Source organism: Methylomonas sp. BW4-1 (assembly GCF_052474385.1).
The window spans coordinates 3,677,003-3,734,673 of sequence record NZ_CP184125.1; the positions used below are offsets into that span (position 1 = coordinate 3,677,003).

Consider the following 57,671-nt stretch of genomic DNA (forward strand, 5'->3'; position numbering starts at 1 on the left):
CAACCACCGAGAAAGCCGCGACACTATCTCCCGAATAAACAGAAGGACGAAGAAACGGAACGCAGAGCCCTTCTTTACGCCCCAATACCGCATAATGCTCCGAGTCAGTCGATAAAATCGCCAAACTATCCGGAACAGCCGCTCGGACAACGCTTTCGGCAGTCCAGGCAAGTAAGGGCCGCCCGTCCAGCAATTTCACGTTTTTATCCATCAGTCCTTTGGAACCCGAGCGGGCCGGCACCACGATCAAAACCCGTATTTTCATCTATCGGTCTGGTAGATAGTTAGCAGACTGAATCGGCCAACAATGCTTTCCGCTGCTGCCCGCAAAGCTGATAAAACGCAATCAAACGCTGAATTTGTTTATCCATACATAAATACTCTCGAGCGGCCAACACACCTTCACGTAGCTCCCGCCAATCCAAACCTTGCAAGAAATTGGGCAAGTCGTGAAGTTGGGCACTGGAGATAGCCACTCCGCAGCGATGTTGCTCAACAAATTCGGCAGTTGCCTCAGCGCGACGACTCACTAAGACGGGTAAGCCCGCTTCCAGATACATGAACAATTTAGCAGGAATCAAGGTTTTAAAATGTTCCGGCCCCACTAAAAGCTCATCAGAATAATCGTAAACGATCAAACCCAGATCGTAAGTGCTAATGATTTGGGCAATACGCTCCGGCAACTCACCCTTTAGGAAACGGTAATTCGGGTATTGTTCTGCCAGCGTCAAATGGGCTGTATACACATTTGCATAGTCTTCTTCGGCAATCTTGAGCGGATTGTTGTATACGTCCAGAACCAAACCCTGACTGATGATCGTTTCGACGGTATCGACCAACTGCGCATCACCGAACAGTTCGGCAGGATGCTTGGAATTGATGGGAGGAACGCCACCGGCAAACACCAGCCTAGGTTGTTCGGGTATTGGCCTTTCAGCATTGGCAGTGACGCAAAACTCCGGCAGCGGGTAACACAAGAACTGTAACCAGCGCATCCTCCGCCTGGCTCCATCAAACAAATCGACAATGCGGCTACTGCCCTGATAGACAACGCCATCGACATGGTTTACCAAGTATGTCTCACACGCCAGTTGTACTTTTTGCATCGCATCCACACCATCGCCCCAAGTTTGCCGCATATAAGGCAGTAACTGCGGTAGGTCATCCGGTGCAAAAAAAAATGAGTTTAAATCCATCAACTCAACGAACTGCCGGCAGCTACTCGGTAAAAACGCATCGATTAACACGGGAATATGGTAGCGAAACAGCCAACCTTGAGTATGAATTACCGCCCCACTTGCGCCTTTCAACCACAACAAAAAACTAAGCAGATCGGTCGACAGAATCTCATCGAAATATCCGGCCTTGTGGTCTCGCAAATCGGGATTAAAGGTAACCGCTAACGTGTAGAAGCCCTGTCTACGCAAACTAACACTCATTCTTAGCTGGTTGTAATACGCATTTTTGGCGACAAACAAAACCACTGGCGCAGTAGCTGCTAATCGTTGATTCAATCGCTCTGCCAAGTCCCGTCGATGCTGATTCAATAACAAGGCATAAGCAAGTTCCACATCGGGATTGTCAATACCCAGCACACCGGCTTCCGTCGCGTTGGCCTTATTAGCGACAAGCGCGTTAAGTACGGCATCTGCAGTTCGACCACGCTGCAGCGGCACACCACAATATTGACGCCGATTCGTTGAATTATCGAGCGGATCAATCGCTACTCGATACGGCAGGTCGGCCAGTTGTTCGCATAACAAGCCGGTCACTGGCGAAATCCCACGAATCGCCACCGTGCCGCTAGGTAAATACTGTCGCAACACAGTGATCAAGGCTTGCGCGTAAACCGCATGATTAAACGACTCGCCATTCAGCATTTCACGCCAACCATCGCCCAATGCAGCCAGCGCCGCTGTTCTTAGGACAGCGGTATCGGTAAGTGCATCGCTAAGATTCATGGCAGTACATCCTTCAGCATTTGGATTAAGGCTTGATCAGATAGGCTGCCGGCGAGTTAGTCCACTCCAATGTGAGTAGCCTTAGATTCGGCTGATTCGCAAAAAACTCGTCCACCGCTTGGCTTTCGCCTTCCCATTCCTTCAAGGAATATTCATCGAACAGCACCACTCCCCCCCGACTAACTTTCGGCCAAATTGCCTCTAAGGCGGCTTTGGTCGGCGTATACAAATCGCAATCAAAATGCACTAATGAAAACCGGACGCCAGGATTTTCAGCCACAAATCGCGGCACAGTGTCACCAATATCCCCTTCGATGAGTTTCACCCGCGGCTTCCAAGGCACAAACCGGTCAGCATCGAAAATAGCCAATGCCGCTTCCAGCTCGGATTTAAAGCCCGATGAATCGTAACCACCCAGGACTTTATCGACTTCAGCAGTGGGCTTACCGTCCTGCGCAGCGAATTCGGTAAATCCCCGCCAATTGTCAAAGCCATAAACAACTTTGGTTCGATCACCAATCGCATAAGTTTCCAGTAAATTAGCCCAAGTCATTAAACTTAGCCCCCGAAACACGCCAAACTCAGCAATATCGCCCGGTACGTTCAACGTGTGTTTGAACAGCTCGGCATGCGCCAAAAACCGTTTTAACCACTGCCGACGCGCTAACACTGGAAACAGCTTGACAGCAGTCAGCGGATCGATATCAAAGTTGGCACAATGTTGTTGCAGTCTGTCTTCGGTGGATTGATCGGTACCCGTTTTGCGAAAACCGTCGAATGTACTCATACGTCTCCTGAACGTTTAAAGAAGCTGTTTGGCCTAGGCCGGCGGCAGCAGATAATTACTACCCGCACCGATTCGACGGCAAATTTTTTCAGCCGTGCTGCGGGGCAGTGGCATCAAGATATTGCCTAATTCCGATACCTCACTCGGCGCAAATACCGGGCATCCTCGATAAAGTTGCCCCTGACGAGTCCGATCCTCATCCACGAAGAACCCTACCCGCTCCGCCAGTAAACCATGTAACCAGTTCGCTCCAATCGAAGTACCGAAAATCCCTAAGCGCCCGCTTTCGACACTCAGCGCTTGATCTTGCAGGTCGCGCAGCCAAGCAATGCTGGCCTCTACTTCATCTCGCGACTTGGCCAACTCATTAGCCGAATGAACTACTGAAGGTTCGCCAGGCTTTACGACAATGCTGATTTCCTTGGGGATCAAATCAATATCGATAGTCTCGATCACCAATCCAGCCCTCGCCAGCAGGCTTGAAATACTCGAGCACGTGAAGTGTGAGCAATGATCAAAAATCGCTAAATCAAAGGGGGAGCTGGGAAAATGCGGAATCTGGATCAAAGCCCGGCTATCGGTGTGCATCAATGCCCGCATACCCTGCAGAAAGCAGAGAGGCTCGGTGACATGCTCAAGTACATGCACAGCGGTTATGAGATCGAATGTACCGACAATTTCGCACAAATCGCCGGCAAACACTTCCTGCACGCCGGGGACGGCAAGCACCCGCTGCCGATCCGGCAAATTTGGATCGAAGCCAAATAATCGCCAGCCGTTTGCAAGCTTGGAAAACGCTGTCAACGTTGGGCCTGTGCCGCAGCCCAGATCAAGAAATGTACCGCCGGACGTCAATGGTCGCCGTTGAAAATAATGCCCAAACATCAACTCCGAACGCGGCAGGGCCGTTCCGCTAAGCTGATCAAAAATCACTTGCTCGGTACGATTGGGCGTTTGATGGTAAAGGTCATAACTAGCATAAATATGTGCAGCGGACTGTCGCCATAAGGCATCGACCACTTTTTGCACCAAACCGCAGTTCAAACAAATCGCCACAGCAAACGATGCCGGCCAAGCTCGGCAATCAGAAGAGACTGCTGCTAAGTCAGCCGACTCGTTAAATACGCTTAACGAATCGGCGCTGCAAGCGTGGCAGACAGGCACTGCCGACATATCCGGCATTGTTGAATTAGATTGCCCGGACAATGCTCAGACCAAAGGAAAAGCCGAGCAATCGATCAACGCGCCAGCAGCCAAATTGATTTGGGCATTCATGCTGGCTGCAGTACCTTGGCGCGGCGAATAGCGGGTCGGACCAACTAAATAACGCAACGAAATCGCTCGTCGTTGTCGGGTAGTGGAAGTATTTGGAAACGAACGATGCCAAGTTCGACCGTCGTGCACTGCAACGCCACCCACCCTTAAGCTAACTGCAAACGTGTCGAATTTATCGTCGGCGAAATCGGCCGGGGTCAAGCAAATTTGCCCATCGCCCAGGTTCGCACCGGAATGCAAATCAAACGGCGCACTGACACCGGCTTTATGGCTGCCTATTGCATATTCCAATCCACCATTTTCGGGATCGACATCATCCAGAGGAATCCATAACGCAATCTGATTTTGCGGATCAAAAGGAAAAAACGGATTGTCCTGGTGCCAGCTAAGCATACCGCCCTCCAAAGGAGGCTTGGAAAACACGATAGTCTCAAACAGACGCAGTTCCATTTCACCTTGACTGACTTGCGCCAACTGCCGGGCAATTTGAGTAGCCGCGTGCCCAAGCGCTATCTCGGACAACGCGGGGAACTCAGCCAGCGGCCTTATGCGCTTTACGTCACCCTGAACGTGACGCCAAAACACCGCCGCCGGGCGGTCGACCGGTAGCTCGCTCGGCGTCGCGCTGGCGCAGAACGCTTGCCATTCCTCTGAAACACGCAGCAACAAATTAGTATCAAAATAGTCGTTAACGGCAATAAAGCCCTGTTCGCAGAACCGTTCGGCATTTAATACCGACAGGGGTTCCGGTAGGTTAGAACGACCTCGAGAATAGTGATTTGACATATGTTGTATGTGTACCCAATTGATTAACACTTGACCTACCCATCGGGCCACCCCGATGGACGCAATGAATTCAAACGCTTTCCAAGCAACATGTGGCGACCTCAAAACGACGCCATGCCCGGACAATTTAGTTATCGGCAGCGGTAGCAGAAACCTAAAACACCGACATCCAACTCTATTTTGTCAGATTTCATCCGGCCTTACCGCAGATGACCCCCAAATAAAGATTGCCGGAACTAAGTCCCAGTGAGAATCAAAGCTGCCGCCAAAATCACTGGATGCCAGTCTCCATGTTGGTGTAACGGGCTTACTTCAAATCAGACAAATTAGATTAACAGGCGACTTTATAACCCAAACCGGCCAAATCAGCCAAAATGGCTTCGGCCCGATGCCGCCAGGTATGGGCCTGACGTACCGCCTTTACTGCAGCGGAACGAATCTTTTGCGCAGCCAGTGGCTGATTTAGGTAATATCGGCATATATCACCGACCTGATCGACATCGAATTCCAGGTAATGCAACCCAGGAACAAAGAAATTCCTGATTCCGCCGCCTACTAATTCGTCCCAGTGATTTTTTTTAATCAAAATCAAACCACCGGAAGCCATACAATCCATCACCCGAAAATGCGCAGACTCGCCTTCGTGCAAGTTGATTTGCGAACCGGCATATACTTGGCGCATCTGCATAACACTATCCAGCTGGCAATGATAATAAGGCCGATAAACGTCCCAATCATTCCAGTTTTGCGGACCAAACAGCGCCAAATCAGTTACTGTCAGGATATTGTCAATTAACTCGCGCCGATTCAGCATGCGAATTAATCGCCCGCTGACGTCATATTCGAGTTTATTAGTCAGCTTTACCGTTCGATTGAAATGCTCTTTGGCAACAGTTTGCAGCAACGCCAAATAATCGTCATGCACGTTCAAATAAGTACGCTGGCTAGTGATACGACTCTCTAAAATCGGCAACACCTCGCCAAACCGCAACGGCATAGAATCTGCTGAAATATCGGCATCCAATTCGTCCCTAGACCAGGGCTTGGGGATATGCCCAACAAAACTAGCCGGATACCGCACATCGGGAGTAACGGGGTAATAATCGTTCAAGCACGCCCCCGGCGCCAGCCAGCGATAAAAGCCATCGTAGCAAAACTTATCCAGCCAATTGGCGCTGAACAAGTACGTTATCTCGCTACCATAAAAATCGCTAATGACACGACCATTAAAATCGACAAGCCAACAAATATGGATAATATGCTTCGGTAAAAACGGCACATCGTTGCGAGCTCGATTCATTTCAAAAATCACATCCGGACGATACTGGTTTATCCAATCGGATAAACCAGCCTGATCGAGCAAGCCGCAGCAGTAACTTACCTCCATACCGGCTTGGCTAAACCCTTGCGCCATCTGTCTCGACAACATCCGATACCAACGGGTATCACGGGGTAAAAATAACGAAACCCGGCGAATTTTCATGCCTCGGAAATGGCGTTGCGGAAAAACTGATTCCAACAAATCACTTTTTTAGGTGTCACGTTCTGGTGTTTCAGCCAGTCCAAAACTTTTTGATATTCGATCCAAGGTAAAATCACCACGTTCTGCCCGTCGAGTTCCTTAACTCGGTCAATATCAAACAATTGGGTCCGCCTATCCAAAAATAACTTGTCCTCTCGAAATGGCCGTGTATCGTAAACCGCTGCGACACAGGTTTGATCAATCTTAATATCCTCTAAAAAGACTGTAGCAAACCGGTCAAGTGCGGGAATAAAAATTGCCTGCTGCTGATTTTCCGCTAAAGCATCCATTTCTGCCTGAAATCGGTCATAAACCAATTTCATGTGAGGAATATCCCTAGCCTTCAAATGCATTTTCCGCCCGCAATCCGGGCATAATACGTTCATGCCCTGCACCCCGACTGGTCCGGTCAAAATCGGGCCGTTTTCGTCCTGTTCGAACGGGAATGGCAAATCCAAGGTTTGTTGATGACTGCAGCAAGGACATTCAATAGTGATTCTCGATTTCCAGCGTTCCAATATCTCCCCGGCTACCACTTTGGTGCAGCGCTTGCGGTGATTTTCATCGTTCAGCTCGCGCAGCGAGATATACCAATCCTTGTACTCCTCGTCGCTCATCTGCGTCATATTGACCTGGCTGTTATATAAATAGCCGGATATATTGCACAAACTGCGCATAAAGGTTTCACGGTCGGCAATTAAGCCTTTTTCCAGCGCATAATGGTAAATGGGGGTACCGGCATAGGGAATTACCGCGGACCAATCGCAAAAATATAATTGATTGTCTTGTTGAAATTGCAAACTCTCGCGGATGGTTTCCTGCGTTTCGGCCGGATCGCCGAATAAAAAATTACCTTGAATGCCGATTTTCGCCTCGCGCACAATTTTTACCGCATCGGTAATGGTTTGCTTGGTAATCTTTTTCTTCATGCTGCCCAATATCGCGTCGCTGCCGCTCTCTATACCGAACGAAATATAATTACAACCGGTTTCCTTCATCATTTTCAGCATCGGCAAATCCAGCTGATCCATACGCAATTGGCAAAACCATTGAATATTCAGATTGCGCTGTTTCAGTAAATCGCAAAACTCGACCACCCTAGCCTTATTGGCCGAGAATAATTCGTCGTAAATCGAAAAGTTATTGATGCCGTAAGTTTGAATATACCCTTCGATTTGGTCGACCACCCGGCCAATGTCGTGTTTTTTATACGTGCCCATGCCGGCGTGATGGCAAAACGTGCATTTAAACGGGCAGGACCGACTGGCGGCAATCGGAAATGAGCGGCCGGCGTCCAGCCGGGTCAAATGATAGGAAAACTGGCCGTGTTCACCCTGCAAGCCGATATGCTCGCGTATTCCGAACGAATCCAAATCAGGCAACGGCAATTCGTCCAGGTATTTAGGCGATTCACCCTCGCCGGTGAATTTGGGCTTATCCGCGTCCCAGCACCAGATTCCGGCGATTTTACGAACGTCGTCGCCTTCCTCCAAGGCTTTCAACAAACGGGTGAAGATCAGCTCGCCCTCGCCGACCACCGCATAATTCGGCTGCAGGGTGTTCATCATCAATTCGCCTTCCACCGAGGTAATGCCGCCGCCCAATACGATGGGCACATCGGCGCGAATTGCCCGGATGGCTTTAATCAAACGGTCGATCTCGTTATACGCCACGGTCAATCCGCTAATGCCGATAATATCGACCTCTTCGTGCAACAAGGTATCGCACAAGGCCGGATTGCGTTTTTCCATAGGCATGTGATTGAAGTTCAACCCTATCACCTGATGTCCTTGACTCTGGATATAGGCCGAAATATAAGCCAAGCCCAGAGGAAAGTACGAAGCGTTGGCCTGAGGATAATAACTGGGGGAAATCAAAAGGGTTTTCATCGCAATTACCTTTTAGACATAGGCTAAGTCGTGAATGATTTTTTCGGCACGGGCGCGCCAGGTATGTTTGGCTGCTATCAACGCCCGCACCTCGGCGACAATAGCCTGCCCCATCGCTCGGCCCTCTAAGGCCTGCTGGTAAACATATTCAAAATTTTCGCTTTTAAACGCAAAGTAGTGCCGACTGTCGTCAAAGTGGTCGTGCAAACCGCGGCCAAGTAGAACTTCTGAATCGACCTCATCGTTATCGTACCAAAACAATAAGCCGCCGGAAGCCAGGCAATCGATCGCTCGAAAGTGAAAACTGACCCCGTCGTGCAAATTGATGCGCGAATATTGATGTACTCGGTTCAACTCGGCCGGACAGTCTACAAAATGCCGGTAAAATGGCCGATATTCCTGCCATTGCGCCCAGTTGTCGCTACCGTAAATCGCAATCGATTTCGACTTACCCAGCGCGAAATTCAACAGCTCCGTGCGGTTTTGCACACGCTTGGTCCGCTCCATCAAATTGTAATAGCAAGCGTTTAAAAATTCGGGTTCGGGAGTCGCACCGGCTAAGTCCAATAAATCGTCGATGATACGTTTTAAATCGCCGTGAGTTTTGATCTGCTCGCGTGTGGTTTGTAAATGCCTGTCGTAACGCTGCAACAACTCGGCAAAAGTCAACGTCGAGTCGGCGGCGACCGGTCGCGCCAATTCGGCAGCACTCCACGGCAACGGGATATGGCCGATAAAATTGAATTCCACATCCAGCGGCAGAACCCCTGGCAGCGGCTGAAAGGTTTGCACGCACGTGCCGGGCGGCAACCAATCTTGCAGCCCCCCGGTACAGTAGTTGGCATCCCAGCCGGGATCAAAAAAATAAGTGATTTCGCTGCCGGCGATTTGCGCCTCAGTCCGCCCCTGAAAATCCACGATCCAAGCGATATGCGGGATTTTATACCGGTGTAAAGCCGGCATTTCGTTCTTGACCCGATTCATTTCAAACACCGCGTCCGGTTTATGCTGGGCCAACCAAGTGTGCATTTGCGCCTCGTCCAGCAAACCGCAACCGCCGCTGACCCGAACGTCCAGGCTGGAGAATGCGTCGCGCAAAAAGCCGTAAACCCGCCGATAAAACGGCGTATTACGCGGCATGAACACTGCTAAATGTTGCAGCCTCATGCCACCGCCAACTTAGAAAACCGTTGACACGCTGCCGTCAAGACACGCTTAGCCACAGCACGATAAGACAATTTGGCGTCCAGTCCGCGCAACGCATTGGCGGCAACCTGCTTGCGGGCCTCCGAGTTATTCAAGTAATACGCGGCTTTGGCTAGCAAATCGGCTTCGTCGTCATACAGCACGACGGCGTCAGCATCGAAGAACTCGCGCAACGGCGAGCCGTCGTAAAGCATCTGCCTAGACAACATAAACCGGCCGGCGGCGATAATTTCCAAGGCCCGCATGTGCAGCGTGACGCCGGGATTGGCGTTCAAACAAATTTTAGCCCGTTGCATGATGCGGTTTAGCGCCGTACCGTTTTCAGCGATGCCACGGGCCAAGTCGGCAAACGCCGGATATGCCTCCCAATGCTTGCCGTAAAGTTGAATTTTCAAGTTCGGAAAAGCATCCATCAATAGCTGGATAGGCCAATATTTCATGCGATTCAAATACTCGCAATGCAGGCGATTGCCTTTTACACATAACAGCAAATCGAGGAGTTCGTCGCTAAGCGCGTAGCCATGCCGAGCAAACAAATCACGAAAATCGGCCGCTGTTTTCCCGGGATGCACTGTGCAAAACTCCTCGAATTCAGTCATCGTCATCAATGCGCAGTGGTGTTCGAGCACGGCGTACAACTCGCGCAACTGTGCCAAATTCAGTGCACCGCTTCGAAGCATAGCGTCTTCTTGCTCAAGCAAGCTCATATCCAAAGTAGGGTCGCGCAGGGGTTGTAAAGTTTTGCCTGGCGCCTCCAAATGACTGACCAGCAACACGTCGCAATCAATGGTCTCTTCCTGCAGCGGGTAATATTGGCTGTCGTTGAATCCCAAAGGTAAAAACTGCAGCGGGTAGTCACCGTACAAGGGCAGCGTGTTGAAACTCAGCCAGCGCCGAGCAAACACAAAATTCAAATCAAACGGACCGGGCGCCATTTCATTGAAGCGAATATTCGGCAACATATCCTGTATCCAATTTACAAAAGGAACAGTTGCCGGGATACCTTCAAATTCATGCCGAAAATGGTCTATGGTTAAAATCAAGTCCGGTTTGAAGCGGTTGATCTCGTCAATCAGATGCTCGATGTTGGTTAGATAATAATTTTCTGTTTCGCTACACAGTAGCACCGTCGCCCCCAATCTTTGAAAACCGTCAAGCCAGTCGCGCATGCAGTATTTCAAAAAGCTGGAAAAGCGCGAGATAAAGCCCATTACCCGCAATTCGCCAACTTTTTCCGCGCTGAATTTTTTCCGCCACTGTTCGCTGCTGATGCTCTGATAGTAGTCAGCAACTTGGCGCAAATTAGCAGCATGCCGTTCGGCGCGGGCCTGCTTTGCATCGACCGACAGCTGATAAACACGCTCTGAGCTGATGGCGCCGTTGGGGTCCGAATTGAACAACATATCCGGCAGGGCTGCTTCGAACTTCGAAAACTCGGCGGTTAAATCAGCCTCCGCTGCGAGGTCGGAAAAAATCCGCAGACGGCCGGCCGCCAGCAGCGGCTGAAGGTCATGCAACAGCAAATTTAACAACCATACGGCCGGCTTGGTTTCGATCAAATACACCGGCACCTCAAATTCCGCCATTTCCGGAATCGGCGACTCGGTGGCGCGGAACGCCGCCAACAATTCGTAACCGGCACCCCAACCGACCAGCGCATAACAGCAGGTATTTTCCCGGGCCATCGTTTGCGCATTTTCGGCAATCAGGCGTCGGTGTTCGAGTAAGGCGATGTTATCCAGGCGATAAACTTGTTCGCCAGCCTGCGCTACCGATACCCGCCAGTACTCGCCGCGTATAGCCTGATCAACGAAAATCGTAATAGGCTGTTGCGACCAAGCTGCCAACAGGGCTTCGTGCAAAGCCGGGCGATGCTGGGCCAAGCAGGCCAGATTGGTTTGCAACTGTGCCAAAAAAGTTTGCGAACCTAATTCCGCGCCGGCAAGCAAATGCAACTTATCGCCGAACAGTTCCGGCAACAGGGCGACAGACTCCGGTGCAGGAGGGGCAGCCACTTTGACCAACAAACGCAAGTCGCTCAGCTCGATCAAGCGGTCGGCAGCGGCCCGATAGGTAAATTGCGCGGCCAAACCCTCCGGCGCCTTGGCCGGTTGCAAGCGCTTATGCAGGATGTTTCGCAACTGATCGGCCGTCTTGAAGAACAAGCAATAGTCCTCCCAATACGGCGGTTCGGCCACGTCCCGGCAATCGTACACCACCGGAACACAGCCGCAGGCGGCCGCTTCAGCCAACCTCTGCGAATTGATTTCGAACGGATGGCAAACCAAGGCATAGCGGGTGGAACGGTAAACCTCAGCCACTGCTTCGCCGTGCGGCAATTCGCCTCGATAAAACGGTGCCACCTCGGCATCCTGATCCCAGTAGCGTCCGTAAACATCCACCGGCAGACCAGTATCGGCGCACAGCCACTTCACCGAATAATCGCGAATCACATAATGCAGTAATTTCCAAAACACAAATTCATAACTTAGCCCGCTGGTCTCGGCAATTTGCCGCACGCTCGCTTCGTCAAAGCAAGCGCCGGATTCCATCGCCGCAATCAAGCTATCCAGAGCCTGGCGATGTTGGCTATTGTCGATATTGATCACCGGCAGATAGGAACTGCCGACGAACACAATCTTGTCGGCTCGCGCCTGATTGTTACCGGCATGAAACACCACATCGTCTATCACAAAATGTAAGCGTTGCACCAAGGCGGCCTGGCGTTGCTCCAGATAACGATCAAACAACGGCGAAATCGAGAAATTGAAATCCCGGGCTCGCCATTTCAGCGGCTGGGAATCTTTTAATTGCGGCATCAAATCCTGCCACCAGACGATATTGACAATATCGTCGTGCATGAAACTGTTGTTCAAGCTATTGACATACAAGCAGGCATGCGGGTCGAAATCGATATACTTTTCGAGCATATCGACCATATTGCTGCCTTCCATGTCGTTATCCTGAATGTAAAACAGCACCTCCCAACCCAGAGCTGCAAAGGCCTTGGCCAAGCCTTGCGAGCTATATTGCATAACGGTGGTCAAACGACTCGTCGGGATAAATATCCGCGGCGGCCGATTGCCGACCCAACGCGGTGGCAAGGCCTTGGCTTTGTTCAGCAATTGTTGGATCAACCACAGGCGCCTGCGCTTGATCGATTCACCGGCTGTGACAATATCCTGCCGGATGGCGGCCTTAACCTCCTCTTCCAAGCCGTCGGGAATATCAATATTTTCCGGAATACGCAAACGGGAGCGGATGAAAAATTCCTCGTAATCCGGCAATTCCAGATGTATCAAGTTTGGCAAATCCGATTCGGGCAACTCGCCCCGGTAATAGCAAATCTGCAAACCGTCTATGGTGGGATGGCCGCAGGAAACTCGATTGGCCTGCTTTGCCACGTTTAACGCCTGGAGCGGATCGATAAAATAGGTATCGAAATGCACATAATCCGGCACGCGATATTGACTGCGGTACTGCATCACTTCGTCAATGACATCGCGGGGCATGTCGTTGAAATGTACGGCGCCATCTTGAGAAATGGCGATCAGTTGCGGTATCGGTAATTGGTTGTGCGAAAAAAATTCGACAAACTTGTCGGCGGGGACCTGAATAAAATTCGGCAACACAATATCGGTCAACAGCCCGTCGTAATAGCAATATTGCCGGCGCACACAGCCGGATTCATCGACGATGCTCTGTTGCTTGGACGCCTCCGCGTAGGCGTCTTCTATATTCAGAAAAAATATGTCCTTAACCGCCGAATTCATCGTGCATTCCAGCACAATCAAATGAAGTTGATGTGTTCCGGCGGATTTTTTAAATCCCACAAAAACTTGTTCACATAATCCTGCCGGCAACCGATGGCGCAGTCTTTATGCACATCCACCGACTCTGCCACGTCTTTATGTACCTGCCAATAACGTTCGCTGGTTGCAACCAAATCGTAAAAAGAGTCGGCGTGCAAATCGCCGATGTAAAAGCGTTCCTTGTTAAAAAACGGCCCGCAGGGATAGATTTTGCCGTTACCGGAGATCTGCAATAAAAACGGCGTACCAAAACATTGGTCGTATTTGCGGTAGCCGTCCTTGTATAGATTGGTTTCGCCGGCAGCATTGATCTTGTTCCACTTGGCCTGGACCACATAATTTTCATTGCTCAGCGCCTCGGCCTGCTTCAGAACGTCGCCTATTTTCAGATAGGCATCGTAATCGATGCCGATTTCCTTGTATTCGGAATCCGAACAATGCTTGATCACGAAATAATCCACACCCAATTCGGCGCCCAGTTTGGCTTCCGCCAGCACTTCGTCGAAGCATTCCGGGATTAACACCATCTGCAAACCCAGTGTACATTTATAGTTGTTGGCTTTTTTGATCTTCACCAGTTCGCGAATCTTGTCGATCAACAAGTGAAAATTGACTTCCTTGGATTGATGCACTCGCCGGAAGCCTTCCGGGGTACCGGCGGATAGATTGAAGCGGATGTAGCTCATGTTTTTCAGTAAGTCGTGGGCGCGATCCATATCCAGCAATAAACCGTTGGTAGCCATCGCCGTATCTATGCCTAATTCGCCAGCTAAAACGGTGGCGTCGTACAGCGTCGGGTTTAGCGTCGGTTCGCCATCGCCGATAAATCCCAAGGAGCGCACCCCCAATTTGCCGCAGTCGCGGACAAAATTGAGCAGCGCTTCGCGGCCAATCATGGTGCCCTTGGTCATGTTCTGTACCACGGCATAGCAATACAGACAGGCGGTATTGCAAAACTTGGTCAGCCCCATATCGATATGCACTGGTGCAAAGCGTTGGCCGTTTTGCCAGGCCTGCACCCTATCCAAATGATGCATCATTTTGTGTCCGTCGAAACGGAAGCGTTCTCGCTGGGTGCGAAAACTGGGGCCGGTAAACTGGTTGGGGACATGCTGTTCATGTTCATTGCCCGCTTCCAGGCGAATGATACCCTCCTGATCCTCGTGCGAAATACTCTGCAATTTTTGTCCGGGCAATTTCGCCAACTGGCTGGTGTCGATCACCTGATAGTCATTCGACAAAGCGCTACGGTCGACAATATTGTTGGAGGTCCGTAATTTATGCCCGGGCTGGCTGAACATCGGCACATTGTCGGGTATATCGGTCACGGCGCTGTTGCCGAAGCGATTGGTTTGTTCGATTTTTGCCATAGTCTGATGCTCTTTTTCGTTAAAACGGGCCGACGAAGCTGCGGTCGGGTTGATCTTTGGGCAAGTCGGACTGCAAATCCCTGATCGCCGACTCCGTTAATGCGGATTTATCCAACATTTCCAATACCGTAGATGCGATTTGCTCGGCTCCCGGATAGTACTCGTTGGCGACAAAATGCGAGGTCGGCACCGGATGGTTGGGATAAGCAATCAAGCGCGGCGCTTGTTGCAAACAATGCCCATGGGCTAACACCAGTTTGGATAGCAACTGATGACCGATTGACGCCATTTCCGGCGCGCAATCCGCTACTAACAATCTGCCGCCGGTTTTTGCCAGCGATCCGGCAACGCTATCCACATCCAAGCTGCTGACGCAACGCATATCCAAGACTTCGGCGTCGACACCATACCTAGCCAATACCGTGGCGGCTTTCAAGGCTTCTATGCTCATGTGCGAGAATGCTGCCAAGGTAATATCGGTGCCTTGCCGCAGCAAAGCCGCGCCGGACAACTCTGCCGCCGGACGATGTTTGTCGACCTCACCTTGGACATGGTGTAACCAGCGGTGTTCGATAAACAGCACCGGACTATTATCGGCAATCGCCTCCAGCATAAAATGGTAGGCATCGCCAGCCGTGGTCGGCATCACCACTTTCAAGCCCGGCACTTGCGCAAACATGGCTTGCAGACTTTGCGAATGCTGCGGCCCCTGTCCCCAACCGCGACCGATAATCACCCGAATCACCAGCGGCACCTGTTGCTGCCCATCAAACATGTAACGCCATTTCGCGGCGTTATTAACCAATTGATCAACCGACAGCAAGGCAAAATCGATACGTTGATGCACTAGCACCGGGCGCATGCCGGCCAGCGCTGCGCCAATACAAATGCCGGTCATGCCGTTTTCAGCCAGCGGCATATCCAGCACCCGCTCGGCGCCATATTTTTCCCGTAAGCCCTGGGTGGTGCCAAAAATGGTTTTCGGGTCAGGCACGCCCTCACCTATCAGTAGCATTTCTGGATATTTGGCTAACGCATCATCCAAGGCTGCGCGAATCGCCTCACCGTAGGTCATCATCCTCACATCACGCATACAAATGCTGCCTCATACTTTCGACGGTGGGCCGCGTGCCTAGCAAAGCCCACTGGAACGCTTGCTCGATTTCTTCGGCCAACCGGTTTTCCATTCGCGCTAGCTCGGCATCGTCGCTCAATTGATTTTCAAGTAAGCTCTGCCGGGTTTGCAGCAACGGACAACGCAATTTCCAAGCCGTCAATTCGCCGGGGCTGCGATAGCCCAAATCGTCATCTTCGTTAGGTCCGCAGTGTTCCGGCCAGCGATGGGTATGCAATTCCAAAAACTGCGGACCTACGCCATTTCGGGCGTTGGCCACCGCTACGCGCGCCAGTTCATAGACCTCATCGACCCGATTGCCGTCGCCATTGACTGCGGTTAAACCGTGGGCAGCGGCAATCGGGTAAATGTCGCGCTTGGGCTGGCGCTCTGCTAATCCCGTCATCACCGAATATTGGTTGTTCTCGCAGATAAATAGCAAGGGCAGTTGTTTTAGCACCGCGAAATTCAAGGTTTCGTGCATCACCCCTTCTTCAAAGCAACCATCGCCGAAGAAAATCACCACGACGTTGCTCGCTTCCGGCATCCTGCCTCCCGCGACACTGGCACATCCCTGTGCGGCGCCGGATTTTTTCATCTGCTCAGCCCAGGCATAACCGGCGGCTAATGGCACAGTGCCGCCGACGATAGGCGTGGACGCAACAAACCCTGCCTCCAGGTCAGTCAAATGCATGGAACCACCCCGCCCACCACAGCAGCCCTCAGCAAAGCCATATAACTCGGCCAACAGGCGCGGCAAACTCCCGCCCTTGGCCAAGTAGTGGCCGTGACCGCGATGATTGCTGAACACCTTGTCTTGAGGCGTCAAATGCGCGCAAACCCCAACAGCAATCGCTTCTTCGCCAATGCAAAGATGAGTGGGACAACGCATTTGCTGCTCGGCATAGCGCCGAGCAATCGCCTCCTCAGCACGGCGGATGCGTAGCATTTGATAATACAGGTGCTTCAAGTCGGCCGATGGAGGACTCATGACGGTCATTTCAACAAGGTGGTGATATATTTGAATAAAGCGACGGCTCGAACCGGCTCGCGGTTACAGACAATCTGCACATCCAGCGCTGCGGCGGCGCTGCCAGCAAACAAGGCTTGCTCCGGCGACAGCCCGCCACCCAAGCACAAGCCAGCTACGGACAGGAAGGCGTCGCCGGCACCAATGCGATCCACCACTTTGGAGGACAAGGCGGGAATCTTGTATGCGGTTTTGGTTTGATCCAGCATCAACGCACCTTTAGTACCGCGGGTGATGGCGATATGCTGGGCGCTTAATTTGTCGGCCAATTGTCCGGCCAACTCCTCAATGGCAGCACCTCTATCGTGGCTCGCTAGCCGTAACTCCGGCTCGTTCAATGACAAGAAATCCGCGTTCGGATAACGTGTGATCAAGTGATACCCCCGATTGCCGCTGTTAACCTGCGCATTCACCGCCAGATATTTAGCGCCTTTGGACAAGGCCGCGACCATTTGATTGGAGATAAAGCCGTTGCCGAAATCCGGTACGATCACCACATCGTAATCGCGCAAATGTTTGTCCAGCCAAGCCACGATCTTGCGATTGGTGTCCTCAGGCAGCGGCGCATCGTTATAAAAATACACTTCAAACAACTTGGCGATGTCGGCATCGACATAGCGTCGTTTCACAATCGTCGGCCGGTCCTGACTAAAGAAAAACACCGGATCAATAGCCGGGTTCAGATTAGTCCGAATAAAATCTTCGTGACTTTTGGTAGCACCTAGACCGGACAGCAAGGTCACGTTATGGGCAAATTCCGCAACGTGATTAGCCACTGCGATAGCACCGCCGGCAAAGCGTTCGTAATCATTGTATTTCACCGAAAACACATTACCCTTGCCGGTCTGGCCCAAGGGCGAGGTGTAATGGTATTCATCGACAATTGCCTCGCCCACCACCAATACATTCAAACCGCTTAGGGCCTTGAGTTTGTCGATAATCTCGTTGGCGCCGACCGTTTCCTTGAACTGATCCAGGTACGCGGAGATTTCCGGGGAGAACACCTCAAAATATTCGTTTAATAAGCGCGTCGAACTGGATGTCAGTTCATCGGTAAAGTAAATCTTGCCGCCGTGCCGTTCCACAGCGTCTTTTTCGTGCTGGATATTGCCGGTCAGATCGTCGCTGGTACTTTTGTAATCGCTACCCTTCACATATAAATCAGGCTTCACCTGATCCAATACTTCCACGGCGGTAATCGCATGGTTGATCGCCACACTATCCACACAAGCCAGTGCCGCTATGTTTTCAGCACGCAAATATTGGTTGAACACCGGCCGACCGGGGCCTTTATTGACATATTCGTCGGCGGTGACGCTAACCAATAATGCATCTGCCTGCCTTGCTCCGCTTTGCAGATGACGGATATGGCCAATGTGCAGTAAATCAAAAGTCCCATGGCATAAAGCCACGGTTTTGCCTTGCGCTTTCAGTTCGGCGGCACGCTGCGCCAGTTGTTCGATAGAAACGATTTTTTCCGTGGACATGAGCTTATTTCCTGAGCAGATGATCGGTAATATGGTGCAACACGAACAGATGTCCCAACTCGACCATGCCGTAATGACTGCTGTCCAGCCAGCAATTCCAGCGCCCAAGTTTACGGAGCGGATTGTCGGCTTTGAAGCCACTTAAGGTCATGACCGGCAAGCCTTTGGCATTGGCAGCCTGCACCGCATTGACGATATTCAAGGATTGCCCGGAACTGCTGATCGCGATCAATAAATCGTCGGGGTTGGCAAATGCGGCGATTTGTTTGGCAAAGGCCTGCTCGTAACCGAAGTCGTTAGTAAAACACGTCAGGGGCGCGGCTTCGTGCAAGGTCAACGCGCACAAACCGCCGACATTACGCAAATCGGTGATCACGTGACTGGCAATCGCGGCGCTGCCGCCGTTGCCCAACACCATGATTTTGGCCTGCTGTTCGCGCACTCTGGCAAACTCGGTCAGCAATTCTTGGATTACCGTTTCGCTGTCCAAGGTTTGAGCCTGCGCATCGGTAAATACGCTGTTATTCAATAAGTTTGCAAAATCCGCTGCCGCTAGTCCGATAGCCATCAGCCTCTCCTTATTTGTCCAGGTATTTAAACCAGTCGGCAGTAGCAGCGGCTATCGATGTCGAAGTCCACAACGGCGCGTTTCGCCAGTAATCGATATGCGCCAGCATGTTGGCGACGCCTTGCTCGAAACTGACTTGCGGCTGCCAACCGAGTTTTGCCTTGATTTTGCCGGTATCAGCAAAGGTGCAATCGGGCTCGCCCGGCCGCTTGGGGATGTATTCGATAGGGCCGCCCAACAATCCCACCAACTGGTTGACACTATAAGTACCGCCGCTACCGACATTCATGATCTCGCCACAAAGTTCCGATTCGGCAGCAGCAATAAAAGCCTTGGCCACGTCCGTCACGTAGGTAAAGTCGCGGGTCTGGGTGCCGTCGCCAACCACCGTGAAGGGTTTACCATTAATCTTTTGCGCCAGAAACACCCCGAACACCGCGCCGTAAGCGCCGGTGGTACGGGCATGGGGGCCGTAGACGTTGAATAAGCGCAGCGACATAGCAGGCAAGTCATACAACTGTGCCCAGTGCATCACCAGTTCCTCACCCAAATATTTGGTTAAAGCGTAAGGATACTGTGGCTTAACGGGTGCGGATTCCGGCGTGGGAAATTGATCTGGGATACCGTAACAGGAGGACGAAGCCGCATAGACACATCGTTTGATACCGGCAGCGCGCGCGGCTTCCAATACGTTAAATGTACCGCTGACATTGGTCTCGTAATACGCGCGTGGCTGCTTGATGGACGGAACGATGTCGGCTAGACCGGCTAAGTGGAATACCCAGTCGATCCCAGAGAACAAAGGTGCGATGGTTTCAGCATCGCGAATATCGGCGTGATGGAATTCGAAACGTTCCTGGCCGAGCAAATCGGCGATGGTTTCTTTGCGGCCGCCAACCAGACTATCAATCACGCTGACCTGATGGCCTTGTTGCCATAACTCGCGACTCAAATGACTGCCAATAAATCCCGCGCCGCCAGTAACCAATACTTTCATGCGTCTGTCCTAGATAAAATTGATATGGGCCGGCTGATTGGCCGTGAGTTTGTCCAGATATTGGTTGACCGCTTCCATCCGGCAATTTTTGCGGCATTGGCTGATATCCAGTTCCTGAGTGATGTACTCCCAGTTTTGCCGGCGCTTCTCGCCTTCCCAGATGTCCTGAAAAGAATGCTCCTGGATATTGCCGTAGGCGAAGCGTTGATCGGTCAAATAAGCGCTGCAGCCGTAGACTTCGCCATCAGCCATGATATAGCCCCAAAAATAGGGGGTGGCGTGGCAAGTTTTATAGCGTTCGGTTTCCGATTGGCTGTAGTTCTTCATGGTCTGCTCGCGAAATACCACGTTAAAACCATCACCGTTGAATTGGGCTAGTTCTTCAGCCATGCCTAACAGATTGTCGTAACGCAGGCTTTCGTAGCGGCGGGTTTCGCTGAATAAATGCTGGGAGTATGGTTTGACGACCAGATAATCCAAACCAACATCGCGGCAGATGCTTGCCAGCGTGGTCACTTCATGTTGGTTTTCCGGCAATAATAGAATTTGCGCACCCAGCGTGCAGGACAATTGCAGGGCTTTTTTATGTTCGACTGCTCGACGCAGATTGTTCAACACCAGATCAAAATCGGACGCCTTGGTTTGATGGATAGCCGCATAACTTTCGGCGCTGCCGGCATTCAGCGATACTTTGATCCAGGACACCAGCGGCAGGGATTGCTCGATAAAACGCTGATTCATCAACGTGCCGTTGGTGGTAAAAGATACGTCGATACCGGCGTCAAAAGTCCATTTAACGATTTCGTTAATTTCCTTGTGCAACATCGGCTCACCTTCGCCGGCGTACATGATGCTTTTTACCCCGAGTCTGCCCATCTCGGCCAAACGCTCCGCCAGAATTTTGACATCCAGGCGCTGCGCTTTATATCCGATGTAATCGACAGCACAGAAGGTGCAACGATGGTTGCAGGCCCCTACCGGGGAGACTTCCATGTAGATGGGATACACGGCTTTCGCTTGTTGCCAGTCATGCCTGCCATCCAACCATTGCGCCACCCGTTGCGGGTGATACACCAGTTTATGACTGTCTATGCCGTATTTATCTGCCATGTTTTTGTCGTTTAATATGCTTTCAGAGTGAAAAACCACTACAGAATGGGATAAAGCGATTTCTATGCCAATATCCGGTTCAGGTAACTTGCTGCTGTTGATTGTTATATCGGGTTCACAAAGCTTAGCATTAAACGATTAGTTTCAAGCCCGGAGGTAACGCCTCACCGAAGACTTGTTTTTCCTGTTGTGCATCCAGTTGTTTGAATTCGGCGACCATGTCTATCCAGGAAGATGGGGATTTAGTTTGTTTGAGCTTGTCGATCACCTGCGTGCGCAGCTGATCGTCGATGTCCCTGGCCCGATCGTCGCAGCGCCTGGCCAGCAAGGTGGCGGCAAAACCGGCCTGGGTTAGCTTTTTCCAGTCAGCTTTCAGTAGCTGTTGCAGCCAACTCTCTACCGTGGCGGCTGGAATAACCTGATGATTGCTGCCGTGAAATAAAATCCGTCCGCCGATACGGCCGACCGCCCACCAACTTTGCTCGGGTTCCCCGGCTTTTTCCAGACGCTTTAGCAGCCATTCGCCCAGTTGAATTTTATCGGTAATTGTCAGTCTTTCCAGCGCCGCCGCCAAACGCACCATATCTTCGTAACCGCGTGTCGCCAGTTGCTTAGAGACGCCGGGCTGGCGCGCGGCAGCCGGGTTGATGTATTTAGCGATGTCGTTAAAGATGCGTTGCTGGGCATCCGCACTCAAGCCGCCGGCAACGCGCCGCCATAAGGTCCACCATTCGGCCCAGTTTTGCTTTTCGTTGACGAATTGCAAGCCTTCCGCATATAGCTTCCAAAGCTGCTCTACCCGCCAATCGTCAAGTGGGTAGCCAAAACCTGGCCGCAGGCAAAAGCCGGCCAGACTTAACCAGAGGCGTTCGTGCTGTTCGCTCCGCCGCCGATATTTACTGCCTTCCAATAAGGCCGTAAACAACTCGCGCAGCAACGGGGTTTGCCAGTCGCCGCGCGGTGCAGCGAGAATTTTTTCCAACTCAGCACGCAGGGTTTTGACCGCCTGCGGATCGACTTGTTTGGATTTGGCGCCGAATACGGCCTGAATTTTTTCCAGCGCTTGCGGTAATTGGTCAGGCAGTTCGGCGTTGGCGATAATTTGGGCCTTTTTACGAATCTGAAACTCTACGTCCCATCGCTGGCTAGAATCGTCCACCGCCATGCACTGGATTTGCAAGGTACCGACTTCCGTATAAGTTGCCAGTAATTGCACTGCTACTTCGGCTTTTTGCTGGCCTTCGAATGCCACGGCCAGCGGTGGTAGGCTGTGAAAACGTTCGTCATCGAGTTCGACAATGTCGCCTGGCTGGTAAGTACCGTCTCCGCTACTGGACAACAAATGAAAACGTACCGGTTGCCCAACCCTAAGAGCGAATTGCCGATCGTTCAACAGAATCTCATGACCTTCCTCGCTACCTTTCGGCAGGATACAAACGCCATGCCCGCCAAGCTTCCCATCACCACTTTTGACCGCGGCATCAACCAGCAGAAAATAACTACGGGCGGCGCCACCGCCGATTTTCAACTTCTTGTCGCGGCGGGCAACCGCATAACTGACCGCGCCGTAAGCCACCGCCAATTCCGGATGGCTGTTATCCAGCAATAAGGGGGGTTGCCCGCCGCGCCAACTGGCTAATAAATCGATTAAGCGTTGCACCATAGCCGAACTGCGAAACACGCCGCCGTTCAGTAATAAGGCGTCGGGGACTATTTGATGCTCTGTCCCGGTTCCTCGCAACGCCATTTGCGCAGCCTGGGCATGCATTTGCAAAAAGGCGGCAATATGCTTACTGATAGCCGGCTCCGCCGCATAGGGCAAGCCAAACTCCACTACGCCGCTACGCTTCCTATCCGGCAGGTCTTGCAAGCCGGACATAGGTAAAAAGCCATCCAATGCAATTTGCTTAACTTCCTCTCTGCTTAGCGTGGAGCTTTTAGTGCCTCCGATCAATCTGGAACCGCCACCCAACAAGGTTATGGCAACCTGCTCGGGCGCGTCGTCGGCTAGTAGCTGTTCCTTGGCGATCCGGCATTGCTCCAGCAATTGCGATAAATCGGCAGTCGAGAGTTTTTTATCGCCGGTTCGCAAGCGGCTTTCCGCTAGATGCGCCAGAGCCAGGTCAATATTGTCGCCCCCCAACATCAGGTGGTCGCCGACACCTATGCGCGTCAGCTTAGGCTCGTCAGCGCCCTGCTCAATCTTGATCAAGGTCAAATCGGTAGTACCACCACCGACATCGCAAACCAGCAATAAGCGCCTATCGGCCAGACTGGATTTGATGGTACCGGCATGCCGGCGCAGCCAGTCGTAACAAACCGCTTGAGGCTCCTCCAACAACCTGACAGCACTCAAGCCAGCCATTTTGGCCGCCTCCAATGTTAAGGAGCGCGCGGACTCGTCAAAGGACGCTGGCACCGTAATCACCACTTCCTGAAGCGCAAGTGGTGCTTTGGGAAAACGGTGCTCCCAAACGGCGCAGACATGTCGCAAATAACTAGCACTGGCTTCCAGCGGCGAGACTTTAAATACCGATTCGTCACTGCCCCAGGGCAAAATGGCCGCACTGTGATCGACCGAGGTGTGCGACAACCAGCTTTTAGCGCTGGTAACCAATCGACCTTGCGACTTTGCACCCAGCGAGCGCGCCGCTTCACCAAGCACAGCGCCTTTTTCCTGAGTCAAAAATCCGGCTTCTTCCGTTATTTCGCCTGGCGCGGGATGGTATCGCACCGACGGCAATAGTGGCTTGGCACTCACTTCGCCTGGCGCGATCAACTGAGAAATTTCGAACAAGTGAATAGCTTTAGCAGGGTCGCCTATATCGGAGTACGCGACCACCGTATGGGTGGTACCTAGATCGATTCCGACCAAATAAGTAGCAGTGTAGTTTTTCAAAAGGACTTAGTATGTTTATTCTAATTATGTAGGGCAGCCTGACAAGTATTCAAGCAGGCGCGCGCGAGCGCCTATTTTAGTCGGCTTTCTGATCGAACACTCTCGTTTTTCTAGATAGCACTATCCAAACCGTGGTTGCCAAGTGAAATAAATTTCCACCAAGAACAATCTTTCGATGTGTTTCGAATAAAATGCTTGCGCGCCTAATGTTTGCGATGTTACTTTCCGCCTACGGCAACCATCAGTGCATTGCATTACTGAATGCGCCCACCGAGAACAAGATCTAGCGCTGTAAAGTAGTCGAGTCTGAATCAAGACCAGGCGCCGCAGCAATTATTAACCAACTTGAGCGAGTTAAATTCATGCTTATTAAACCATCCGCACTAGCCGGCGTCGTGTTGCTGGCCGCCAGCCAATCAACAGAGGCAGTCGTCATCAATTTCGACTACACCTACGACGGCGGATTTTTCTCCGGCAGCAACGCAAGTAGACGAGACATCCTGGATGCCGCAGGCGGGTTTTTGGGAGGTATCTTAACCGACAGCTTGACTGCGATTACATCCGGCGGCATCAATAATTTCAGCGCGGTATTTCAACGTCCTGATACCGGCGCCAGCACGACTCTGAGCAATTTCAGCGTGGCAGCCGACACACTCACGGTGTTTGTGGGTGGACAGACCATGGGCGCCGGCAACCTGGGCTATGGCGGCTATGGCGGTTACAGCGTCAGCGGCACCCAAGATTTTTTGACCAATGCAGCACAACGTGGACAGTCAAATACGACCGGACCGTCAGCAACTGATTTTGCGCCATGGGGTGGTCAATTGACCTTCAGCAGTTCGGCAAACTGGTATTTCGACACGGATCTTTCTACCACGGAGACATTCAGCGGTAATGATTTTTATTCGGTGGCACTGCATGAGTTAGGCCACTTATTAGGCCTAGGCAGTTCGGACTCGTGGGATAATCAAGCCTCAGGCTCCGGCTTTACCGGTGCCAATGCGGTAGCGGCTTATGGCGGCAATGTACCACTGGAGGGCGATAAGGTTCATTGGTTAGAGGGCACCAAAAGCACGGTAAACGGGATTGAGCAAGAAGCCGCCATGGACCCTACTTTGCGCGTCGGCACGCGCAAAGTATTTACGCAGCTCGACCTCGCCGCGCTGAAAGATGTGGGCTGGCAAGTTTCGGTAACCGCTGTGCCGGTTCCTTCCGCCGTTTGGCTATTTGGCTCTGCTTTATTGGGTTTTATTGCCAGCAAACGTAAGCAGCATTTGAATTTCTAGCCAATTCATCACTGTCGCGCCGGACACGCCAATTGGCTAATAAAACCGGCGCGATAAAACGATTAAAATTTATTGACTGACACCGGATAAAAACGGCACAAAACTGACCCGCTCTATTACTTCATCCTCAAAACCCTGCTCGGTGCGGGTTACCCGATGTAATTCCTGCATCCCTTCCAGCCCGACCGGAATCACCATCACGCCCCCCACAGCCATTTGCTCAAGTAAGGCTTCCGGAATTTCCGCCGGCGCGGCGGCAGCTAAAATCCCATCATATGGCGCGTGCTCCGGCCAACCCCTGCCACCATCGCTATGCTTAAAACCCACAGTCTTGATACCCAACTCCCATAGGGTATCCCGGGCTTTTTTCATCAACGGCGCAATCCGTTCCACCGAATAGACTTGCGCTACCAGCTTCGACAATATTGCGGTTTGGTAGCCGCAACCCGTACCAATTTCCAGTACTTTGAGCAGCGGACCTTTTTCCAATAGCAATTCCGTCATTTTGGCAACGATATACGGCTGCGATATAGTTTGATTGTGGCCGATAGGTAAGGCAGTATCCTCATAAGCACGACTCTCCAAAGCTTCGTCGACAAAAATATGCCTAGGTGTGTCAGACATTACCGCCAGGACTTTACTGTTATAGATGCCTTGCTCGCGCAGCCTAGAAATCATCCGCTCCCTGGTCCGCCGAGAAGTCATGCCTATACCCTGGATGCGTCTACTCATACGAGCGCCTCCATTGCCAGCCATTCGCTCAATCCCTCTAATCGTTCATATCGCGTTAAATCCAACTGTAACGGCGTTACGGACACGTATCCGTTTCTTATCGCATCAAAATCGGTACCTGGCCCGGCGTCTTGTTCGCTGCCGGGCGGTCCCACCCAGTAAATAACCTGCCCCCGCGGATCATGGGAACGTATTACTGGTTCCGCTTTGTGTCGCTGCCCGAGTCGGGTAGATTGATAACCTTTTAATTCAGCAATCGGTAAATCAGGCACGTTGACGTTTAACAAAGTGTCTTCCGGCAAGGGATGAGCGAGGATTTTTTGCATTATTGTCACAGCCACATGTGCCGCCGTATCGAAATGTTTAGGGTCGCTGGATGCTAAAGAGATAGCCACCGCAGGCAGCCCAAGAAAACGCCCTTCGGTAGCCGCAGCCACGGTGCCAGAATAAAGCACATCGTCGCCAAGATTGGCACCATGATTGATACCGGCGAATACCATATCCGGTTCGTTCGCTAATAATCCTGTAATCGCCAGATGAACGCAATCCGTCGGCGTACCATCCACCCTGACAAAACCGTTTTCACATTGAGTGGCGCGCAAAGGCATATCCAGGGTTAAAGAATTGCTTGCGGCACTCCGGTTTTTATCTGGCGCCACTACTGATACGTTGGCGTGTTGACGCAGAGCTTCGGCCAATGTGTTGATGCCTTGCGCTAAATAACCGTCGTCGTTGCTGATTAGTATGTGCATACTGCCGTGAAACGCTTTAAAATTCACGCATAGTAGCAAAAAAAGCGCAAAACCAGCAGCTTACGTGACAAAAAAAACCACTTCCGCAGACGATGTCCTCTTGTTTCGAAACTCGATCGGCAAAGTCCAGACCATAGACACCAATACCGTTATTCTTAAGCCTGATAAGAAACCGCGGCCAATACCTTCATTTAAGCCACTCGAGCAGGTTGATCCGTTACAAAAAGATGTTGAGGGTAGCTTGGAGACCCTGTTCCAAGAAGACAAGATCGCCTTCCTGGTGCCAGGCATGCAAAAAAGCGTCATCAAAAAACTTCGGAAGGGATATTACGGCCTGGATGCCGATATAGATTTACATGGCTTAAGTAGCCGAGATGCACAACAGCAGCTATTACGATTTTTACACTATTGCGTTGAAGACGGTTATCGCTGCGTACAAATCATTCACGGCAAGGGGTACAACTCTACGGACAATCAGCCAGTCTTAAAAAATGATATTAATCTCTGGCTACGCCAACATAAAGATGTCCTGGCGTTTTGCTCCGCCCCCCCCAAGGCTGGCGGTACAGGTGCCTTGTTCGTACTGTTACGCTTATCAGAAAAATTTGTGACATCCGAAGACGAGCCTCAATAACGCCCCTTTAGGCTACGCCAAAATCTCCCGCCTCTACCCAAACAAACGCAACTCCGTTCGCTATATTTTGCTTTGCCTTGACTTGTCCGGCTTGTTGCTCTAGTTTTTCAGCATTGCTGCTCCTTATCATGAAAATAATAACGAAACCAACGCCATGACCACAAATCAACACCAGCGGCCTCTCCAAACCACAGGAGAAATTGGCGTTTCTACGCAAAGCACTATCGAAGCGGGGATTTTCAACAATGAGCCTTAACATTGGGATCGTGGGTTTAGGCAGAATTGGTCGCGGGGTATTAAGAGGAAATTTCGCACAAGAAAAAGGCGGCAGATTCGATATACGTGTAGTCTGTGACGTAATGGCTATCGATCACGTTGCTTACCTATTAGCAAACGATAGCACCTATGGCCGCCCCCCATTTAATGTAGATTGCGATGGCGACGATTTAATCATAGACGGCAAAAGAGTTCGCTATCAGAAGGTAGACCGGCGCCGTAGTTCGCCCGATGACGGCAGCTGGGAAGTATTGCGCCAATTTGATCTTGATGTATTATTTGACGCCACGGGCACCGCCACGATCCATGATTTCCGCTCATTGATAACGCAGGAAGTCGCTAAAAAAATCCTTTGCACTTGGAATGTCAGCGGTTGCGATATCAGTGTGGTATTCGGAGTAAATCATTCGGCGTACGATCCATTACACCATGACGTCATCTCTGCCAGTACCTGCACGGGTAACGCTCTGGTTCCTATCTGTCATGTACTTGATAAGCACATTGGCATCAATTTCGCCCGAGCCATCACTATCCATCCGCAACTTTCAGATCAACGTGTATTGGATGGTTATCACGCATCATCCCAACTTGGCCGTGGGTGCGCGTCTTCCATTATCCCAACCAGCACGAACGTAGGTAAATCCACGACATTGGTATTACCAAGACTGGAAGGCAAATTGGACGCTATGTCCTACAGAGTGCCAACTGCAATTGTCTCAGTTATTGATTTAACAGCCACTCTTTCTAGGAAAACGTCACTAGAAGAATGTGTAGAACTGTTTGAAGACTACGCCAACAAACAATTAGCAGGAATTATTCATTGTGACTATGGCGCATGGGGCCATCAAAAGGCTAGTATCGACTATATGGAAACACAATATTCCTCAATATTGTTGATGCATCATCTGACTGTCAGCCAAGGCCACCATCTCGGCCTATCTTTAATGCATGACAATGAGCACGCATATTGCTGCCGAGTATTAGACGTATTGGGCATTTTATAAAACTAGTGCCAGCAAGTTTACCGAACACTCAATGAAACCCGATCACGTTCTGGCAGAATGAACCGAATAACAAGCTTCTCAGCGGCCTCTTCACCGGATGCAACAGTTTTGATTCTGGGCAGTATCCCTGGAAAAGCATCACTGGAGGCTAATCAATATTACGCGCATCCACAGAATCAATTTTGGCCTATCATAAGCAAACTTCTGGAACTCAATCCTAATAGCTCATACTTAGCGAGAATAGAATCAATAAAATTAGCCGGCATTGCACTATGGGATGTAGTTAAGTCATGCCATCGGCACAATAGCAGTCTCGATGCAAAAATAGACAAAAACAGTATTGTTACGAATGATTTTCCAGGATTTTTCCTAAACCACCCCTATATTACGCATATATTCTTTAATGGCTTAACTGCAGAAAAAACCTTTCAAAAGCATGTTCAACCTTATATATGCACAGATCGGTTTACGTACCACCGATTACCCTCTACAAGCCCGGCGCATGCAGCGATGGCTTTTCAACAAAAGCTGGACAGTTGGCGCATATTAACCACAGCAATAGCAGAAGCCACTTACAGCAAAACAATAGAGACTTCAAAAACAAACCAAACAAGCAGACCAAGAAATATATTCTAGGAATATAAATTAACGCTGAACATTACACAAACAAAAACGGCAGAGAAGCCGTCTAGCTAATCTGCCGCTACAAACCCAATATTAAGGCATTTATTCTTCAGTTTGTACAGGCTCTGGCCTATCTACCAACTCGACATAAGCCATAGGTGCGTCATCACCAGGCCGAAATCCGCACTTAATAATCCTCAAATACCCACCGTTTCTGGATTGATACCTTGGACCAAGCTCGTTAAATAATTTCGTTACAACATCTCTATCACGCAACTTAGAGAACGCCTGGCGACGTTTCGCGACAGAGTCGTTTTTAGATAATGTAATCAAAGGCTCGGCGATCACGCGCAACTCCTTTGCCTTTGGTAACGTTGTCTTGATTAACTCGTGTCTAAACAAAGAGCACGCCATGTTGCTAAATAGCGCTTTTCTGTGGCTACTATTTTTATTTAACTGTCTTCCAGATTTACGGTGTCTCATTTTTCAAATGCCTTATATTCAAATTCCAGCTTGCGATTGATCAGCCAGATTTTCAGGTGGCCAGTTTTCCAAGCGCATACCCAATGACAGACCTTTAATTGCAAGAATATCTTTAATTTCCGTTAACGACTTCTTACCCAGATTAGGTGTCCTCAACAACTCCACTTCGGTCCGCTGAATCAGATCGCCGATATAGAAAATGTTTTCCGCCTTTAGGCAGTTGGCAGAACGAACCGTCAACTCCAAATCATCTACAGGACGTAGCAGGACTGGATCGAACGACTCTTCCTCAATTGCTACTTCCTCATGTATCTGTTCGTTAACTTTTTCAAAATCTACGAACACAGATAACTGGTCATGAAGAATCGAAGCGGCTAATTTGATCGCCTGCTCAGGATCAACCGTACCATTTGTCTCCAATTCTATAACGAGCCTATCCAGATTAGTGCGTTGTTCGACACGAGTGCTTTCTACATGATAAGCGACCTTTACTATAGGACTAAACGCCGCATCAACCATTAACACACCGACCGGCGCGTCGTCATTCATCTCTTTCCTCAGACTGGCAGGAACATAACCCCGACCTCTCTCGACCTTAATCTTGATGTTGAGTGAGCAGTCTTGATTGTTGATGTTTGCGATTATCAGATCCGGGTTTACTAACTCCACATTATGGGGTAGTTCAATATCCCGAGCAGTTACGACACCAACACCCGATTTAGCCAGCGTGAGAGTCACTTCATCCTTAGAATGAACGACGACAGCAAGTTTTTTAAGGTTCAGTATGATGTCTATGACATCTTCTTGAACACCTTCTATCGTGGTGAATTCATGCAACACGCCTTCGATAGAAATTTCTGTAACTGCGCAACCTGGAATTGAAGACAGCATGACCCGCCTCAAAGCATTGCCCAAAGAATGCCCGAAGCCGCGCTCCAGAGGCTCGATAACGATTCTCGAGTGGTTGGCCGATTCGTTAATCACCTCGACAAGTCTAGGCTTAAGTAGGCCAACAATAGAACTCTGCATAATTTAAATCCTGGACTTATTTATTACTTAGAATAAAGCTCAACAACCAGCTGCTCGTTGATGTCAGAGCCTAAATCCACGCGATCAGGCACAGACTTGAATGTTCCACTCATCTCTTTGGAATTAACTTCCACCCAAACTGGAAAGCCATACTGCTCGGCAACAACCAGCGAGTCTTTAATACGTTGTTGGCTCTTAGCTTTTTCTCTAACCTTAATTACATCGCCTGCAGCGACTTGGTATGAAGGTATATTAATTAACCTATCGTTTACCAAAATCGCTTTGTGAGATACCAACTGCCTTGCTTCCGCCCGGGTAGCAGCGTAGCCCATACGGTAAACGACGTTGTCCAATCGAGACTCTAAAAAATCAAGCAAATTTTGACCAGTAGCGCCTTTTTGTAGGTCAGCAGCTTTGTAATAGTTCCGGAATTGCTTTTCCAAAACCCCGTATATGCGGCGCAAGCGCTGTTTGGCGCGGAGCTGCATAGCATAATCAGAATTCCTTGTACGCTTAGCGCCATGTTGACCAGGTCTTTGTTCTAATTTACATTTGCTTTCCAGAGATTTACCTCTGCTTTTCAAAAATAAATCAGTACCTTCCCTACGACTCAGCTTGCAAGCAGGACCAAGATATCTTGCCATTAAATTTACTCCACTATCCTAAACACGACGTTTTTTGGGTGGACGGCAACCATTATGAGGTATGGGAGTAACGTCCACGATATTTGAAATTTTGAACCCCATACTGTTCAAAGAGCGAACAGCAGATTCCCTACCAGGGCCGGGGCCCTTAATCATAACATCCAGATTTTTCATACCGTATTCCTGAGCTACCGCTCCTGCTTTCTCAGCAACCACCTGCGCTGCGAAAGGTGTGCTTTTGCGCGAGCCACGGAAACCGGATCCACCAGATGTAGCCCAAGATAACGCGTTACCTTTTCTGTCTGTAATAGTAACGATTGTATTGTTAAAGGAAGCGTGGACATGAACGATACCGTCCGCTACTTCTTTCTTAATACGCTTTTTAACTCGATTCTGGGTTGCCATCAAAAATGCCTATCTAGATGTATTTATTTAGTAACTGACTTGCGCGGACCTTTACGAGTCCGAGCATTTGTTCTGGTTCTTTGTCCTCTCAATGGCAAACCACGGCGATGCCTGATACCACGATAACAACCCAGATCCATTAATCTTTTAATATTCATTGAGACTTCTCTGCGAAGATCACCTTCTACAGTCATCGCAGAAATAACCTTACGTATAGATTCAACTTGATCCTCAGAAAGGTCTCGAATCTTGACGGTTGGCTGAACCCCAACTTCATCGCAGATATTTCTAGCAGTTTGCCTGCCAATTCCATAGATAGCAGTCAACGCTATCTCCGCATGCTTATGGTCAGCCACGTTTATACCGGCAATACGAGCCATTCAGATACTCCAAAAACAGTACTATAAGGTTAAACAGAGGATTATATCACCCTGCAAAATAAATCACAAAAACAAGTTAGCCTTGACGCTGTTTGTGTCTGCCATCTTTACAGATAACTCGCACAACGCCGTTTCTTTTAATTACTTTACAACTTTTGCATATGGCTTTAATTGAAGCTCGTACTTTCACGGCAAACTCCTGGAAATTTTAAGATTTTTTCAAATTGGCTTTTTTCATCAAGCCTTCGTATTGCTGCGACATTAAATGCGTCTGCATTTGCGAAATAAAGTCCATCACAACAACCACAATGATAAGCAAAGAGGTGCCACCAAAAGAAAAGGGCACATTCCAATAGACGATCAGAAACTCAGGCAACAAACATATCAATGTGATGTAAACAGCACCTATCAAAGTGAGCCGCGTCATTACCTTATCGATATAACTGGTAGTGTGAGCCCCCGGCCTAATTCCAGGCAAATAAGCGCCTGATTTCTTAAGGTTTTCCGAGGTTTCCTTTGAATTGAAAACCAGAGCGGTATAAAAGAAACAAAAGAACACAATAGCCAACGCATAGCATAGAACATACACAGGCTGACCGGGAGAAAGCACTGACGAAATATCCTGAAGCCAAGAAAAGCCATCAACATTCCCGAACCATCCTGCTATTGTCGCGGGAAATAAAATAATGCTTGATGCAAAAATCGGCGGTATCACACCTGCCATATTCAACTTTAGCGGCAAAAAAGAACTCTGCCCCGAATAGACCTTGTTGCCTTGCTGCCTTTTTGGATAATTAATAGTTATCCGCCTTTGTCCTCTTTCAACAAAAACAACAACACCCGTTACAACTATCGACAAAGCGAATAACACAACAATAAACGCCCCATTCATTTCACCAGTACGCGCAAGCTCTAGGGTTCCGCCAATTGCGGAAGGCAATCCAGATACGATACCGGCAAATATAATTAGCGATATACCATTGCCTATCCCCCTTTCCGTAACCTGCTCCCCAAGCCACATTAAGAATATCGTACCGGTGACTAGAGTAATAGTTGTTATAAGAACGAAACTGATACCAGGCTGGATAACAACAGCTAGACCACCCGCAGTTTGGTTTTGCAAGGCTACCGAGATGCCTATCGATTGAAACATCGCCAAAACGACGGTGCCATAGCGAGTGTACTGAGAAATTTTTCTACGCCCGGACTCACCTTCTTTTTTTAGCTGCTCCATAGCAGGTATAACAATAGTCATAAGCTGCATAATAATAGACGCTGAGATGTATGGCATTATACCCAGCGCAAACAGGCTCAAACGCATCAACGCACCACCGGAAAACATGTTAAACATGTTTAATATAGAACCCGACTGCTGCTCAAACATTATTGATAACGCTTTTGGATCTATCCCAGGAACAGGGATATGAGCGCCGATTCTGTATACGACAAATGCGCCTAAAACAAACAACAATCTTGACTTGAGCTCACCAAACCGAAATGTGCCCGCAGCAACATCAACTCCTTTAGCACTCACTTAAGCCTCGACTTTGCCACCAGCAGCTTCAATAGTTAACTTTGCACCAGCCGTAACGCCAAGTCCTTTTAAAACCAAAGACCGAGTAACTGTTCCAGTATTCACTACTTTAACTTGTTTTGAAAACACCGGGATAATGTTCTCACTGATCAGTAGTTGAATATCTACAACATCAGCCTGAAGAGCATCAATTTCAGCCAAACGAACCTCGGCAGTAAATTTCTTTGTTCTGGACGTAAAGCCAACCTTTGGAAGCCTACGCTGCAAAGGCATCTGACCACCCTCAAAGCCCACTTTATGAAACCCCCCGGAACGGGCCTTTTGACCTTTATGACCTCTACCGCAGGTTTTACCATCAGTAGATCCTATACCACGCCCAACGCGCTTTGCCTTTTTTCTGGCGCCGCATGCAGATTGTATTGTGTTCAGATACATTAAACTTCCTCAACCTTTAGCATATATGCGATTTTATTGATCATCCCGCGATTTTCAGGCGTGTCGATAACCTCAACGACCTGCCGGATTCTGCTCAAACCCAATCCTTTTAAACACTGCTGATGACTCTTTAAGCGACCATTTTTACTTTTTGTCATCATTACGCTTAATTTTTTGCCACTCATATCGTTTTACCCTGTTATTTGATCAACAGATAAACCGCGCTTTGCTGCGATTTTCTTAGCGTCATGCATTGCGGTCAAACCGTTAATTGTCGCGCGCACAACATTGATCGGGTTACTCGTACCGATACATTTAGCCAGTACATTATGCACACCGACAACCTCGAATACGGCGCGCATAGCACCGCCGGCAATGATTCCGGTACCTTCTGAAGCCGGTTGCATGTAAACCTTAGCCGCACCAGTGTTAGACATAATTGAATATTGTAACGTACCTTCTTTCAACGCCACTTTGCGCATATTCTTCCTAGCCTGCTCAAGCGACTTTTGAATCGCTACAGGCACTTCTCTTGCTTTTGAAACGCCATAACCAACACGCCCATCGCCGTCACCGACGACCGTAAGCGCAGCAAAACCAAAAACTCGACCGCCTTTAACTACTTTTGCAACACGTCTTACCGAAACCAATTTTTCCTGTAATCCGTCTGTACTACCTTGAGATGGTGCTGTTGCCATGCTATTCCCCTAAAACTTCAAGCCAGCTTCACGTGCAGCGTCGGCTAACGCCTTTACGCGGCCATGATATTTAAAACCAGAGCGGTCAAATGCGACCTCAGTTACACCAGCCGCAATCGCTCTTTCAGCAACGACACGCCCCACCTCAGTAGCGGCTTTAATATTACTAGTATTACTCAAACCCGCCCTTACATCAGGTTGTAGTGTAGACGCTGCCGCGAGGGTAGCTGTACCATCAACACTGAGAACCTGCGCGTAAATATGCTGGGAAGTTCTATGTATGGTAAGCCTATTTACATTTAACTTCTTGATTTTGCAGCGCAATCTCAACGCTCTTTTTAATCTCGATGACTTCTTATCCATCACTTCACCTATTTCTTTTTGGCTTCTTTTCTAGCCACGTATTCGTCGGCTATTCTCACACCCTTCCCTTTGTAAGGCTCAGGCGGGCGAAAAGCTCTGATCTCAGATGCGACTTGGCCGACTTTCTGCTTGTCACTGCTCTTCACATGCAACTCTGTTTGCGTTGGCGCTTCAACGGTTACGCCTTCGGGAATTAAATATTCGACAGGATTTGAATAACCCAAGGACAAAGTTAAAAGATTGTCTTTAACTTGCGCCCTATAACCAACCCCAACCAACAACATCTTTTTGACGAATCCCTCGGAGACGCCTTTTACCATATTGTTAATTGACGCCCTAGCTGTACCTGCGTGGGCCTTAGCACCTTTTACACTATCGTCCCATTTGATTCTGATTACGTTAGATTCGATTTCAAGATCAACTGCGTCGCACAGATCAAACGCAAGCCGACCAAGTTTACCGTTAACTATCATTTGCTTGCCGTCAACTCTTACATCAACGCCTGACGGCAAAGTTATAGGCGCATTAGCTACTCTAGACATGATATACCTCTTTAATTAACAGACAGTGCAAATGACTTCGCCGCCATGCCCTATTGCACGCGCAGCGCGATCAGTCATCACACCATTAGAGGTTGAAACTATGGCTATGCCTAGACCACCTAACACTTTCGGCAACTCGTCTTTAGACTTGTATATTCTAAGCCCGGGACGGCTAACTCGCTTAACGCTCTCTATAACAGGAAGCCCGTTGTAATACTTTAGCTCAACGGTCATTTCTGTATGACACCCGGTAATTTCGGTTTTAAAATCAGTAATATATCCCTCATCTTTCAATACCTTAGCGATAGCCAGCTTTAACTTCGATGAAGGGATTTTTACACTCTTTTTGCCAGCAGATTGACCATTTCTAATTCTGGTTAGCATATCTGCTATTGGATCTGTCATACTCATTTTTCAATTCTCCAAAACTTAAACAGAACTACCAGCTAGCCTTTGATAAACCGGGCACGTCGCCACGCATTGTGGCTTCCCTCAATTTATTTCTACTAAGACCAAATTTTCTGTAGTATCCATGAGGACGCCCTGTCAGATTGCATCTATTACGCAATCTGGACTGACTGGAGTCTCTAGGTAGTTTTTGAAGTTGAACTTGAGCGCTCTCTTTCTCTTCAAAGGAGCTATTCGGAGACCTGATTATCTCTTTTAATTCACTTCTCTTTGCCTGATATTTTTTTATCAAGCCTTCACGCTTTACTTCGCGCGCAATCATTGATTTTTTAGCCATGTCGATACGCCTTAGTTTTTAAATGGAAAATTGAATAATTTCAACAGCGCTAAACCTTCTTCATCTGTTTTAGCGGTTGTTGTGATACAAATATCCATACCACGGAGCGCATCAATCTTGTCATAATCTATTTCAGGGAAAATAATTTGTTCTTTAATTCCCATAGAGTAGTTACCACGACCATCGAAGCTCTTAGAACTCATACCTCTAAAATCACGTATTCTAGGTATTGAGATCGTGATTAATCTATCCAGAAATTCATACATTTTATCGGCGCGTAAAGTAACCTTACAACCGATTGGCATGTCGTCGCGAATCTTAAACCCAGCAATAGATTTTCTAGCCAATGTAATCACTGCCTTTTGTCCTGATATTTTTTCCATATCAGAAACAGCGGACTGCAGGACCTTTTTGTCTGCAATAGCCCCGCCAACGCCCATATTAAGCGTTATTTTGGTGAGCTTAGGGACTTGCATTATTGTTTTGTAGCCAAATTGCTCCTGCAAAGCAGGAACAATTTCGGTTTTATATTTACTTTGTAGTCTAGCCATAGCCTTATTACCTTAGAGACCAACGTTTTCGTTCGTAGATTTAAAAAATCTGACTTTTTTCCCATCATCAAGAATTCTAAAACCCACTCTGTCGCCTTTTTTTGTTTTTGGATTAAATAAAGCAACATTTGAAATGTCAATTGGCATGTTTTTATCAACAATACCACCAGAAACACCGAGATTTGGGTTACCTCGCTGATGCTTCTTAACTAAGTTAATACCTTCGACTAATATCTTGTGGCCTTCAAGCACCTTACTAACTTTCCCTAGCTTGCCTTTATCTTTTCCAACTATTACGACGACTTCATCGCCTTGCTTAATCTTTTGCATCTTTGGACCTCTACAATACTTCTGGCGCTAGAGAGATAATCTTCATGAATTTATCGCCTCTTAATTCACGAGTAACCGGCCCAAAGATACGAGTACCAATTGGTTGTAGTTGGTTATTTAAAATTACGGCGGCATTACCGTCAAAGCGTATAACCGAACCATCGGCCCTACGAACACCTTTACGAGTTCTTACAACCAAGGCATTATATACATCGCCTTTTTTAACCCTAGTACGCGGCATTGCGTCTTTGACGCTCACCTTGATGATGTCGCCAATGCCAGCGTAGCGGCGGTGCGAACCTCCAAGGACCTTGATACACATGACCTTTTTTGCGCCACTGTTATCGGCGACGTCAAGGCTAGTTTGCATCTGAATCATTTTTAAAATCCCAACTAAAATTATTGATTATCTATTGGCAGCTTCTAAGACTTCCAACAGCTTGAATGCCTTATTCTTAGAAATAGGACGACACGAGGTAATAGAAACCACATCGCCTTCTTGGCATATATTGTTTTCGTCGTGAACGAGAAGCTTAGTGGATCGCTTTATATACTTTCCGTACACAGGGTGCTTAACCAGACGCTCAACCAAAACCGAAGCAGTCTTATCCATTTTATTGCTAACAACACGACCGGTTACCTTACGTACAGTATCTAGATTTTCGCTCATATCTATACTCTTGCCATTTCACTTAGAATAGTACTAATGCGGGCAATGTCTCGCCTCACCTGCTTAATTTGACTCGACTTGCTAAGCTGCCCAGTTCCCTTTTGCATTCTCAAATTGAACTGTTCGCGAGACAACTCCAAAAGATTGGAATTCAACTCTTCTTTTGTTTTGCTTCTTAAATCTTTCGCTTTCATTACATTATTGTCCGTGTAGAGAACGTAGTTTTCACCGGCAGCTTAGCAGCGGCCAGTTCAAAGGCCTCTCGCGCTAATTCCTCGGAAACACCCTCAATTTCAAACAGCATCGTGCCGGGTTTGATCTGAGCAACCCAGTATTCTACACTACCTTTACCTTTACCCATACGAACTTCTAATGGTTTTTTCGTAATAGGTTTATCTGGAAAAATTCTGATCCAAATTTTCCCACCACGTTTCACGTGACGACTAATGGCTCTCCTCGCGGCCTCAATTTGCCGGGCGGTCATTCTACCACGGCTAACTGACTTCAAACCATACTCCCCGAAGCTCACTGACGAACCACGCAATGCCGTACCGTTATTTCTACCGGTATGTTGTTTGCGAAATTTTGTTCTTTTTGGCTGAAGCATCTCTTATATACCCCTTCAACTATTTTTTTGAGTCGGTGTTTAATGATGCTGCATGAGCATCCATATCAAATACCTCACCCTTAAATATCCAAACCTTTATACCGATAATTCCGTAAGTGGTTTTCGCTTCAGCGGTTCCGTAATCAATATCAGCACGCAATGTATGAAGCGGCACACGACCTTCGCGATACCATTCCGTTCTGGCAATTTCAGCTCCATTTAGCCTGCCAGCAACAGTGATCTTTATACCCTCAGCGCCTAAACGCATGGTGTTCGTCACAGCTCGCTTCATGGCTCGGCGGTACATGATCCGCTTTTCTAGCTGCTGCGCTATGCTTTCAGCGACTAAATACGCATCAAGCTCTGGCTTACGAATCTCTTCGACGTTTAATTGGACAGGAACACCCATCATCGCGGATATGCTCTGCCTTAACACATCGATATCTTCGCCTTTTTTCCCTATCACAATCCCAGGACGAGCGGTGTGCACAGTAATATTGGCGTTATTCGCAGGGCGATTTATTTGCACCCTGCTAACAGATGCGTGAGCTAACTTTTGTTTGATATATTCTCTAACCTTCAAATCCTGCAATAGAAATACAGGGTAATTCTGGCTATTTGCATACCATCTCGAAGTCCAATCTTTTACTATCCCGAGACGAATCCCAGTGGGATGTACCTTTTGTCCCATTTGCTACCTCTATTTCTCTGCTACTTTAATTGTTATATGACAAGTTCTTTTTAGGATGTGATTTGCACGTCCTTTCGCCCTTGCGCTAACTCTCTTTAACGTTCTGCCTTCATTAACGAATACAGTCGAAACCTTTAATTCGTCAACGTCCGCACTTTCGTTATGTTCCGCGTTAGCTATTGCCGACTCTAGAACTTTTTTGATTATCGCAGCAGCTTTCTTAGAGCTGAAACTAAGCAAATTCAATGCTTTTTCAACAGGTAACCCGCGTATTTGATCCCCCACAAGCCGTGCTTTTTGCGCAGAAAGAGGAGCATTACTTAATTTAGCCGAAACTTCCACATTCACTCCTTATCTTGATTTCTTGTCTGCTATATGGCCTTTATAAGTCCTTGTAGGTGAAAACTCACCCAGCTTATGCCCGACCATATTTTCTGAAATCAATACCGGCACATGCTGCTTCCCATTATGTACCGCAATAGTCAATCCCAGCATATCAGGGCTGATCATTGACCTTCTAGACCAGGTTTTAATCGGTTTCCTATTATTCGCTCTCACCGCTTCTTCGACTTTTTTAAGCAAGTGATGATCTATAAATGGACCTTTTTTAATTGAACGTGGCACGTCAAATACCTCTTATTTTTGCTTACGGCGTCTGACAATCATATTATCAGTACGTTTGTTTTTTCGAGTTTTATAGCCTTTTGTTGGTGTTCCCCAAGGAGAAACAGGGTGCCTTCCACCCGAGGTTCTGCCTTCACCACCACCATGAGGGTGATCTACGGGGTTCATCGCCACACCTCTAACAGTAGGTCTAACACCGCGCCATCTTTTCGCACCTGCTTTTCCTAACGAAATAAGATTGTGCTCAGAGTTTGAGACCTCACCAACTACGCCTTTACAATCTGACGGAACTTTTCTCATCTCTCCAGAGCGTAGCCGGATAGTGACGTATGCGCCGTCTTTAGCAACCAATTGAACAGAGGTTCCTGCGCTTCTAGCTATTTGTGCGCCTTTTCCTGGCTTTAGCTCGATACAATGAATTGTGGTACCCAAAGGCATATTTCGCAGAGGCATACAGTTGCCAGGTTTAACCGGCGTTGTTTCTCCACTCAATATCTCTTGACCAACCTCTATCCCTTTTGGGGCGATTATGTATTTGCGCTCACCATCTTTAAAAAGAATCAGCGCTATATTCGCAGTTCGGTTAGGATCGTACTCAATGCGCTCTACCAATGCGGGGATATCAGTTTTGTCGCGCTTAAAGTCTACTATCCGGTAGAATTTTTTGTGTCCACCGCCAATATGTCGAGTGGTTATCCTGCCGAGATTATTACGACCGCCAGTGTTGCTTTTTTTGTCAAGTAGTTGCGCAAATGGCTTACCCTTATGCAAATCATTATTTTGTACACGCACTACAAACCGAGAACCCGGAGATGTCGGTTTTGATTTTAGAATAGCCATGCTCTTCTACCGCTCCTTATTTGCTTTAAAGTATTATGCTGTCGCTAATTCAATGTTATGACCGGGCTGAAGCTTAACATATGCTTTTTTCCAGTCGGATCGCTTACCCAATGTTCGTCCGAATCGTTTTACTTTTCCTTTAACATTCAGAACACGAACGGCAGCTACTTCAACACCAAACATCAGTTCAACAGCATTTTTAATCTGCAATTTTGTTGCAGATTTTTTAACTTTGAATACAAACTGATTACTTTGGTCCGCAGCGTTGGAACTTTTCTCCGACACAATTGGCGCATGCAAAACACTTGCTAATTTGATCTGCTCAATACTCATGCCAAACGCTCCTCAATCTGTTTCAGCGCTGTTGCCGTAGCAATCACCTTATCCGCTGAAACCAAAGACACCGGATCCACACTACTTGGAGTGACTACCGCTATATAAGGAATATTTCTAGCTGCCAAAATTAAATTTTCATTTAGGTCGTCCGCAACCACCAGCAGTCTTTTTGCATCGATACCCTTTATCTTGCTTAAAAAGTCTTTTGTTTTTGGTGTTGCCGGCGTTATGTCGTTGCACACAGCCAATCTACCCTGCCTCAACAACTCAGAAAAAATAGATCTAATACCAACCTTGTACATTTTTTTGTTCAATTTTTGATCAAAAGATCTTGGTTGAGCAGCAAATGCAACACCACCTGTCCGCCACACCGGGCTTCTGGTTGTTCCAGCTCGCGCACGACCTGTACCTTTTTGGCGGAATGGCTTAGCGCCGCCGCCACTCACAGCAGCACGATTCTTCTGGCCTTTAGTACCCGCTCTTGCTGCTGAAAGATATTTGGTTACCAGTTGATGCACCAGGGTTTCGTTAAAATCCTGTCCGAACACTAATTCGGAGACATCTAGCGCCTGTACAGACTCTTGATTATTGATTGCAGGTATTTGCAAAGTCATAAATTAACCTTTATTTAACATTTTTACTGCAGGCGTGATAACTACATCACCACCCTTGGCACCAGGCACAGCGCCTCTGACTAAAATCAGGTTCCGCTCAGCATCTACAGCATGGATAGTCAAATTCTGTATCGTAGTTTTAACCGCTCCCATATGCCCGCACATTTTTTTACCCTTAAACACGCGGCCCGGAGTTTGGTTCATACCACTAGATCCAGGCACCCGATGGGAGCGTGAATTACCGTGCGTCGCGTCTTGCGTTCTGAAGTTATGGCGCTTAACAGTACCTGCAAAGCCTTTACCGATACTTGTACCGGACACATCTACTACCTGCCCAGCCTCAAACACGTTAACTTTTAACTCCGCACCTGCCGAAAACTCGGCGGCTTCGCTCTCGCTCAGTCTAAATTCCCACAAACCACGTCCAGCGGTCACATTGGCAGATGCGTAATGCCCAGCCATTGCTTTGTTGACTTTTGAAGACTTCACATCACCCGCCGCTACCTGAATAGCGCGATAACCATCAGTTTCAACGCTCTTCACCTGTATGACTCTATTGGAGTCTACATGAAGTACGGTAACTGGTACCGAAGAGCCATCTTCGCAAAATATTCTGGTCATACCACATTTACGACCAATAAGACCTATTGACATCTGCCAATCCCTCTAAATTATAACTTGCTGCTATTTAAGCTTAATTTGAACATCGACCCCAGCCGCCAGATCCAATTTCATCAAGGCGTCAACAGTCTTATCGGTTGGCTCAACGATATCAAGCAACCTTTTGTAAGTTCTCAGTTCATATTGATCACGCGCATCTTTGTTAACATGCGGTGAAATCAATACAGTAAAACGTTCTTTTCTAGTAGGCAAAGGAATAGGGCCCTTTACTTGGGCACCTGTTCTCTTCGCTGTTTCTACTATCTCACCCGCCGACTGATCAATCAATTTATGATCAAAGGCTTTTAATTGGATTCTGATAGTTTGATTAGCCATCTTGATTACTCGATAATAGAAGCAACAACACCCGCACCGACGGTACGACCACCTTCACGAATCGCAAAACGTAATCCGTCCTCCATCGCAATCGGCGAGATTAGTTTTACGGTAACGGCGATGTTATCGCCAGGCATTACCATTTCCACGCCTTCGGGCAGATCGACTGCACCGGTCACGTCTGTGGTTCTGAAGTAGAACTGCGGACGGTAGCCGTTGAAGAACGGGGTATGACGACCACCCTCTTCTTTAGACAGCACATATATTTCTGCTTTAAAGTGAGCATGTGGCTTGATGGTATTCACATGCGCCAATACTTGACCACGTTCCACGTCTTCTCTTTTAGTACCACGCAACAGTACACCGACGTTATCGCCCGCTTGACCTTGATCAAGCAATTTGCGGAACATTTCTACACCTGTGCAGGTTGTTTGAACGGTATCTTTGATGCCGACGATCTCGACGGCTTCGCCTACTTTGATGATGCCCCGCTCAACACGTCCGGTTACTACGGTACCGCGACCTGAAATTGAGAACACGTCTTCGATAGGCATCAAGAATTTGCCGTCGATCGCACGCTCTGGCTCAGGAATGTAACTGTCCAACGCTTCAACCAAGCGAACTACGGATTGTACACCAATTTCACTTTGCTCGCCTTCTAAAGCTTTCAATGCGGAACCAACGATAATGGGCGTGTCGTCTCCTGGGAATTCGTATTGATTCAACAGCTCGCGAATTTCCATTTCAACCAGCTCAATCAACTCAGCGTCATCTACCATATCGGCCTTGTTCAAGAACACAACAATGTAAGGCACACCGACTTGACGTGACAACAGAATGTGCTCGCGCGTTTGTGGCATAGGACCGTCCGCAGCAGAGCAAACCAAAATCGCGCCATCCATTTGGGCAGCACCGGTAATCATGTTTTTAACGTAGTCAGCGTGACCAGGGCAGTCAACGTGAGCGTAGTGACGGTTGGCTGATTCGTACTCTACGTGTGACGTAGAAATGGTAATACCGCGCGCACGTTCTTCCGGGGCGTTGTCGATTTGATCAAAAGCCTTAACTTCGCCGCCTTGCAGCTCCGCCATAACTTTTGTTAATGCCGCTGTCAATGTGGTTTTACCGTGGTCAACGTGACCAATGGTGCCTACGTTTACGTGCGGTTTCTTTCTTTCAAATTTTTCTTTAGCCATGATTCAATACCTGATATGTAAAAAATTTAAGATACTTTTCTAATAATCGCTTCCGCAATGCTTGCAGGTGCTTCGTTATATCTTTCAAACTGCATACTGTACGTTGCTCTGCCCTGAGTCGCCGACCTAAGATCCGTGGCATAACCGAACATTTCGGCAAGAGGGACTTCGCACTCTATTACCTTTCCGGCCGGAACATCTTCCATTCCGTGAATGACACCTCTCCGTCGATTAATGTCACCCACTACCTCACCCATATAATCCTCGGGCGTTACCACCTCGACTTTCATAATAGGTTCAAGCAACGCAGGATTTGCAGTCTTAGCCCCATCCCTGAAACACATAGATCCTGCTATCTTGAAAGCCATTTCATTCGAATCGACATCATGATATGAACCATCGAATAAACTAACCTTTACATCAACAACCGGAAAACCTGCCAAAACGCCATTTTCCATTTGCTCTTGCACACCCTTGTCTATGGCCGGGATATACTCCTTGGGAATAGCACCGCCAACCACTTCGCTCACAAATTCATAACCAGTGCCCGGCTCTTTTGGCTCCAACCGGAGCCATACATGCCCGTATTGACCCTTGCCTCCAGATTGCCTGATGAATTTTCCTTCGCATTCCACAGCACGCTTTATAGTTTCCCTATAAGCAACTTGGGGAGCCCCAACATTTGCGGCAACATTAAACTCTCTTCTCATCCGGTCAACGATAATTTCAAGATGCAATTCGCCCATTCCTGAAATTATTGTCTGACCCGACTCAGGGTCGCTACCCACTCTAAAGGACGGATCTTCTTGCGCAAGCTTAGCTAGCGCAGCACCCATTTTATCTTGATCAGCTTTTGTCCTAGGCTCAACAGCAACAGCGATTACAGGCTCAGGAAACTCCATTTTCTCAAGCAGAATTGGCTTTTCAATATCACAAAGAGTATCACCAGTGGTGACGTCTTTCAGCCCGATCAGCGCAGCGATCTCGCCGGCCCTCACCTCATTGATTTCGACGCGACTATTGGCGTGCATCTGAACAATGCGTCCAATTCTTTCTTTTTTACCTTTACCGACATTTAAAACCGCATCTCCAGACTTTACCAAACCGGAGTAAACCCTAAAAAATGTCAAGGTCCCAACAAATGGGTCAGTGGCTATTTTAAATGCTAACGCTGAGAAGGACTCATCATCAGAAGCACCACGAGTCGAACTAATGCCAGCATCTGACAGACCTTCTACGGGCTTTATATCGAGAGGGGATGGCAAAAAATCAATCACACCATCAAGAACACACTGCACACCTTTGTTCTTAAAGGCCGACCCACAATAAGCCGGAACCAACTTATTCTGCAGAACCTGCGCCCTTATACCCAGTTTTATTTCTTCGTTTGTCAAAACACCTTTTTCAAGATATTTATCCATTAATTCTTCGGAAGCATCTGCAGCAGCTTCAATTATTCGCTCGCGCCAATTTACAGCAGATTCTTCCATTTCTGCTGGAATTTCCGTTTCCGTAAAACTCACACCCATGTTGGCATCTTCCCAATAGATTGCCTTCATTTTCAGCAAATCCACAATGCCTTTAAAGCTCTCTTCCGCCCCGATCGGCAATTGCATTGGAATTACATTGCTACCAAGCCTAGATTTAATTTGCTCGACGACGCGCAAAAAATTTGCGCCGGAACGATCCATCTTGTTTACAAATGCCAGCCTTGGCACATGGTATTTGTTTGCCTGGCGCCAGACCGTTTCCGACTGAGGCTCCACCCCACCCACCGCACAAAAAACAGCGCACGCACCATCCAAAACACGCAAAGACCGCTCCACTTCTATAGTGAAATCGACATGCCCAGGCGTATCTATAATATTAATTCGATGCTCCGGGTATTGCTTTTCCATTCCCAACCAGAAGCACGTAGTCGCAGCAGAAGTGATTGTTATACCCCTCTCCTGCTCTTGCTCCATCCAATCCATTGTCGCAGCACCATCATGGACCTCGCCCATCTTGTGCGAAACCCCAGTGTAAAACAGTATCCGCTCGGTCGTGGTTGTTTTTCCGGCATCTATATGCGCCATAATACCTATATTACGATAACGCTCTATAGGCGTCTTACGAGCCACAACAACTACCCTGCTTAACTTTTCTTACCAGCGATAATGAGCAAACGCTTTATTAGCTTCAGCCATTCTATGCGTGTCTTCGCGTTTCTTTGCAGCCGCTCCTCGACCCTCAGAGGCATCCAACAACTCACCCGCCAACTTAGCCGCCATAGTTCTTTCGTTACGCTTACGCGCCGCATCAATCAACCAGCGCATCGACAGCGCCAACCTTCTGGCAGGACGCACTTCAACAGGCACTTGATAAGTAGCACCGCCAACCCGGCGAGACTTAACCTCAACGCGCGGCTGAACGTTTTCCAGTGCTTTTGCAACCAAATCTAGAGACTCTTTATGACCCTTACCTTCAATCACGTCCAATGCACCGTAAACAATTTTCTCAGCGACAGACTTCTTACCATCCTCCATAATCATGTTCATGAATTTTGACAGCATATCGCTACCAAAACGCGGATCTGGATTGATGACTCTTTTTGCAGCAACTCTTCTTCTTGACATCTGTTATCAACCTTTATTTCTTAGGCCTTTTCGCGCCATATTTGGAGCGACCACATTTTCTATCCTTAACACCAGAAGTATCGAGACTCCCCCGAACCACGTGATAACGCACACCAGGCAAATCTTTCACACGACCACCCCGAATCAGCACCACAGAGTGCTCCTGAAGATTGTGCCCTTCACCACCGATATAGCTACTTACTTCGGCTCCATTGGTCAGCCGCACCCTAGCAACCTTACGCAAAGCCGAGTTCGGCTTTTTCGGGGTTGTGGTGTAAACCCTGGTACAAACCCCGCGCCTTTGCGGACAAGCCTCCAACGCCGGAACGTTAGTCTTTTCTAATTTTTTAGCACGAGGCTTACGGACCAATTGATTGATCGTGGCCATTCTTAACTACTCCGAATATGCAATGTTTAATAAGCAATAAAGGAATCTGCGCGATCACAGATCAATACAGCTCCGCCCAAACCTATTGGCTGATGTGAGCAGAGCATAATACCTTTACAATAGATCTAGGTCAAGCGTTTTTAAGGTTCTCTACTCTACATTCAAAGCTTGTTTCAACGCTTCCTCCACATCGACCGCTTCAATGGTCTGGGTAGAAGCTTCTGAACCGGAACCAGAGTCCGCCGCTCTTCTCTTACGTCGCTGTTCATGGTAGGCCAAACCAGTACCCGCCGGTATGAGACGACCAACAATGACGTTCTCTTTTAAGCCATTCAAGCTATCGCTGATACCTCTTACCGCCGCATCTGTCAACACCCGAGTCGTCTCTTGGAACGACGCCGCCGAAATAAATGACTCGGTGGCCAACGATGCTTTCGTGATACCCAGCAACAAAGAATCGTAACTAGCCGGAATCTTACCTTCACGTTCAACTTGGTCGTTCACTAAGTTAATCATGGTACGTTCGACCTGTTCTCCTTTGACGAAATCCGTGTCTCCAGAGGCGGTAATCTCGACTTTTCTGAGCATTTGGCGGATGATTGCCTCAATATGCTTGTCGTTGATTTTTACACCTTGCAGACGATATACATCTTGAATTTCTTTTACCAGGTAGTCGGCCAATTCCTCGATACCGCGCAGCCTTAAAATATCATGCGGGGTCAGCTCACCTTCAGCGATGGTTTCGCCTTTATCAACAAACTCACCCTCGAATACGGTGATATGCCGCCACTTTGGAATTAGGGTTTCGTATTGCTCGCCTTCCGAATCCGTGATGATGACGCGCTGCTTACCCTTAGTTTCTTTACCAAAGGAGACCATACCGGTTGCCTCCGCCAAAATAGCAGGGTCTTTTGTTTTACGCGCTTCAAACAGATCAGCAACCCTTGGCAAACCACCGGTAATATCCCTGGTTTTACTGGATTCTTGCGGAATTCTCGCTAAAACGTCACCAACCTTTACTTCCCCACCGTCCTTAACCCCAACGATAGCACCCGCTGGCAAGAAGTATTGAGCTGGAATATCAGTGCCCGGCAAATTGATTTGCCCACCTTGCTCATCAAGAAGACGAACCATAGGCCGCAACTCTTTACCGGCTGAGCTTCTTTGCTTAGGATCCGTAACTACTCTCGAGGTTAAGCCAGTGACATCATCTGACTGCTCTTGAACGGTGATCCCGTCCATAAAATCAATCAGCTGAATAAAACCGTCTACCTCGGTGATAACCGGGTGAGTATGCGGATCCCAGTTCACGATAATATCCCCAGCACTGACCGGGCTACCATCACCCACCGACAATACGGCACCGTAGGGAATTTTGTAACGCTCACGCTCACGACCGTAATCATCCATAACCCCAACCTCGCCAGACCGAGATACCGCAACAAGATTGCTCTCTCTGTTCTTGACGGTTTTTAGGTTATTGAGCTTTGCGGTACCGCTGGATTTAACTTGCACGTTGCTAACCGCAGCAGACCGCGAAGCAGCACCACCGATGTGGAAGGTCCGCATCGTCAGCTGAGTACCAGGTTCACCAATTGACTGTGCCGCCACAACGCCCACGGCTTCACCAATGTTAACCAAATGACCGCGCCCTAAATCACGCCCGTAACATTTGGCACAAACACCTTGCCGCGATTCGCAAGTAATCACAGAGCGTACCAACATCTTGTCAACGCCGTTATCTTCCAGAACCGTGACCAAATTTTCGTCAATCATGGTGCCGGCAGGAATCAAAATATTATTGCCGGCGGGATCGGTTACGTCTATCGCCGCGACTCTTCCCAACACCCGATCTGCCAACGGTTCAACCACGTCCCCGCCTTCAATAATCGGCATCATGGTCAGACCGTTTTGTGTACCACAATCAGATTCAGCAATCACCAAATCCTGTGCGACGTCGACCAAACGTCGAGTCAAATAACCCGAGTTAGCGGTTTTCAGCGCGGTATCCGCCAAGCCTTTGCGAGCACCGTGGGTTGAAATAAAGTACTGTAATACGTCCAAGCCTTCACGGAAGTTCGCAGTAATCGGCGTCTCAATAATGGAGCCATCCGGTTTAGCCATCAAACCCCGCATACCCGCCAACTGGCGAATCTGTGCGGCGGAACCCCGCGCACCGGACTCGGCCATCATAAAGATGGAGTTGAACGATTTTTGCTTTACATTCTCGCCTTTTGAGTTGACAACTTCGTCTTCACCCAAACCTTCCATCATTACTTTCGCGACCTGATCATTGGCGCGAGACCAAATATCAACGACCTTGTTGTAACGCTCACCATCCGTAACCAAACCGGAGGCGTACTGGTTTTGAATTTCATTAACCTCGGCGTCAGCGGAACGAATGATGTCAGCTTTCTTGACGGGAATTTCCATGTCTTCGATACCGAAAGACACCCCGGAGCGCGTGGCATATTTAAATCCCAGGTACATGATCTTATCTGCCAACATCACGGTTTCTTTGATACCGAGATAGCGGTAGCTATAGTTGATCAGCCGGGAAATATTCTTCTTGGTCATGTCGACATTGACCAATTCGTAAGGCATACCGTCTGGCACAATACCCCAAACGATTGCGCGCCCCACCGTAGTTTTCTTTCTACTGACAATGGTTTCGAAGTCGCCTTCCGGAGTTTTCAATTTCTCGGTGACGCGCACTTCAATTTTACTTTGTAATTCAACAGCTTTAGCGTCAAGCGCTAACATTACCTCTGACAAATCGCCAAATACACTACCCTCGCCTACCGCATTAATTTTCTCACGTGTAATGTAATACAAGCCCAAAACCACGTCCTGGGAAGGATTGATTACTGGCTCACCGTTGGCGGGCGATAAAATATTGTTAGTTGCCATCATCAAGGTACGCGCTTCCAACTGCGCCTCAATAGACAACGGAATATGCACGGCCATTTGGTCGCCGTCGAAGTCGGCGTTGAACGCACTACAGACCAAGGGATGCAACTGAATGGCTTTACCTTCGATCAAAATCGGCTCAAATGCTTGAATACCCAATCTATGCAACGTCGGAGCACGGTTTAGTAATACCGGATGCTCACGAATTACTTCTTCAAGAATATCCCATACTTCCGCACCTTCACGTTCCACCATTTTCTTGGCTGCTTTGATCGTCGTCGCTAAGCCACGCAACTGCAATTTGCTGAATATGAAAGGTTTAAACAACTCCAAAGCCATTTTTTTCGGCAAACCGCACTGATGCAATCTTAAGGTCGGCCCCACCACGATAACCGACCGTCCGGAATAATCGACGCGCTTGCCCAACAAGTTCTGCCGGAAACGACCTTGCTTACCTTTGATCATATCGGCCAAAGATTTCAAAGGACGTCTGTTGCTACCGGTGATAGCACGACCGCGGCGACCGTTATCCAATAAGGCATCGACAGCCTCTTGCAGCATGCGTTTTTCGTTGCGAACGATAATGTCAGGCGCGTTCAGATCCAACAAGCGCGTCAGACGGTTGTTTCTGTTGATTACCCGACGATACAAATCATTCAAATCAGAGGTCGCAAAGCGACCACCATCGAGAGGCACCAATGGGCGCAACTCGGGCGGTAGCACTGGCAACACCGTCATAATCATCCATTCCGGACGATTATTCGACGCCAGCAAAGAATCGATAACTTTTAAGCGCTTAGAATATTTTTTAATTTTTGTATCGGAATTCGTCGCGTTGATTTCTTCACGTAGCGTGTTGATTTCTTCTTTCAAATCAATTGATTTGAGCAAATCATAGATCGCTTCAGCGCCCATTTTCGCAACGAAATCATCGCCGTGTTCTTCAACGGCATTCAAATATTCTTCGTCGGTCAGCAGTTGGCCTTTCTCCAACGGAGACATACCCGGATCGATCACAACGAATGTTTCGAAATACAACACCCGTTCGATCGAACGCAATGTCATATCCAAAAGTAAGGCAATACGCGAAGGCAGTGACTTCAGGAACCAAATATGCGCCACCGGGCTGGCCAAATCGATATGGCCCATTCGCTCCCGGCGTACCTTAGACAGGGTAACTTCGACGCCGCATTTTTCGCAGATGACGCCGCGATGCTTTAGACGCTTGTATTTACCGCACAAGCACTCGTAATCGCTGATGGGTCCAAAAATCTTGGCGCAAAAAAGACCGTCACGTTCCGGTTTAAAGGTACGGTAATTGATTGTCTCAGGCTTTTTCACTTCACCATAAGACCATGAACGAATCATGTCAGGTGAAGCCAATCCAATCCGGATATTGTCAAAATCATCTGTTCGACCTTGACGTTTTAAGAAATTCATTAAATCTTTCAAGAGCTTATCCCCTTTAAATGTTATCCGATATTGTCCAGAATCTATCTCGCAAAGAACAGAATTAGTCTTGTTCCATTTCGATATTCACTGCCAGCGAACGAATCTCTTTCACTAAGACATTGAATGATTCCGGCATGCCGGCTTCCATTGAATGGTTGCCATCGACAATGTTTTTATACATTCTGGTTCTGCCTGTCACGTCATCGGATTTGACAGTCAACATTTCTTGCAATGTGTACGCGGCGCCATAAGCTTCCAGGGCCCAGACCTCCATCTCACCAAAACGCTGACCACCGAATTGCGCTTTACCACCCAACGGTTGCTGCGTTACCAAACTGTAAGGGCCGGTCGAACGCGCATGCATCTTATCGTCCACCAAGTGATTCAGTTTCAGCATATACATGTAACCCACAGTGACTTCACGCTCGAAAGGTTCGCCGGTCAAGCCGTCATAAAGCACGGTTTGCCCGTGCTCCGGCAAATCAGCCAGGCGCAACATGGTACGAATATCTTCTTCCGAAGCCCCGTCGAAGACTGGGGTCGCCATCGGTACACCGGCAACCAAGTTGACCGCCATCTCTAGAATTTCTTTATCGGTAAACGAATTCAGATCTTCCTTTCGGCCGCTGCAATTGTAAATTTTCTCCATGAAACCACGTATTTCCGCGACTTTTGCTTGAGCTTCCAGCATCTTACCGATCTTGATACCCAAGCCTTTGGATGCCCAACCCAAATGCGTTTCCAACACCTGACCAACATTCATCCGCGATGGTACGCCAAGAGGATTTAACAAAATGTCGACGGGGTTACCGTCAGCGGTATACGGCATGTCTTCAATCGGCACGATTTGGGAGATAACCCCCTTGTTACCGTGACGGCCGGCCATCTTGTCGCCCGGCTGAATACGTTTTTTAACAGCCAAATAAACTTTGACCATTTTCAACACGCCCGGCGCCAAATCGTCGCCCATGGTGATTTTTTTCTTTTTCTGCTCGAAACGCTCGTCGAACTCTTTACGTTGCTGCTCTACATGCTCGGCAACGGTCTCCAATTGCACGTTGACATCTTCGTCTTGTGTGCGGATTTTCAACAACTCGGAAGGCACCAAGCCATCCAGATAATCAGCGGTAATTTCTTCGCCTTTTTTCAAGCCATTCGGACCCTTTTCGGCTTTTTTACCCGCTAACAAGGTTTTTACCCGAGCGAAAATATCGTGCTCGACGATTTTCAGTTGGTCATCCAAGTCTTTCCGGTAACGCTTGATTTCCGCATCTTCGATTTCCAGGGCTCGCTTGTCCTTTTTCACTCCATCACGAGTGAAAACCTGAACATCGATCACAGTACCGCGGACGTTGCCCGGCACACGTAGCGACGTGTCTTTCACATCGGCTGCTTTTTCGCCGAAGATGGCTCTCAGCAATTTCTCTTCTGGCGTTAACTGCGTTTCACCTTTCGGCGTCACTTTACCCACTAGAATGTCACCGCCTTTCACTTCCGCACCGACGTATACAATCCCGGATTCATCCAATTTGGATAAGGCTTCTTCACTAACGTTTGGAATATCCGCAGTAATTTCTTCCGGACTGTGCTTGGTTTCGCGAGCTACGCAGGTTTTTTCTTCGATATGAATAGTCGTAAAGCGATCTTCCTTTACTACTCGCTCAGACACCAAAATGGAGTCTTCGAAGTTATAGCCATTCCAGGGCATGAAGGCTATCAACATGTTTTGACCCAGGGCCAATTCGCCGATGTCGGTCGAAGGGCCGTCCGCCAGAATATCGCCGGCTCTGACGATGTCGCCGAGTTTAACCAGTGGTTTTTGGTTGATACAAGTGTTTTGGTTAGAACGGGTATATTTAATCAAGTTGTAGATATCCACGCCTGGCACACCCGCAACGGTCTCTTCGTCATTCGCACGTACTACGATACGCCCGGCATCAACCGCTTCGATACGACCGCCACGAGTTGCTACCACGGTTACACCCGAGTCTTTCGCGACGACACGCTCCATACCTGTACCGACCAAAGGCTTCTCTGCACGTAAAGTGGGAACCGCTTGACGTTGCATGTTCGAACCCATCAGCGCCCGGTTAGCGTCGTCATGTTCCAAGAACGGAATGATGGATGCCGCCACGGATACGATCTGCTTGGACGATACGTCCATATATTGCACGGTTTCGGACGAAGCCAAGGTGAATTCGTCTTTGTAACGGCAAGACACCAAGCCTTCAACCAATTTGCCGCTTTCGTCCACCGCCACGCTGGACTGCGCGATAACGTATTCGCCTTCTTCAATTGCGGAAATATAGTCGACCTGATCGGTTACTTTACCGTCGACTACTTTCCGGTAAGGCGTCTCCAGGAAGCCGTATTCATTGGTCCTGGCATAGACCGACAATGAGTTAATCAAACCAATGTTCGGACCCTCCGGTGTTTCGATAGGGCAAACTCGACCATAGTGAGTGGTGTGAACGTCACGAACCTCGAATCCAGCGCGCTCTCTGGCTAAACCGCCAGGACCCAGTGCCGAAACCCGACGCTTGTGGGTGACTTGCGATAACGGATTGTTTTGGTCCATAAATTGCGACAACTGGCTGGAACCAAAGAATTCCTTGACTGCCGCAGAAACAGGTTTAGCGTTGATGATTTCCTGCGGCATATAGCCCTCAGAATCCGCCAAGGTCAATCGCTCTCTGACAGCCCGCTCGACTCTAACCAAACCGATGCGGAACTGGTTTTCGATCATTTCGCCAACAGATCGTACACGCCTGTTACCCAAATGGTCGATATCGTCCACGGTACCGTTACCATTTCTGATTTTGATCAGTTCTTTCAGAACATCAATGATGTCTTCTTTGCTTAGCGTGCCCGGGCCTTCGGTTTCTTCACGCCCCAATCGACGATTGAATTTCATCCGACCAACGGCGGATAAGTCGTAACGTTCGTCAGTAAAGAACAGGTTTTCGAATAGGTTTTCCGCAGACTCTACGGTAGGCGGCTCACCAGGACGCATCATTCTGTAGATTTCCACCAAGGCTTCCAAGCGATTTGTGGTGGTGTCCAGGCGCATCGAATTGGAGATGTAAGGACCTCTATCCAAATCGTTAACATACAGTGTATCGATCTCGCGAACACCCGCATCGATCAACTTCTGCAATAAATTGTCGGTGATTTCGTCATTAACACTAGCCAACAGCTCGCCGGTAGATGTATCGACAACATTGTGGCCTAGAATTTTTCCGTACAAATAGTCCCTAGGCACTTCGATTTCAGTGACACCGGATTTTTCCAGCTGGCGAACATGTTTGGCAGTAATTCTGCGCCCCTCTTCGATAACGACGTTACCGTCGTGCTTAATATCGAAAACAGCCATTTCACCACGCAACCTATCCGGGATCACGTGAAACATTAATTTTTCGGCGCTCAATGAGAACTTGTTGGTTTCGAAGAAAATTTTGATCATTTCTTCGTTTTCATATCCCAAAGCCCGTAACAAAATAGTCGCCGGAATTTTTCTCCGTCTGTCTATACGCACGTAAACGGCGTCTTTATGATCAAATTCGAAATCCAACCATGAACCACGATAAGGAATTACCCGTGCGTTGAACAGCAACTTACCGGACGAATGGGTTTTACCTTTGTCATGGTCGTAAAATACACCGGGCGATCTGTGCAACTGCGACACAATGACCCGTTCAGTGCCGTTAATCACGAACGTACCGTTGTCGGTCATCAGAGGCAGTTCACCCATGTAAACTTCCTGCTCTCTAATATCCTTAACGACTTTGGTATTAGCAGGCGCGTCTTTATCATAAATAACTAGACGCACTAAAACACGCAACGGCGCTGAAAATGTAGCGCCACGCTGTTGACACTCTCTTACATCGAATGCGGGTTCCCCCAAGCGATATTTAACATACTCCAATACGGCATAGCCTGAATGACTTACTACCGGAAAAACACTGGAGAATGCGGCATGCAGCCCTTGATTGCGCCGTTTATCCGGATCTATGCCGGACTGCAAAAAATTTGCATACGAATCAATTTGTGTTGCCAAAAGATAGGGAACTTCCAATACTTCGGAACCCTTCCCAAAATTATTACGGATACGCTTTTTTTCGGTAAAAGAATAGGCCATATTGCTTCTATACCTTCGTCGTCAGAGATTATTTACTACTGTTTTAGAAACAGTAAAAGGCCGACGGCAAAATGCCGTCAGCCCGGTTTGATAGGCTTATGCCTGGTATGCAGTCAAGATGCTTATTTGATTTCGGCAGTTGCGCCAGCTTCTTCAAGCTCTTTTTTCGCCGCTTCGGCTTCGGCTTTGTTGACACCTTCTTTAACAGTAGTAGGTGCGCCTTCAACAGCGTCTTTCGCTTCTTTCAAGCCCAAGCCTGTCAAACCGCGAACCGCTTTAATAACCGCTACTTTGTTTTCGCCGAAGCCGGTCAAGATAACATCGAACTCGGTTTGCTCTTCAACAACAGCCGCCGCTACAGGAGCTGCAACCGCTACTGCCGCAGCAGCAGAAACGCCAAACTTTTCTTCCATCGCTGAAATCAGATCAACGATTTCCATCACAGTCATGTTAGAGACTGCTTCCAAGATGTCTTGTTGTGAAATTGCCATTGTATATTCCTCTAAAATTAATGAGTTTTAACTGGTTAACGCGAGATTATGCCGCTTCTTTCTCGTCTCTGATTGCAGCCAGAGTACGTGCGAGTTTCTCAACCGGTGCTTTCATGACCGACATCAGCATACTGATACCTTGATCACGGGTTGGCAATCTTGCCAATCTATCCAACTCCGATCCGTCAAAAGCCTGACCACCGATTGCCACTACTTTCGCGATCAGTTTGTTATGGCCCTTGGAGAATTCGCTGATGAGCCGTGCAGCGCAGCCTGGATCTTCCATGGAAAATGCCAGTATTAAAGGACCGACCAGCCCTTCCTGCATACATTCAAACTCAGTCCCAGCGACAGCACGTTTAGCCAGTGTATTTTTGACTACGCGCAAATAAACGCCCGTTTCTCTCGCGGTTTTACGCAGCTCCGTTAATTCGGTAACTGTCAAACCCCGATATTCCGCCGCGATGGCGGAATGGGCTTTAGCGGCGAATTCAGCAACTTCCTCTACGACAACTTTTTTGCTATCTAAATTGAGTGCCACATCTACCTCCGGTACTTTCCGATTATCCATCGGAATCTATGAAACGCATCTTACGATGCCCCTTTCACGGTCCCTTTCACCAGCTTTGCGGCTCCAGCTCCCGTCTGCGTAGGAAAATTAAGCTTTCGCACCTACGGTCTTTGACGGTTGCCGATAACTCGGCAACCCAAAGCCTTACAACTTGTTAAATTCTTAAATGTCGATACTGCCTTGATCGATCCACAAGCCAGGACCCATGGTCGAGGACAATGCAATCTTTTTCAAATAGACGCCTTTGGCAGCCGTCGGTTTAGCTTTTTTAAGATCTGAAATCAAAAACTCCAAATTTTGTTTGAGCGCAGTTTCATCGAAAGATACTTTACCGATAGAGCAATGAATAATGCCTGATTTATCTGTGCGGTATCTGACCTGCCCTGATTTGGCATTTTTAACTGCTGTTACAACGTCAGGCGTCACGGTACCTACTTTCGGGTTTGGCATCAGGCCTCTTGGACCTAAGATTTGACCCAATTGACCCACTACACGCATTGCATCAGGCGAGGCAATGACCACATCAAAGTTCATTTCGCCACGTTTTACTTGCTCAGCCAAATCGTCCATACCGACGATGTCGGCACCCGCTTCGCGAGCCGCATCTGCATTTGGGCCTTGCGTAAATACAGCAACTCTTACTGTTTTGCCGGTACCGTTCGGTAACACGGAAGCGCCACGAACGTTCTGATCAGATTTACGAGGATCAACACCCAAGTTAACACTCACATCCACAGACTCATCGAACTTGCTATTGGCAAACTCTTTTAATAGTGCTACAGCTTCGGCAACCGAATATTGTTTGCTTCTAACTACCTTTTCTTTGATAGCCTTTGCTTTTTTAGTTACTTTTGCCATTACACGCCCTCCACGTTCAAGCCCATGCTGCGAGCGCTTCCCGCAATAATTCTTATCGCCGCCTCCAAATTTGCTGCGTTCAAATCTTCCATTTTGGTTTTAGCGATTTCTTCCAGCTGCGCACGCGAAACGGTGCCCACTTTATTAGAATTAGGCTTGCTGCTTCCGCTTTTAATACCCACTGCTTTTTTCAACAAAACCGAAGCAGGTGGCGTCTTGGTAATAAAAGTAAAGCTTTTATCACTATAGACGGTGATAACAACAGGCAAAGGCAGGCCTTTCTCAACTTCTTGAGTTCTTGCATTAAACGCCTTGCAGAACTCCATAATATTGACACCACGCTGACCCAATGCAGGACCAATTGGTGGACTAGGATTAGCCTCACCTGCTTTAACTTGCAGCTTGATGTACGAA

The 57,671-nt window shown here is 48.5% G+C and carries 62 protein-coding genes (2 of these 62 running past the window's edge); 4 read left to right on the forward strand and 58 right to left on the reverse strand.

Annotated elements, in window-relative coordinates; all coding sequences use genetic code 11:
* The 17 genes from ACH5Y9_RS17045 to ACH5Y9_RS17125 form a co-directional block, all read right to left on the reverse strand.
* Positions 1–265, reverse strand: partial view of an acylneuraminate cytidylyltransferase family protein gene (locus ACH5Y9_RS17045; protein WP_445366948.1) — the 5' end (the start) only. The gene continues 437 nt to the left of window position 1, outside the view; 265 of the gene's 702 nt are visible here — the first part of the coding sequence; its start codon is at positions 263–265; its stop codon lies off the left edge, out of view.
* A 19-nt stretch (positions 266–284) separates the two neighbouring features.
* Positions 285–1,961, reverse strand: a complete 1,677-nt coding sequence (locus tag ACH5Y9_RS17050) for a hypothetical protein (protein WP_445366949.1) — start codon at positions 1,959–1,961, stop codon at positions 285–287.
* A 25-nt stretch (positions 1,962–1,986) separates the two neighbouring features.
* Positions 1,987–2,748: a TylF/MycF/NovP-related O-methyltransferase gene (locus tag ACH5Y9_RS17055; RefSeq protein ID WP_445366950.1), complete on the reverse strand. Its 762-nt coding sequence runs from the start codon at positions 2,746–2,748 to the stop codon at positions 1,987–1,989.
* Between the two features lie 33 nt (positions 2,749–2,781).
* A complete protein-coding gene (locus ACH5Y9_RS17060; protein ID WP_319960450.1) occupies positions 2,782–3,921 on the reverse strand; it encodes a class I SAM-dependent methyltransferase in 1,140 nt (379 codons plus the stop codon).
* Between the two features lie 36 nt (positions 3,922–3,957).
* Entirely contained in the window at positions 3,958–4,809 is an 852-nt protein-coding gene (locus ACH5Y9_RS17065; protein ID WP_084153321.1) for a phytanoyl-CoA dioxygenase family protein, read from the reverse strand.
* 331 nt (positions 4,810–5,140) lie between these two features.
* Positions 5,141–6,292, reverse strand: coding sequence for a glycosyltransferase family protein (locus ACH5Y9_RS17070; protein ID WP_445366951.1), 1,152 nt, complete (start codon positions 6,290–6,292; stop codon positions 5,141–5,143).
* Positions 6,289–8,220 carry a B12-binding domain-containing radical SAM protein gene (locus tag ACH5Y9_RS17075; RefSeq protein WP_445366952.1) on the reverse strand — a complete coding sequence of 644 codons (1,932 nt, stop codon included), beginning with the start codon at positions 8,218–8,220 and terminating at the stop codon, positions 6,289–6,291. The genes ACH5Y9_RS17070 and ACH5Y9_RS17075 overlap by 4 nt, the downstream gene beginning before the upstream one ends.
* A 12-nt stretch (positions 8,221–8,232) precedes the next feature.
* Positions 8,233–9,387 (reverse strand): glycosyltransferase family protein, encoded by a 1,155-nt coding sequence (locus ACH5Y9_RS17080; protein WP_445366953.1) that lies wholly within the window; start codon positions 9,385–9,387, stop codon positions 8,233–8,235.
* Positions 9,384–13,199, reverse strand: coding sequence for a glycosyltransferase family protein (locus ACH5Y9_RS17085; protein ID WP_445366954.1), 3,816 nt, complete (start codon positions 13,197–13,199; stop codon positions 9,384–9,386). The genes ACH5Y9_RS17080 and ACH5Y9_RS17085 overlap by 4 nt, the downstream gene beginning before the upstream one ends.
* Before the next feature lie 17 nt (positions 13,200–13,216).
* Complete coding sequence (locus ACH5Y9_RS17090; RefSeq protein WP_445366955.1) at positions 13,217–14,608, reverse strand: radical SAM/SPASM domain-containing protein; 1,392 nt, start codon at positions 14,606–14,608, stop codon at positions 13,217–13,219.
* 19 nt (positions 14,609–14,627) lie between these two features.
* Positions 14,628–15,701 (reverse strand): alpha-ketoacid dehydrogenase subunit beta, encoded by a 1,074-nt coding sequence (locus ACH5Y9_RS17095; protein WP_445366956.1) that lies wholly within the window; start codon positions 15,699–15,701, stop codon positions 14,628–14,630.
* Positions 15,694–16,713: a thiamine pyrophosphate-dependent dehydrogenase E1 component subunit alpha gene (locus tag ACH5Y9_RS17100; protein WP_445366957.1), complete on the reverse strand. Its 1,020-nt coding sequence runs from the start codon at positions 16,711–16,713 to the stop codon at positions 15,694–15,696. Before ACH5Y9_RS17100 ends, ACH5Y9_RS17095 begins: the two co-directional genes overlap by 8 nt.
* Before the next feature lie 5 nt (positions 16,714–16,718).
* Positions 16,719–18,239, reverse strand: a complete 1,521-nt coding sequence (locus ACH5Y9_RS17105; RefSeq protein WP_445366958.1) for a PfkB family carbohydrate kinase — start codon at positions 18,237–18,239, stop codon at positions 16,719–16,721.
* 4 nt (positions 18,240–18,243) lie between these two features.
* Positions 18,244–18,807: an SIS domain-containing protein gene (locus tag ACH5Y9_RS17110; RefSeq protein WP_445366959.1), complete on the reverse strand. Its 564-nt coding sequence runs from the start codon at positions 18,805–18,807 to the stop codon at positions 18,244–18,246.
* Between the two features lie 10 nt (positions 18,808–18,817).
* Positions 18,818–19,804 carry an SDR family oxidoreductase gene (locus ACH5Y9_RS17115; protein ID WP_445366960.1) on the reverse strand — a complete coding sequence of 329 codons (987 nt, stop codon included), beginning with the start codon at positions 19,802–19,804 and terminating at the stop codon, positions 18,818–18,820.
* A 9-nt stretch (positions 19,805–19,813) separates the two neighbouring features.
* Positions 19,814–20,914, reverse strand: coding sequence for a radical SAM/SPASM domain-containing protein (locus ACH5Y9_RS17120; protein WP_445366961.1), 1,101 nt, complete (start codon positions 20,912–20,914; stop codon positions 19,814–19,816).
* Between the two features lie 130 nt (positions 20,915–21,044).
* On the reverse strand, positions 21,045–23,813 hold the full coding sequence (locus tag ACH5Y9_RS17125) for an Hsp70 family protein (RefSeq protein ID WP_445366962.1): 2,769 nt from the start codon (positions 23,811–23,813) through the stop codon (positions 21,045–21,047).
* A 362-nt stretch (positions 23,814–24,175) separates the two neighbouring features.
* On the opposite strand from ACH5Y9_RS17125, the gene ACH5Y9_RS17130 reads away from it, so the two are divergent.
* Positions 24,176–25,099, forward strand: a complete 924-nt coding sequence (locus tag ACH5Y9_RS17130) for a matrixin family metalloprotease (protein ID WP_445366963.1) — start codon at positions 24,176–24,178, stop codon at positions 25,097–25,099.
* A gap of 69 nt (positions 25,100–25,168) precedes the next feature.
* On the opposite strand, the gene ACH5Y9_RS17135 is transcribed toward ACH5Y9_RS17130, so the two are convergent.
* Both ACH5Y9_RS17135 and surE read right to left on the reverse strand, forming a co-directional pair.
* On the reverse strand, positions 25,169–25,831 hold the full coding sequence (locus ACH5Y9_RS17135; RefSeq protein ID WP_445366964.1) for a protein-L-isoaspartate(D-aspartate) O-methyltransferase: 663 nt from the start codon (positions 25,829–25,831) through the stop codon (positions 25,169–25,171).
* On the reverse strand, positions 25,828–26,583 hold the full coding sequence (gene surE / locus ACH5Y9_RS17140) for a 5'/3'-nucleotidase SurE (protein WP_033157202.1): 756 nt from the start codon (positions 26,581–26,583) through the stop codon (positions 25,828–25,830). The genes ACH5Y9_RS17135 and surE overlap by 4 nt, the downstream gene beginning before the upstream one ends.
* 64 nt (positions 26,584–26,647) lie before the next feature.
* Here surE and ACH5Y9_RS17145 point away from each other — a divergent pair, with 64 nt between their 5' ends.
* Positions 26,648–27,217 carry a Smr/MutS family protein gene (locus tag ACH5Y9_RS17145; protein ID WP_445366965.1) on the forward strand — a complete coding sequence of 190 codons (570 nt, stop codon included), beginning with the start codon at positions 26,648–26,650 and terminating at the stop codon, positions 27,215–27,217.
* Between the two features lie 7 nt (positions 27,218–27,224).
* Here ACH5Y9_RS17145 and ACH5Y9_RS17150 read toward each other — a convergent pair whose 3' ends face one another.
* The gene (locus tag ACH5Y9_RS17150) at positions 27,225–27,476 is read right to left on the reverse strand and encodes a hypothetical protein (protein WP_445366966.1); all 252 of its coding nucleotides are present in this window, start codon (positions 27,474–27,476) and stop codon (positions 27,225–27,227) included.
* On the opposite strand from ACH5Y9_RS17150, the gene ACH5Y9_RS17155 reads away from it, so the two are divergent.
* Together ACH5Y9_RS17155 and ACH5Y9_RS17160 are read left to right on the forward strand one after the other, a co-directional pair.
* Complete coding sequence (locus tag ACH5Y9_RS17155) at positions 27,463–28,497, forward strand: type I glyceraldehyde-3-phosphate dehydrogenase (protein ID WP_101051804.1); 1,035 nt, start codon at positions 27,463–27,465, stop codon at positions 28,495–28,497. The genes ACH5Y9_RS17150 and ACH5Y9_RS17155 overlap by 14 nt on opposite strands.
* Before the next feature lie 57 nt (positions 28,498–28,554).
* A complete protein-coding gene (locus tag ACH5Y9_RS17160; RefSeq protein ID WP_445366967.1) occupies positions 28,555–29,133 on the forward strand; it encodes a DNA-deoxyinosine glycosylase in 579 nt (192 codons plus the stop codon).
* Positions 29,134–29,223: 90 nt separating this feature from the next.
* Here the strand turns inward: ACH5Y9_RS17160 and rplQ are convergent, their stop codons facing one another.
* The 38 genes from rplQ to rplK all read right to left on the reverse strand — a co-directional run.
* Positions 29,224–29,604: a 50S ribosomal protein L17 gene (gene rplQ / locus ACH5Y9_RS17165; protein WP_033157205.1), complete on the reverse strand. Its 381-nt coding sequence runs from the start codon at positions 29,602–29,604 to the stop codon at positions 29,224–29,226.
* An 18-nt stretch (positions 29,605–29,622) separates the two neighbouring features.
* Positions 29,623–30,633 (reverse strand): DNA-directed RNA polymerase subunit alpha, encoded by a 1,011-nt coding sequence (locus ACH5Y9_RS17170; protein ID WP_033157206.1) that lies wholly within the window; start codon positions 30,631–30,633, stop codon positions 29,623–29,625.
* A gap of 23 nt (positions 30,634–30,656) precedes the next feature.
* Positions 30,657–31,277 (reverse strand): 30S ribosomal protein S4, encoded by a 621-nt coding sequence (gene rpsD, locus ACH5Y9_RS17175; RefSeq protein WP_033157207.1) that lies wholly within the window; start codon positions 31,275–31,277, stop codon positions 30,657–30,659.
* A gap of 18 nt (positions 31,278–31,295) precedes the next feature.
* Positions 31,296–31,682, reverse strand: a complete 387-nt coding sequence (gene rpsK, locus ACH5Y9_RS17180; protein WP_445366968.1) for a 30S ribosomal protein S11 — start codon at positions 31,680–31,682, stop codon at positions 31,296–31,298.
* Between the two features lie 23 nt (positions 31,683–31,705).
* Positions 31,706–32,062, reverse strand: a complete 357-nt coding sequence (gene rpsM / locus ACH5Y9_RS17185) for a 30S ribosomal protein S13 (RefSeq protein WP_020484821.1) — start codon at positions 32,060–32,062, stop codon at positions 31,706–31,708.
* A gap of 76 nt (positions 32,063–32,138) precedes the next feature.
* Positions 32,139–32,252 (reverse strand): 50S ribosomal protein L36, encoded by a 114-nt coding sequence (gene rpmJ, locus ACH5Y9_RS17190; RefSeq protein ID WP_081607976.1) that lies wholly within the window; start codon positions 32,250–32,252, stop codon positions 32,139–32,141.
* A gap of 18 nt (positions 32,253–32,270) precedes the next feature.
* Complete coding sequence (gene secY / locus ACH5Y9_RS17195) at positions 32,271–33,596, reverse strand: preprotein translocase subunit SecY (RefSeq protein ID WP_319960432.1); 1,326 nt, start codon at positions 33,594–33,596, stop codon at positions 32,271–32,273.
* A complete protein-coding gene (gene rplO / locus ACH5Y9_RS17200) occupies positions 33,597–34,031 on the reverse strand; it encodes a 50S ribosomal protein L15 (protein ID WP_033157209.1) in 435 nt (144 codons plus the stop codon).
* On the reverse strand, positions 34,031–34,216 hold the full coding sequence (rpmD, locus tag ACH5Y9_RS17205; protein WP_020484818.1) for a 50S ribosomal protein L30: 186 nt from the start codon (positions 34,214–34,216) through the stop codon (positions 34,031–34,033). The genes rplO and rpmD overlap by 1 nt, the downstream gene beginning before the upstream one ends.
* Positions 34,217–34,222: 6 nt before the next feature.
* Entirely contained in the window at positions 34,223–34,729 is a 507-nt protein-coding gene (rpsE, locus tag ACH5Y9_RS17210; protein WP_020484817.1) for a 30S ribosomal protein S5, read from the reverse strand.
* Positions 34,730–34,738: 9 nt separating this feature from the next.
* Complete coding sequence (rplR, locus tag ACH5Y9_RS17215; RefSeq protein WP_445366969.1) at positions 34,739–35,092, reverse strand: 50S ribosomal protein L18; 354 nt, start codon at positions 35,090–35,092, stop codon at positions 34,739–34,741.
* Positions 35,093–35,100: 8 nt separating this feature from the next.
* Positions 35,101–35,634 carry a 50S ribosomal protein L6 gene (gene rplF, locus ACH5Y9_RS17220; protein ID WP_033157211.1) on the reverse strand — a complete coding sequence of 178 codons (534 nt, stop codon included), beginning with the start codon at positions 35,632–35,634 and terminating at the stop codon, positions 35,101–35,103.
* Between the two features lie 15 nt (positions 35,635–35,649).
* Positions 35,650–36,045: a 30S ribosomal protein S8 gene (rpsH, locus tag ACH5Y9_RS17225; protein WP_319960430.1), complete on the reverse strand. Its 396-nt coding sequence runs from the start codon at positions 36,043–36,045 to the stop codon at positions 35,650–35,652.
* Between the two features lie 28 nt (positions 36,046–36,073).
* Entirely contained in the window at positions 36,074–36,379 is a 306-nt protein-coding gene (gene rpsN / locus ACH5Y9_RS17230) for a 30S ribosomal protein S14 (protein WP_033157213.1), read from the reverse strand.
* Positions 36,380–36,390: 11 nt separating this feature from the next.
* The gene (gene rplE, locus ACH5Y9_RS17235; protein ID WP_033157214.1) at positions 36,391–36,930 is read right to left on the reverse strand and encodes a 50S ribosomal protein L5; all 540 of its coding nucleotides are present in this window, start codon (positions 36,928–36,930) and stop codon (positions 36,391–36,393) included.
* Between the two features lie 12 nt (positions 36,931–36,942).
* Positions 36,943–37,260 carry a 50S ribosomal protein L24 gene (gene rplX, locus ACH5Y9_RS17240; RefSeq protein ID WP_445366970.1) on the reverse strand — a complete coding sequence of 106 codons (318 nt, stop codon included), beginning with the start codon at positions 37,258–37,260 and terminating at the stop codon, positions 36,943–36,945.
* A 10-nt stretch (positions 37,261–37,270) separates the two neighbouring features.
* Positions 37,271–37,639 carry a 50S ribosomal protein L14 gene (gene rplN / locus ACH5Y9_RS17245; RefSeq protein ID WP_013820378.1) on the reverse strand — a complete coding sequence of 123 codons (369 nt, stop codon included), beginning with the start codon at positions 37,637–37,639 and terminating at the stop codon, positions 37,271–37,273.
* A gap of 27 nt (positions 37,640–37,666) precedes the next feature.
* A complete protein-coding gene (gene rpsQ, locus ACH5Y9_RS17250; protein ID WP_171696508.1) occupies positions 37,667–37,930 on the reverse strand; it encodes a 30S ribosomal protein S17 in 264 nt (87 codons plus the stop codon).
* 2 nt (positions 37,931–37,932) lie between these two features.
* The gene (gene rpmC, locus ACH5Y9_RS17255) at positions 37,933–38,124 is read right to left on the reverse strand and encodes a 50S ribosomal protein L29 (RefSeq protein WP_033157217.1); all 192 of its coding nucleotides are present in this window, start codon (positions 38,122–38,124) and stop codon (positions 37,933–37,935) included.
* Complete coding sequence (gene rplP / locus ACH5Y9_RS17260; protein ID WP_033157218.1) at positions 38,124–38,537, reverse strand: 50S ribosomal protein L16; 414 nt, start codon at positions 38,535–38,537, stop codon at positions 38,124–38,126. Before rplP ends, rpmC begins: the two co-directional genes overlap by 1 nt.
* Positions 38,538–38,556: 19 nt before the next feature.
* Positions 38,557–39,228 (reverse strand): 30S ribosomal protein S3, encoded by a 672-nt coding sequence (gene rpsC / locus ACH5Y9_RS17265; RefSeq protein ID WP_205453361.1) that lies wholly within the window; start codon positions 39,226–39,228, stop codon positions 38,557–38,559.
* A gap of 9 nt (positions 39,229–39,237) precedes the next feature.
* Entirely contained in the window at positions 39,238–39,570 is a 333-nt protein-coding gene (gene rplV, locus ACH5Y9_RS17270; RefSeq protein ID WP_033157220.1) for a 50S ribosomal protein L22, read from the reverse strand.
* A 9-nt stretch (positions 39,571–39,579) separates the two neighbouring features.
* A complete protein-coding gene (gene rpsS, locus ACH5Y9_RS17275; protein WP_081607975.1) occupies positions 39,580–39,852 on the reverse strand; it encodes a 30S ribosomal protein S19 in 273 nt (90 codons plus the stop codon).
* 12 nt (positions 39,853–39,864) lie between these two features.
* Positions 39,865–40,692 (reverse strand): 50S ribosomal protein L2, encoded by an 828-nt coding sequence (gene rplB, locus ACH5Y9_RS17280; protein ID WP_084153317.1) that lies wholly within the window; start codon positions 40,690–40,692, stop codon positions 39,865–39,867.
* Positions 40,693–40,725: 33 nt separating this feature from the next.
* Positions 40,726–41,019 carry a 50S ribosomal protein L23 gene (rplW, locus tag ACH5Y9_RS17285; protein WP_171697812.1) on the reverse strand — a complete coding sequence of 98 codons (294 nt, stop codon included), beginning with the start codon at positions 41,017–41,019 and terminating at the stop codon, positions 40,726–40,728.
* Positions 41,020–41,021: 2 nt separating this feature from the next.
* Positions 41,022–41,642 carry a 50S ribosomal protein L4 gene (rplD, locus tag ACH5Y9_RS17290; protein ID WP_205453360.1) on the reverse strand — a complete coding sequence of 207 codons (621 nt, stop codon included), beginning with the start codon at positions 41,640–41,642 and terminating at the stop codon, positions 41,022–41,024.
* Positions 41,643–41,645: 3 nt separating this feature from the next.
* Entirely contained in the window at positions 41,646–42,296 is a 651-nt protein-coding gene (rplC, locus tag ACH5Y9_RS17295; protein WP_205453359.1) for a 50S ribosomal protein L3, read from the reverse strand.
* Between the two features lie 30 nt (positions 42,297–42,326).
* A complete protein-coding gene (gene rpsJ, locus ACH5Y9_RS17300; RefSeq protein ID WP_020484801.1) occupies positions 42,327–42,638 on the reverse strand; it encodes a 30S ribosomal protein S10 in 312 nt (103 codons plus the stop codon).
* 5 nt (positions 42,639–42,643) lie between these two features.
* Entirely contained in the window at positions 42,644–43,834 is a 1,191-nt protein-coding gene (gene tuf, locus ACH5Y9_RS17305) for an elongation factor Tu (protein ID WP_033156112.1), read from the reverse strand.
* Between the two features lie 26 nt (positions 43,835–43,860).
* Positions 43,861–45,954 (reverse strand): elongation factor G, encoded by a 2,094-nt coding sequence (gene fusA, locus ACH5Y9_RS17310; protein WP_445366971.1) that lies wholly within the window; start codon positions 45,952–45,954, stop codon positions 43,861–43,863.
* Positions 45,955–45,978: 24 nt separating this feature from the next.
* The gene (gene rpsG / locus ACH5Y9_RS17315; protein WP_020484799.1) at positions 45,979–46,449 is read right to left on the reverse strand and encodes a 30S ribosomal protein S7; all 471 of its coding nucleotides are present in this window, start codon (positions 46,447–46,449) and stop codon (positions 45,979–45,981) included.
* A gap of 13 nt (positions 46,450–46,462) precedes the next feature.
* Positions 46,463–46,837 carry a 30S ribosomal protein S12 gene (gene rpsL, locus ACH5Y9_RS17320; RefSeq protein ID WP_445366972.1) on the reverse strand — a complete coding sequence of 125 codons (375 nt, stop codon included), beginning with the start codon at positions 46,835–46,837 and terminating at the stop codon, positions 46,463–46,465.
* A gap of 150 nt (positions 46,838–46,987) precedes the next feature.
* Positions 46,988–51,187, reverse strand: a complete 4,200-nt coding sequence (rpoC, locus tag ACH5Y9_RS17325) for a DNA-directed RNA polymerase subunit beta' (protein ID WP_171697813.1) — start codon at positions 51,185–51,187, stop codon at positions 46,988–46,990.
* Positions 51,188–51,260: 73 nt separating this feature from the next.
* On the reverse strand, positions 51,261–55,337 hold the full coding sequence (gene rpoB / locus ACH5Y9_RS17330) for a DNA-directed RNA polymerase subunit beta (protein ID WP_205453356.1): 4,077 nt from the start codon (positions 55,335–55,337) through the stop codon (positions 51,261–51,263).
* Between the two features lie 122 nt (positions 55,338–55,459).
* Entirely contained in the window at positions 55,460–55,828 is a 369-nt protein-coding gene (gene rplL, locus ACH5Y9_RS17335) for a 50S ribosomal protein L7/L12 (protein WP_020484796.1), read from the reverse strand.
* A 46-nt stretch (positions 55,829–55,874) separates the two neighbouring features.
* Positions 55,875–56,369, reverse strand: a complete 495-nt coding sequence (rplJ, locus tag ACH5Y9_RS17340) for a 50S ribosomal protein L10 (RefSeq protein WP_026147170.1) — start codon at positions 56,367–56,369, stop codon at positions 55,875–55,877.
* A 192-nt stretch (positions 56,370–56,561) separates the two neighbouring features.
* On the reverse strand, positions 56,562–57,257 hold the full coding sequence (rplA, locus tag ACH5Y9_RS17345) for a 50S ribosomal protein L1 (protein WP_033159598.1): 696 nt from the start codon (positions 57,255–57,257) through the stop codon (positions 56,562–56,564).
* Positions 57,257–57,671 carry the 3' portion of a 50S ribosomal protein L11 gene (rplK, locus tag ACH5Y9_RS17350; protein WP_020484793.1) on the reverse strand. 17 nt of this gene lie beyond the right edge of the window, so the window shows 415 of its 432 coding nt (coding positions 18–432); its start codon lies beyond the right edge, outside the window — the gene reads right to left on this strand; it ends in the stop codon at positions 57,257–57,259. The genes rplA and rplK overlap by 1 nt, the downstream gene beginning before the upstream one ends.

What these genes read in the sequence shown, in the direction of transcription:
- ACH5Y9_RS17120 (WP_445366961.1), bottom strand. Translation starts at nt 20,914, where the DNA reads ATGGCAGATAAATACGGCATAGACAGTCATAAACTGGTGTATCACCCG.
- rpsG (WP_020484799.1), bottom strand. Translation starts at nt 46,449, where the DNA reads ATGTCAAGAAGAAGAGTTGCTGCAAAAAGAGTCATCAATCCAGATCCG.
- ACH5Y9_RS17110 (WP_445366959.1), bottom strand. Translation starts at nt 18,807, where the DNA reads ATGGCTATCGGACTAGCGGCAGCGGATTTTGCAAACTTATTGAATAAC.
- rplP (WP_033157218.1), bottom strand. Translation starts at nt 38,537, where the DNA reads ATGCTTCAGCCAAAAAGAACAAAATTTCGCAAACAACATACCGGTAGA.
- tuf (WP_033156112.1), bottom strand. Translation starts at nt 43,834, where the DNA reads ATGGCTAAAGAAAAATTTGAAAGAAAGAAACCGCACGTAAACGTAGGC.
- rplA (WP_033159598.1), bottom strand. Translation starts at nt 57,257, where the DNA reads ATGGCAAAAGTAACTAAAAAAGCAAAGGCTATCAAAGAAAAGGTAGTT.
- ACH5Y9_RS17135 (WP_445366964.1), bottom strand. Translation starts at nt 25,831, where the DNA reads ATGAGTAGACGCATCCAGGGTATAGGCATGACTTCTCGGCGGACCAGG.
- rplF (WP_033157211.1), bottom strand. Translation starts at nt 35,634, where the DNA reads ATGTCTAGAGTAGCTAATGCGCCTATAACTTTGCCGTCAGGCGTTGAT.
- ACH5Y9_RS17170 (WP_033157206.1), bottom strand. Translation starts at nt 30,633, where the DNA reads ATGCAGAGTTCTATTGTTGGCCTACTTAAGCCTAGACTTGTCGAGGTG.
- rplO (WP_033157209.1), bottom strand. Translation starts at nt 34,031, where the DNA reads ATGTATCTGAACACAATACAATCTGCATGCGGCGCCAGAAAAAAGGCA.
- ACH5Y9_RS17130 (WP_445366963.1), top strand. Translation starts at nt 24,176, where the DNA reads ATGCTTATTAAACCATCCGCACTAGCCGGCGTCGTGTTGCTGGCCGCC.
- rplE (WP_033157214.1), bottom strand. Translation starts at nt 36,930, where the DNA reads ATGGCTAGACTACAAAGTAAATATAAAACCGAAATTGTTCCTGCTTTG.
- rplN (WP_013820378.1), bottom strand. Translation starts at nt 37,639, where the DNA reads ATGATTCAGATGCAAACTAGCCTTGACGTCGCCGATAACAGTGGCGCA.
- rplR (WP_445366969.1), bottom strand. Translation starts at nt 35,092, where the DNA reads ATGGATAAGAAGTCATCGAGATTAAAAAGAGCGTTGAGATTGCGCTGC.
- ACH5Y9_RS17065 (WP_084153321.1), bottom strand. Translation starts at nt 4,809, where the DNA reads ATGTCAAATCACTATTCTCGAGGTCGTTCTAACCTACCGGAACCCCTG.
- ACH5Y9_RS17060 (WP_319960450.1), bottom strand. Translation starts at nt 3,921, where the DNA reads ATGTCGGCAGTGCCTGTCTGCCACGCTTGCAGCGCCGATTCGTTAAGC.
- ACH5Y9_RS17100 (WP_445366957.1), bottom strand. Translation starts at nt 16,713, where the DNA reads ATGAGTCCTCCATCGGCCGACTTGAAGCACCTGTATTATCAAATGCTA.
- ACH5Y9_RS17090 (WP_445366955.1), bottom strand. Translation starts at nt 14,608, where the DNA reads ATGGCAAAAATCGAACAAACCAATCGCTTCGGCAACAGCGCCGTGACC.
- rplX (WP_445366970.1), bottom strand. Translation starts at nt 37,260, where the DNA reads ATGCAAAAGATTAAGCAAGGCGATGAAGTCGTCGTAATAGTTGGAAAA.
- rpsH (WP_319960430.1), bottom strand. Translation starts at nt 36,045, where the DNA reads ATGAGTATGACAGATCCAATAGCAGATATGCTAACCAGAATTAGAAAT.
- ACH5Y9_RS17150 (WP_445366966.1), bottom strand. Translation starts at nt 27,476, where the DNA reads ATGTTAAGGCTCATTGTTGAAAATCCCCGCTTCGATAGTGCTTTGCGT.
- rplD (WP_205453360.1), bottom strand. Translation starts at nt 41,642, where the DNA reads ATGACTTTGCAAATACCTGCAATCAATAATCAAGAGTCTGTACAGGCG.
- rpsJ (WP_020484801.1), bottom strand. Translation starts at nt 42,638, where the DNA reads ATGGCTAATCAAACTATCAGAATCCAATTAAAAGCCTTTGATCATAAA.
- rpmD (WP_020484818.1), bottom strand. Translation starts at nt 34,216, where the DNA reads ATGAGTGGCAAAAAATTAAGCGTAATGATGACAAAAAGTAAAAATGGT.
- ACH5Y9_RS17055 (WP_445366950.1), bottom strand. Translation starts at nt 2,748, where the DNA reads ATGAGTACATTCGACGGTTTTCGCAAAACGGGTACCGATCAATCCACC.
- ACH5Y9_RS17085 (WP_445366954.1), bottom strand. Translation starts at nt 13,199, where the DNA reads ATGAATTCGGCGGTTAAGGACATATTTTTTCTGAATATAGAAGACGCC.
- ACH5Y9_RS17105 (WP_445366958.1), bottom strand. Translation starts at nt 18,239, where the DNA reads ATGTCCACGGAAAAAATCGTTTCTATCGAACAACTGGCGCAGCGTGCC.
- rpsK (WP_445366968.1), bottom strand. Translation starts at nt 31,682, where the DNA reads ATGGCAACCCAGAATCGAGTTAAAAAGCGTATTAAGAAAGAAGTAGCG.
- rplC (WP_205453359.1), bottom strand. Translation starts at nt 42,296, where the DNA reads ATGTCAATAGGTCTTATTGGTCGTAAATGTGGTATGACCAGAATATTT.
- ACH5Y9_RS17115 (WP_445366960.1), bottom strand. Translation starts at nt 19,804, where the DNA reads ATGAAAGTATTGGTTACTGGCGGCGCGGGATTTATTGGCAGTCATTTG.
- rpsQ (WP_171696508.1), bottom strand. Translation starts at nt 37,930, where the DNA reads ATGAGCGAAAATCTAGATACTGTACGTAAGGTAACCGGTCGTGTTGTT.
- rpsM (WP_020484821.1), bottom strand. Translation starts at nt 32,062, where the DNA reads ATGGCTCGTATTGCCGGTATAAACGTGGCTGACCATAAGCATGCGGAG.
- rplQ (WP_033157205.1), bottom strand. Translation starts at nt 29,604, where the DNA reads ATGAGACACCGTAAATCTGGAAGACAGTTAAATAAAAATAGTAGCCAC.
- rpsE (WP_020484817.1), bottom strand. Translation starts at nt 34,729, where the DNA reads ATGGCAACAGCACCATCTCAAGGTAGTACAGACGGATTACAGGAAAAA.
- rplB (WP_084153317.1), bottom strand. Translation starts at nt 40,692, where the DNA reads ATGGCTATTCTAAAATCAAAACCGACATCTCCGGGTTCTCGGTTTGTA.
- rpsL (WP_445366972.1), bottom strand. Translation starts at nt 46,837, where the DNA reads ATGGCCACGATCAATCAATTGGTCCGTAAGCCTCGTGCTAAAAAATTA.
- ACH5Y9_RS17095 (WP_445366956.1), bottom strand. Translation starts at nt 15,701, where the DNA reads ATGCGTGATGTGAGGATGATGACCTACGGTGAGGCGATTCGCGCAGCC.
- rpsC (WP_205453361.1), bottom strand. Translation starts at nt 39,228, where the DNA reads ATGGGACAAAAGGTACATCCCACTGGGATTCGTCTCGGGATAGTAAAA.
- surE (WP_033157202.1), bottom strand. Translation starts at nt 26,583, where the DNA reads ATGCACATACTAATCAGCAACGACGACGGTTATTTAGCGCAAGGCATC.
- rplL (WP_020484796.1), bottom strand. Translation starts at nt 55,828, where the DNA reads ATGGCAATTTCACAACAAGACATCTTGGAAGCAGTCTCTAACATGACT.
- ACH5Y9_RS17155 (WP_101051804.1), top strand. Translation starts at nt 27,463, where the DNA reads ATGAGCCTTAACATTGGGATCGTGGGTTTAGGCAGAATTGGTCGCGGG.
- ACH5Y9_RS17075 (WP_445366952.1), bottom strand. Translation starts at nt 8,220, where the DNA reads ATGAAAACCCTTTTGATTTCCCCCAGTTATTATCCTCAGGCCAACGCT.
- rpoB (WP_205453356.1), bottom strand. Translation starts at nt 55,337, where the DNA reads ATGGCCTATTCTTTTACCGAAAAAAAGCGTATCCGTAATAATTTTGGG.
- rpsD (WP_033157207.1), bottom strand. Translation starts at nt 31,277, where the DNA reads ATGGCAAGATATCTTGGTCCTGCTTGCAAGCTGAGTCGTAGGGAAGGT.
- ACH5Y9_RS17050 (WP_445366949.1), bottom strand. Translation starts at nt 1,961, where the DNA reads ATGAATCTTAGCGATGCACTTACCGATACCGCTGTCCTAAGAACAGCG.
- rpmC (WP_033157217.1), bottom strand. Translation starts at nt 38,124, where the DNA reads ATGAAAGCGAAAGATTTAAGAAGCAAAACAAAAGAAGAGTTGAATTCC.
- ACH5Y9_RS17070 (WP_445366951.1), bottom strand. Translation starts at nt 6,292, where the DNA reads ATGAAAATTCGCCGGGTTTCGTTATTTTTACCCCGTGATACCCGTTGG.
- rpoC (WP_171697813.1), bottom strand. Translation starts at nt 51,187, where the DNA reads ATGAATTTCTTAAAACGTCAAGGTCGAACAGATGATTTTGACAATATC.
- ACH5Y9_RS17080 (WP_445366953.1), bottom strand. Translation starts at nt 9,387, where the DNA reads ATGAGGCTGCAACATTTAGCAGTGTTCATGCCGCGTAATACGCCGTTT.
- ACH5Y9_RS17160 (WP_445366967.1), top strand. Translation starts at nt 28,555, where the DNA reads ATGAACCGAATAACAAGCTTCTCAGCGGCCTCTTCACCGGATGCAACA.
- rpsN (WP_033157213.1), bottom strand. Translation starts at nt 36,379, where the DNA reads ATGGCTAAAAAATCAATGATTGCGCGCGAAGTAAAGCGTGAAGGCTTG.